Below are 52,456 nucleotides of genomic sequence, written 5' to 3'. Positions count from 1 at the left end.
ATTGTTTAGCCCAAGTAAGAATTGCCTTATTATCTGTCCCAATCGATTTAGCAATTTCATGTGAACTTTCTTTGCCTTCTAAGTATCGTAAAGCTGCTTGTAATTTTTCCTCTGCAGTATATTTAGCCATAAAAAAACTGCACCTCCAATTGTTAGATGTGTCTAACAATTGGGGTGCAGTTCAACGCTTCTGAGGTTTTCGTTTTTAAAGTGCCAGTCACTCAAACAATTCTGAATCTTTATGATACTGCTAGTAGGTTAACCAAGTAAAAACCCCCTAGACTCCTGCGGGAACGCACAGAACGTAAGACGCAACAACCCTCGCGTTAGCGAGGGTTACGGCTTACGTGTGTGCCCGCGGAAAGCGAAGTGGGTTTTTAGACATTAGAATGTAAAATGCAATGCATAGAACGACTAAGGGACTCTCCAATGCAATGTTCAACTAGTCGCTGCTAGTAGAACATAACCAAGTAAAAACCCACGAAGACTCCTGCGGGAACGCACAGAACGTAAGACGTAACAAACGGCGCGACAGCGACGGTTACGGCTTACGTGTGTGCCCGCGGAAAGCGAAGTGGGTTTTTACGCTTTAGAATGTCTAATGCAATAACGAAGTAAGCACTCCCCCTAATAGTAATAGTGAACCTTCTCCTTAAAAGGGTGGATGATACGGAGCATCGTGGCTAAGTTGTTTACGCTCACCCATATAATGTTTATAAAGCATTGAAGCATTAACAAATTGTTTACTAATCGAAGCATATTTAATAGGCAGCTCAAATTCCATATCATTTTTCAATGTGATAATACATCCTTCACTACTCGGCGAAATATTTGAAATAGCGTGGAGCCCTATCCAAATATTGTGTATAGAGTTTGGCGAATAGGTCGGTAAAAAAATGCAAGGAAAGCCATAATCATATGCGACGACTATGGGAAGCTTATGTTGATTACCAAAAAAACGTTTTGCAGAATGTTTTGCAGCTTCATAAGTCGTGCCTAAAGAGATGCAAGATTTGCGTAAAACATGCAAAGGTTTGCGTGTCACAATTAGCTCATTATGCTTGTCAATAACTCGAGTAAAAACTTTAGATTCGTGCTGAATCGGTAGCAATAAATAAGTATTGAAAGACATTAAATAACCATTCACATAATTTGATGACATATGTAAAAGCCTCCTTTTGATAGTAATTATTTGTAGTATAAATGACAAAAATGCATTCTGAAAATATAGATATAAACTTAAAATATATAGATAATTGATGCTTTTTCCTAAAGGATTTGCTTGAAATTACGCTATAATTCTAATAAATAATAGATGATTTTTATTTGTTTAGCGTTGCATTTTAATCTAAATTTTCTTATAATTTAGAAAAGGATCGAGGTGAGATCGTTGGATAAATATTATTCGTACACAGATTTTCTAAAAGCCGTAGGTCAGTCAAAAAAAGTTGATGAGGCAGAGAAATTATTGAACGAGATTTATTTAGATTTATTTTTAAATCATATCCAGCGTATGCATCGTGAAGAACAGCTAATGGTTCTGATAGATAGAACACTCGACGATCGAGATAAAAAAGCTTTTCACTTATACGCAACTGAACTAGAGGCTTTACACAAAGTAGCAAGTGAATAATATGATAAGACCGCTCTCCAATAACAGGAGAGCGGATTTTTTTGTCTGTCACCAAATAGACGTTATCAGCACTATTATGTTTAATGAAAAAATGTAAAATCTTTTATTTTTCTAGAATTCTATGATTAAAGAAAGGGTATATATCTAATCATGGGTATAAAGGTTAAAAGTTTATAATTACTGAAAGAGCGTCATATCTATGAGAAACTTCAAATGCTACATCAACAATACACGTACCGAAATTGAAAATGAAGAAAAAACAAACATTCGTTCGTTAAATGTTCGATATTTTAATACTGCTATGCTAAAATAAATGTACAAATTGGTAGGAAAGGACGGGGACATGCGTGCAAACATTTGATTTACAGGCGCCTTATCAGCCTAATGGTGATCAGCCACAGGCGATTGCAGAATTAGTGGAGGGTGTACGTGAAGGGAAACGACATCAAACATTACTTGGTGCAACAGGGACGGGCAAAACTTTTACGATTTCTAATGTCATTCAGCAAGTAAAAAAACCAACACTGATTATGGCCCACAATAAAACACTTGCAGGTCAATTATATAGTGAGTTCAAAGAGTTCTTCCCAAATAATGCGGTTGAATACTTTGTAAGTTATTATGATTACTTTCAGCCGGAAGCGTATGTTCCGCAAACAGATACGTATATCGAAAAAGATTCGAGCATTAATGATGAGATTGATAAACTCCGTCACTCAGCCACTTCTGCACTTTTCGAACGTGATGATGTCATTATTATTGCGTCTGTTTCCTGTATATACGGTTTAGGTTCTCCGGAAGAATATAGAGAATTAGTTGTATCAATTCGCACAGGGATGGAGATTGAGCGCAATCAATTACTTCGAAAATTAGTCGACGTGCAATATGAACGCAATGATATTAGTTTTACTCGTGGGACGTTCCGTGTGCGAGGAGACGTTGTGGAAATTTTCCCAGCATCTCGCGATGAACATTGCGTCCGTGTCGAATTTTTCGGAGATGAGATTGACCGAATTCGAGAGGTAGATGCTTTAACGGGAGAAATATTGGCAGATCGAGACCATGTAGCAATTTTCCCAGCATCCCACTTCGTTACACGTGAAGAAAAAATGCTTAAAGCAATTGACAATATTGAACAAGAATTAGAACAACGCCTTGAGCTACTGCGAGCAGAAGATAAGCTATTAGAAGCACAGCGATTAGAGCAGCGTACACGCTATGATTTAGAAATGATGCGTGAAATGGGCTTTTGCTCAGGTATTGAAAACTATTCACGCCATTTAACATTACGTGAAGCTGGAGCAACACCGTATACATTACTTGATTACTTTCCAGAGGACTTTCTTCTCGTTGTCGACGAAAGCCATGTGACATTACCTCAAGTAAGAGGTATGTATAATGGAGACCAAGCGCGTAAAGGGGTACTAGTAGAGCATGGTTTCCGTTTACCATCTGCACTAGACAATCGCCCATTGCGTTTTGAGGAATTCGAACGACATATTCATCAAGCTATTTATGTATCAGCAACACCTGGTCCATATGAAATTGAACATACTCCTGAAATGGTAGAACAAATTATACGTCCAACAGGATTACTAGATCCGTTAATTGATGTTCGTCCAATTGAAGGGCAAATAGATGATTTAATTGATGAAATTCATGGTCGTATTGCGCAAAATGAGCGTGTACTCGTAACAACGTTGACGAAAAAAATGTCGGAAGATTTATCTGCATATTTGAAGGAAATGGGCTTAAAAGTGGAATACTTACATTCAGAGATTAAGACATTAGAACGTATTGAGATTATTCGCGAACTTCGTAAAGGTACATATGATGTACTTATCGGCATTAACTTATTGCGTGAAGGCTTAGATATTCCTGAAGTATCACTAGTAGCGATTTTAGATGCAGATAAGGAAGGCTTTTTACGTTCAGAGCGTTCTCTTATTCAAACAATCGGTCGTGCGGCACGTAATGCGAATGGGCATGTCATTATGTACGCGGATAATATGACAGATTCTATGAAAAAGGCAATTGAGGAAACAAAACGCCGCCGTACTATTCAAATGGCTTACAACGAAGAACATGGTATTACACCGAAAACGATTGTCAAAAAGATTCCGGATGTTATTCGTGCAACACAGGTGGCAGAGGAAGAGGAGTCTTATGTAACAAAGGCAACGAAAGGCAAAAAATTGACGAAGGCAGAAAGAGAGAAATTACTTGCTACTCTTGAAGTTGAGATGAAGGAAGCGGCTAAAGCACTTGACTTCGAACGTGCAGCTGAGCTTCGCGATACAATATTTGAATTGAAAGCAGAAGGGTGATTGGCTTGTGAAAAATACAGAAATTGTCGTGCAAGGCGCACGAGCACATAATTTAAAAAATATAAATGTCACAATTCCACGTGATCAATTAGTCGTGTTAACAGGTTTATCTGGGTCTGGGAAGTCGTCATTAGCGTTTGATACGATTTACGCTGAAGGGCAACGTCGCTATGTCGAATCATTATCGGCATATGCGCGCCAATTTCTTGGCCAAATGGATAAACCGGATGTAGATGCAATAGAGGGGCTATCGCCTGCCATTTCAATAGATCAAAAAACGACGAGCCGAAATCCGCGCTCAACAGTCGGAACAGTAACGGAAATCTATGATTATTTGCGTTTACTATTTGCACGTATTGGCAAACCCATTTGTCCAAATCACGGTATTGAGATTACGTCTCAAACGATTGAGCAAATGGTGGATCGTCTTCTCGTCTATCCAGAACGTACGAAAATGCAATTACTTGCACCGATGATTTCAGGGCGTAAAGGGACACATGTAAAATTACTTGAGGATTTGAAAAAGCAAGGCTTTGTCCGTGTACGAATTGATGGAGAATTACGCGATTTAGATGATGCTATTGATCTTGATAAAAATAAAAAACATTCAATAGAAGTTGTTGTCGATCGTGTCGTTGTAAAAGAAGGAATTGCAGCTCGTCTTAGTGATTCGTTAGAAACAGCCCTTCGATTGGCAGAAGGACGTGTTCTTGTCGATGTAATGGAGCATGAAGAATTATTATTTAGCGAACATCATGCATGTCCATTATGTGGATTTTCAATCGGAGAGTTAGAGCCTCGTATGTTTTCTTTTAACAGTCCATTTGGAGCGTGCACAAGTTGTGACGGTTTAGGAACGACACAAGAGGTTGATCTTGAGCTTATCGTGCCAGATTGGGATCGTTCATTATTAGAGCATGCTATTGCACCGTGGGAGCCTACTAGCTCTCAATATTATCCACAGCTATTAAAGGCTGTATGCGACCATTACGATATTCCAATGGATGTACCTGTCAAAGATATACCTAAAGAAAAGATGGACAAGGTTTTATTTGGCTCAGGGAAAGATAAAATTCACTTCCATTATGAAAATGAATTTGGCAATGTACGTGATCAGATGATTGAATTCGAAGGTGTCGTTCGTAATGTAGAGCGCCGTTTTAAGGAAACAACATCCGATTATGTACGAGAACAAATGGAGAAATATATGGCTCAGCAAGCTTGCCCATCTTGTAAAGGCTACCGACTCAAGCCCGAAACATTAGCTGTGAAAATTGCAGATCAGCATATTGGACAAGTAACAGAGTATTCGATTCAGGATGCTGATACGTTTTTCAAAGAGCTCGATTTATCTGAAAAAGATATGCAAATCGCGAAACTTGTATTGCGTGAAATTGAAGAACGCCTCGGCTTCTTAGTCAATGTAGGGTTAGATTATTTAACATTAAATCGTGCTGCGGGAACACTTTCAGGCGGGGAGGCTCAGCGTATCCGTCTGGCAACACAAATTGGCTCTCGCTTAACGGGTGTGCTCTATATTTTGGATGAGCCATCTATCGGCCTACATCAGCGAGATAATGACCGTCTCATTAGTACGCTACAAAATATGCGTGATATCGGAAATACGCTAATTGTAGTCGAGCATGATGAAGATACAATGCTAGCAGCGGATTATCTTATTGATGTTGGACCAGGTGCTGGTGTACATGGTGGACAAATTGTTGCGGCAGGTACGCCACAGGAAGTAATGGATAATCCTAAGTCGTTAACAGGTCAATATTTAAGCGGCAAGAAATTCATACCGCTACCAATTGAACGTCGTAAACCAGATGGTCGTAAATTATCTATTTTAGGTGCAAAAGAAAATAACCTACAGAACGTCAAAGTAGACGTACCATTAGGTCTATTTGTAGCGGTGACAGGTGTTTCTGGCTCTGGTAAATCAACACTCATCAATGAAATTTTATATAAATCTTTAGCGCAAAAGCTCAACCGTTCAAAGGTGAAGCCAGGTGCACATAAAGAAGTAACAGGATTGGATGAGTTAGAAAAAGTTATTGATATTGACCAATCACCAATCGGGAGAACGCCGCGCTCAAATCCCGCAACGTATACAGGGGTATTTGATGATATTCGCGATGTTTTTGCAACAACAAATGAGGCCAAAGTACGCGGTTATAAAAAAGGTCGGTTTAGCTTTAATGTTAAAGGTGGTCGCTGTGAAGCTTGTCGTGGCGACGGTATTATTAAAATTGAAATGCATTTCTTGCCAGATGTTTATGTGCCATGTGAAGTTTGTCATGGTAAACGTTATAACAGAGAAACACTTGAAGTGAAATATAAAGATAAAAGTATTGCCGATATTTTAGATATGACAATTGAAAATGCTGTAGTGTTCTTCGAAAACATTCCTAAAATTCAACGTAAATTACAAACAATTGTTGATGTAGGGTTAGGTTATATGAAATTAGGACAACCTGCGACTACCCTATCAGGTGGTGAGGCACAGCGTGTTAAATTGGCTTCTGAATTACATCGCCGCTCAACAGGTAAGTCATTTTACATTTTAGATGAGCCGACAACTGGCTTACATGCAGATGATATTGCACGCTTACTGATTGTGTTGCAACGCCTTGTTGAAAATGGTGACTCAGTACTTGTCATTGAGCATAATTTGGATGTTATTAAAACAGCGGATTACATTATTGACTTGGGTCCAGAGGGTGGCGACAAAGGTGGTACAATTGTTGCTACAGGTACGCCAGAAGAAGTAGTGGAAGTAACTGGATCATATACAGGGAAATATTTAAAACCGATATTAACACGTGATAGAATGCGAATGGAAGCGGCTTTGGTAGAAGCATCTAAATAATTTTTTACAAAATATTTTATTATAAAAATCTGCTCTTTTCCGAGGGTAAGACTTAAGACCTCGCATGCTCGTTAGCTTTTGTAGCATCAAGCATAAGGCTTTTTCTCCCTCAGGAATCTTGCAGATTTTTTATTTTCTCATATCAAAAATACACCTAATAACGACAATGCAGTAATTCATAATTTGTGATAGTTAATGCTTTTTCATTTTTTCAGTGAAACTTTTCACATAGGGATACGTATAAATAGATATAACAATCTGTGGGAGGCTATATGATTATGCAAAATGAACGTCAACGAATTTTAGAACTTGTGGAAAAAGGTACAATTTCAGCGCAAGAGGCGATTACATTATTAGAAGCATTAGAGCAACCTAGCAAGTCCACTCAAAGTAGTAATAGCGATGTGTCGAATATGGGTCAGCAATCCTCAACAGAGAAAGAATCTATCTTTAAAGATCCAGAGTTTAAAGAAGAACAAAAGAAAAAAGATGCAGACTTCACTAAACATTTCCAAGATGAAATGCATGATTTTCGTAAAGATTTATCGCAAATCGGTTCGATCTTTATGGATATGATGAATACGGCAGTTAAAAAAGTAAAAGAATTTGATGTTTCTTCACCATTTGGAGATAAATTTGAATTTACACATACAGAAGAACTAGCAGCAGAGAATGTAGAAAATGTCATTGTTGAATTACCGAATGGCAATTTTTCATTAGAAACGTGTGAGGGTGATAACTTCCAAATCATCTGTAAAGTAAAGGCACCACTACTTAATGATAACGAGGAAGAAACACGTAACCATTTCTTGGAACAATTTGTTGTTAAGAGCGAGGAAGGCTCACTTAGAATTTTAAGTCAGCTAAAGCTTGTGCAGGTGAATGTACAATTGCTTGTGCCAAAGGAAAAGTTAGATAAATTGTCAGTCCGTTTAATGAACGGTAGTGTTGCCTTGCAAGATATTGAGCTAGATCAATTAAAACTTAAAACACTTAATGGTGCGATTAAGGGCTCTAAGCTAGTATTTACGAAGGCAGAAGTGGATTCATCGAATGGCTCGATCGAACTAACTGATGTACGTGGTAAAGATTTAGAAGCTGAAACATTGAATGGTCGTGTTTATTTAGATGGGGCTTTAGATGAAGTTGAGGCAAAATCTATAAATGGACATGTTGTTGTGACAACATGCTCTAGTAATTCATCAAAAATTAAAGCACATACAGTTGCCGGAGCAGTAGAAATATATGTACCACGAACAATGTCTTTAAGCGGAAAAATTGTAACTAACTTTGGTAAAGTGGATGTAGGTATTCAAGATACGTCGAAAATTGAAACACAGGATCAATTCTTAACTAAAGTAGTTCGATTTGATAAAGAAGTGGAAAATGCGAATCGCTTATTTATCGAAGGGGAATCGAAAACAGGAGCAGTTTTAATTCGTTATACAACTACTGACGAGCAACAAGTATAAAATAATAAAGAGCATTCAGGCTAGGCAACTAAATAGCTTGAATGCTCTTTTTATATTCATTATTTGCTAATAGGAAACAGGAATCACTATAACCTTCCATCGATTCCTGTTTTTATTTGTTGTCATTTGGTGGTTTTTTAAATAATATTCCAAAAAACATTAAATAAATAGAATATAATGCCAACGAATGAAATAAAACTGTAATAAAAAAACATAGATTGAGTGATATAATAGAAAAAGAATACATCTTACATATAAGAGGTTTAGGTGGTTTAAAAAACATGATAGAAATGAAAAATGTGACAAAGAAGTATCCGAATGGTGTAGTTGCGACAAATGGCATTTCGGTTAATATAAAACAAGGTGAATTTGTCTATGTTGTTGGTCCAAGTGGTGCAGGTAAATCGACATTTATCAAATTAATGTACCGTGAGGAAAAAGCAACTTCAGGTGAAATTACTGTTAATGGTATTAATTTAGGTGGTTTAAAAAATAAAAAAGTACCTTTCTTGCGCCGTCAACTCGGTGTGGTTTTCCAAGATTTCAAATTACTTCCAAGATTAAATGTCTATGAAAACGTAGCATTTGCATTAGAGGTAATTGAAGAGGAGCCAGTTGAAATCCGACGTCGAGTTATGGAAGTTTTAGATCTTGTCGGATTAAAGCATAAGGCAAGAATGTTCCCGAATGAACTTTCTGGTGGAGAACAGCAACGTGTTTCTATTGCGCGTTCTATTGTGAATGTACCTAAAGTAGTAATTGCAGATGAGCCAACAGGGAATCTAGACCCTGAGACATCTTGGGAGATTATGAATTTATTTGAAGAAATTAATGCACGGGGAACGACAATTGTAATGGCAACCCACAACCGCGAAATTGTGAATACCATTCGTCGTCGAGTTATAGCGATTGAGGGCGGTATGATTGTCCGTGATGAGCACGGAGGTGACTACGGCTATGAAATTTAATACAGTAAAACGACACTTCCGAGAGAGTATAAAATCACTTGGTCGTAATAGCTGGATGACAATTGCTTCTGTCAGCGCGGTTACAGTGACTTTGATATTAGTAGGTGTATTCTCGCTAATTATGATGAACTTAAATAAAGTAGCATCTGATTTAGAGAACGATGTTGAAATAAAAGTGTTGATCGATGAAACAGCAGATGAAGCTGCTGAAAAAGCGTTGCTAGCAAAAATAGAAAAATTGCCTGATGTTGCGGAATTTACTTATTCCACAAAGGAAGACGAATTGACAAAGTTAGTGAAAGATTTTGGGGATGACTTTAAGCTTTTTGAGCAAAGTAACCCGTTACGAAATGTTATTTATGTGAAGGCAACAGATCCACAGCAAACTGCCAAGGTTGCAAAGACAATTAATAAGTATGAATATACATACGATGTGAAGTACGGTGAAGGTAAGGTAGAAAAACTTTTCAACTTCTTAAATATTAGTCGTAATGTAGGTCTTGTGCTGATTTTAGGGTTATTATTCACAGCTATTTTCTTAATCTCTAATACGATTCGTATTACGATAATCGCACGTCGCGATGAAATCGAAATTATGAAACTAGTAGGTGCAACAAATTCGTTTGTGCGTATTCCATTTCTTTTAGAAGGTATGTGGCTTGGGATATTAGGTTCTATCATCCCGATTGCGGTTATCACAACACTTTATCACAATGTATATAGAATTATTGCACCTCGTTTACAAGGTGAGCTCGTTCAGCTTCTTGACTTCTCACCGCTTGTCTATCAAGTAAGTGGTCTACTATTGCTTATTGGTGTGCTTATTGGTATTTGGGGAAGCTTCATGTCTGTACGTAAATTTTTAAAAGTTTAACTTGCTTCAGCAGATGTACTTAGATATAAGTGGGGGATACACTGGATTCTATGTGGATTCCCCCCTGAATCAAGTTAAAGATCACGGTGATTGTCACAGAGTTTTATGAGGAGACTTTTGACCAGGCTCGAATAAAACTTGTTCGCAAAAATGCCGAGGCGCGTACTTAATATTTAGTCAGAGATGTAGCGCAATAAAAAAGCCGTTTATGACGGCGTACATAGTCAGAAAAATGGAATTAAATAGACGAAGGGGAGTTCAATAAATGAAAAGTAAGGCAAAAAACACGATTAAAGCATTTGCAGCAACAACGGCACTACTTCTTATTATCCAAACTCCAACAGCGTATGCAACTAGTTTAACGGATTTAAAAGAAGAGAAAAAACAAGTAGAAACAAAGAAAAATCAATTGAATTCTTCTATTAGCAATAAAGAAAATGCTATTAGTGCAAATGAAGAAAAGCAGCAAAAATTACTAGATCAAATTCAAGCGTTAAACGCTGAAATCGAAACTACAAATAGTAGTATTAAAAATGTATTGGCAGAAATTCAATCTACAAATGCAGAGATAAAAGAATTAGAAGGTACAATTGAAGAGCTTCTTCGCAAAATTGAAGAGCGTGATTTATTATTACAAGATCGTGCACGTGCAATTCAAGCTGGGGGCTCAGTTAGCTATTTAGATGTGCTACTAGGTTCTAATAGCTTCGTAGATTTCATCGACCGATTCTCTGCTGTAAATGCATTACTTGAAGCGGATCGTCAAATTATTCGCGATCAGAAACAGGACAAGCAAACATTAGAAGAGCAAAAGCAAGTACTAGAAAGCAAACGTCAAAAGCTTGAAGAGCAGAAAGCAAAGCTAGAGCGTCTAAAAGCATCATTAGATGGACAGAAAAAAGAGAAAAATACTTTAGTGGAGCAGTTAGAAAAGGAACAAGCAAAACTAAAGTCAGAAAAAGTATTACTTGAAAAAGAATATTCAGAGGCGCTTGAAATTAGTGCTGAATTACAGCAGCAAATCATTTCAGAGCAAAATCGATTAGCGGAAGTAGCTCGTCAACAAGAGGCAAAACGTAAAGCAGCAGCCGCTGCTGCAGCTGCAGCGGGGAACTCAGGCTCTGGTGGCTCTACGGTGAATGCTCCAGCTTCGGATGGAACATGGATTAAACCAACAAATGGTCGTTTAACATCACCATATGGCTGGCGTAATCTTGGTGCTGGTCCTGAATTCCATTATGGAGTTGACCTTGCCAATAAAACAGGTACGCCGATTTGGGCAGCAGCTGACGGTGTCGTATCTTATGCCGCACCACTTAGCTCTTACGGAAATGTGGTTATTTTAACACACTCTATTGATGGAAAAATTTACACAACAGTTTATGCACATTTAAGTGCATTTAATGTTAGTGTGGGTGACGAAGTAAGCCAAGGGCAGCAAATTGCAGCAATGGGTAGTACAGGTCGCTCAACAGGACCACACTTACACTTTGAAGTGCACATCGGCTCTTGGCAAGGACAAGCAGTTGGTAGTGTGAATCCACTAAAATATATTCCATTATAGATATTTAATGAAGTGAGTCGTCTCATATTGAGACGGCTCTTTTTTGCGTGTAAGTGACAAAATGAAAAGGGGATTTTTTTGGTTATAGCGTGCATTCGAAAGAAATGTTTATTACTATATACGATAAGGGGTATTTTTAAGTGATGTGTTCAAAAATAGGTATTCTGTGGAAATTTTTGAACACAGTGTGAAATGTGAGTTTTCATAAAAGTATCTATGCTATGCTAAAATTATCTATTTCTGTGGAGGATTTGTTCAGGTGATTAATACTGAGTGGTTTTCAATTCGTGCATTAACTTTACCAGCAACGGCGGTCGCATTATTAGCAGCATTTATCATCGTATGGCTTGTCTTGCGAATACAATTCCCGAAAATATGGTCAGGGGTATACGGCGATGCAATCTTTACGTTTATACTTGTTTGGAAATTTAGCGTCATTATTACGGACTTTCAATCTGTCCTTTCACAACCATTAACGCTTCTTTACTTTAATGGCGGAACTGTCGGAGTCTTATTAGGAACAGTTGCCTTAATATTTCAATTGTGGTGGAAGCGACAACAGCTACAATTCGATTCTGAAGGCGTAATTGCAAGTGGCTGGGCAATCATTTTAACGCAATCCATTTATCAATGGTTCGTGGTATTATTGAATGACAATTCGCTCCAAAGTGAAGTCATCACTTTGGTAGTGCTAAGCGTACTAACAATTATCATATTATGGAAAGTAACAGAAACAACTCTAGCGCTATTAGTGTATACAGCTGGGTATGTAGTCGTTGCTGTTTTACAGCCAAATGGCTTCTGGCAACCGGCTGTTGGAGTAAGCTTCCTATTACTTATGTTAGGTATAGGAATTCAACGAATGGGAGGAAAAGAATGAAAAAAAATATTGGGTTACTTATAGTCGTGTTGTTAATAGCTGCGATGATTGGTACATATGTTAAACAGCAAATCGATAAAGAGCGCGAAATTGAAACAGCCTCACTTGGTAAAGAAGTAGAGGAACGGACAATTGGGTTGAAAAAAGGAGATACACCGCCAGATTTCACGTTAACTAATTTAGATGGTGAAAAAGTGACGTTAAGTGAGTTACGCGGAAAAAAAGTAGTATTAAATTTTTGGGCAACATGGTGTCCACCGTGTAAGGCTGAAATGCCACATATGCAAAATTATTACGATCAATATGCAAAAGAGGACAATGTTGAAATTTTAGCTGTTAATTTAACGTCAGCTGAGCGAGACGTAACAGCTGACGCAAAAATTGATTCGGTCATGACATTTAGAGATGGCTTTGAACTTACATTCCCGATTTTACTTGATCCAGAAAATGCTGCTGGTTCAGATTATCAGGTCATTACAATTCCAACAACGTATTTCATTGATTCAACTGGGGCTATTCAGCAAGCGATAGAAGGCCCAATGAATGTCGAAATGTTAAAAAACACTGTTGAAGCATTAGATTAATTTACTTTTATAAAGAGCTAAACTCAAATCCACTGTGCCCGTAGAATGCATGGTGGTTTTTTTAGTGCCAGGCACCCAAACAATTCTGAATTTTTATAGCACTGCTATTAGATTATTTTATGTATATTTAAGTGAAAATCCACGTAGCCTCCTGTGGGAACGCACGTAACGTAAGACGCAACAGACGGCGTGATAGCGACGGTTGCGGCTTCCGTCGTGCCCGCGGAAAGTGAAGTGGATTTTTACGTTATAGGAGGCTAGGTTCTTTAAAAAGTGCCAGGCACCCAAACAATTTTGTATTCATTTAGCACTGACAGAAGGACTATCTAAGTAAAAATCCACGTAGCCTCCTGTGGGAACGCACGTAACGTAAGACGCAACAGACGGCGTGATAGCGACGGTTGCGGCTTACGTCGTGCCCGCGGAAAGCGAAGTGGATTTTTACGTTATAGGTAGCCAGATTCTTTGAAAAGTGTCAGGCACCCAAACAATTTTGTATAGCCCGTGAGCTTATTTAGAATTCCAAAACATTATTTTGTATGTTTGAAAATAAAAATTCATACAGTAAAGAGACAGAGGAGGGAAGGTTTGCGCAAAATTACGGCAGGAGTCGGGGTACTTGTCAGCAGTTTATTGATAGGTAGTGGATTTTACTTTGACTGGTTTGATGGAGCAGAGAAAAAAGTGCAAGTCGCAGAAGTTGATTCGATTAACGAAGCTTTACAACTAATCGAAAAGAAATCAGTATATAGCACTAAAAAAGAAGAATTAGTAGAAGGTGCTTTACGCGGTATGGCAGATGCAATTAAGGACCCGTATAGTACCTATTACACGAAGGAAGAGGCTGAGCAACATCGACAAATGCTAGCAGAAGAAAGAGTTGGCATCGGTATTGAACTGACAGAAAACAATGGAAAGTTTATTGTTGTATCGCCTGTTCGTTCGTCACCAGCAGAAAAGGCTGGAATGCGCTCTCTCGATGAAATTGTACAAGTTGATGGCGTAAAAGTAGATGGGAAAACAATGAGTGAACTAATGCATTTGATTCAAGGTGACAAAGGGACAAAGATTACAATTGTTGTTTATCGTCCAAGTGAGGATAAGCATATTAAAATGACGATGGAACGTGCTGCAATCTCCAATAAAACCGTAACGAGTGAGGTAGTGAAGGTTGAGGATACTTCGATAGGATATATAGAAATCTCGTTATTTGGTGAGAAGACAGCAAATGAGTGGGTTGCAGAAACAAGTAAGCTACTACGCAAAGATGTCGAAGGACTCGTTGTTGACGTTCGTGATAATCCTGGAGGCTATTTACATAGCGTCGCAGCGCTACTAAGTACAATTTTAGAAAATGGTAAAGTATTTGCCTATATGCAAAATGCAGAGGGGGCTATGGAACCGTTAAAAACTGAATCTAAGGGCTTTGATGAAAAATATTTAGCTACGATGAATAAAATTCCGATTGTCATTATTCAAAATGGTGGTAGTGCATCGGCTAGTGAAGTACTTAGTGGCGCATTAAAAGGCTGGAATCGTGCTTCCCTTGTCGGCGTTAAAAGTTTTGGTAAGGGCACAGTACAGGAATCATGGTCTCTTGCAAATGGGGGAGAACTGAAGCTATCGACAAATAAGTGGCTTACACCAAAACGTGAATGGATCCACGGGAAGGGCATTGAAGCTAGTTTAGTTATTGAACAAAATGAGTTATTTGCGTTCCAATTGCATCCATTAACAGGGCAATTCAAAGAAGGCAATATGAGCGAAGAAATCGCATATACACAAAAAGCATTGCAAAAGCTTGGTTATCAAATTGACCGATTAGATGGATATTTAGATGAGACAACTCAAGAGGCAGTAAAGCTTTATCGTAAGCAGAAAGAATTACCGCCAGCAGAAAATGATGTATATGTAGATTCTACATTCTTCAATAGTTTAAATGGAACGTTAAAGGCTTATAAAGAAGATCGTCAAAATGACTTGCAATTCCAAATGGCAACAAGCTTCCTGTTGCACAATATTGAGCAATAGATATTATAAATCTAGTAAAAATGACGGGAAATAAAATGCTTTCTACCAGTTACTACTACGCAAGACAGTGGTCGTTTGATACAATGAATGCATAGTATTCATGACAGAAACGGCGGGTGTTCGTATGGTTAGTAACATTTTAATAGAAATTGTAACAGCGATTGGCCGCTTTTTACTTAATCCAGTAGTTTATATTGCGATAGTGGTTGCTATCTTATTAGGGTATAGACGTGTAAAGCAAGAGCGAAGATTTTTTAACAGACGTATTATTTGGGGTTGGACAGAGCTGATAGGACAATGGAAGAGTGGATGGCCTTATGCATTAGTCATTTCACTAATAAGTCTAGGTTTTGGGCTCACTGTACCCAAACCATTTTTACTAATTCTAATGGCTATATCTTTACTAGGTCTCTTGTTATTTTTCATTAATGTATTGTCACCAATTTACACAATGGCAATCGCAACTCTTGCATTATGGGCGATGTACCAGTATAACTGGTCGTTCTCCTGGTGGAAGCTTTCGTTGGAAGGCGTCGATTTATTAGCAGGGGCTGTTGTTACAATTACGATAATAACAGGGCTATGTGTGATAGTAGAAGGTATACTTATTCGCCGTACTGCTAAACAAGTTGTAACACCTGCTATCGAAAATACGAAGCGTGGCATGCAGGCTATCGTCTATCGAACAAGGAATGTTTGGGTGTTACCTATTTTCTTTATTATTCCAGGTAATATTATCCCATCATCACTGCCATATTGGCCGCAGTTTACGTTGGGAGATAATCACTTTGCATTCGTATTATTTCCTGTAGTTATCGGTTTTTCAAAACTGTTAAGGAAAGAATTACCTGTTGTTCAGTTGCCGAAAATAGGGCGTTCAGTCATATTGTTAGGACAGCTGATTTTAATAGGTGGACTTGCATCATTTTTGGCACCGATTATTGGTTATATAACATTAGCAGTAGGGGCATTAATTCGTATTATGATCTCAATTTATTATGCTTTGCAAGATAAAACGGAATCGTATGCGGTTGCGCCAAGTACAAAAGGAGCTATTATTGCTGCTGTGCTTCCTGATTCGCCCGCAGAAAAAATGGGCTTACTTGCAGGGGAATGTATTCGTAAAGTAAACGGACACACAATCACTACAGAAGTTGAATTATATGAAGCTTTACAATTAAATGCTGCACATTGTCGTTTAGAGGTGCTAGACCGTAATAACGAAATTCGCCTTACGCAGCATGTAATTTACAGCAATGACCATTATCGAATTGGGTTATTGTTGGCGGAGCCGAGGGAACTATGATAGATCTATATGGGAAAATGATGCTAGCATTATTTTTCCCAGCATTACTCGTGTTATTGTTTACGCGTATTACGTATAACCGTTATGTGGCGTTAGGTTTAGCTATAGCACTTATTGCCGCATCAGTATACGCAGGTTATACTTCCCCACCTATTATTTTTGTCGTTGATGCTTTTTCGTTAACTTTTGGTTTTTGGTTGGCGAGCAAAATGCAAAAAAAATAAGGAAGGCTGTCATTAAAGACTTCCTAACTCCTTCAGGAATAAATAAAAATCCGCGTCGCATTTGCGTGCACTGTGTAAGACGAACTCATCCTTATATGGATTAATTCGTCTTACACCTCGTGCTACTATCGCAAGCGTCTAAGCGGATTTTTTTATAGTGAAAAAGCAAACGTAAAATACTTTATTACATAAAGAATCTTACAGCAGCCATTATTATAACGCCTGCCACAACTGTAATCGATAAGCTTTTTGTGACTAGCGCAATGATTAGTGTAGGCACAAAAGTTATAAAGACAGGCCAATCCAGCGTAACGAAACTTTTGCTTTCAGTATCCAATAAATTTTCGATAACAAGGGCACTAAGAATACAAACTGGGATAAAGCTAAGCCATTTTAACACAACATCTGGCAGCGTCACACTGCGAACAAACATAAATGGAATAATACGGGGTAACCAAGTCACTAAGGCGCAACCGATAATCAGCCATACCATAGAAGCTGTTGTCGTCATTTATCTGTCACCACCCCAATTGTTGCTACAATAACAGTTGCAAGTAGCACTGCTAAATGCGAAGGAACGAGATAAGATAAGCCATACATAATGACAACCATATAGCCAATTAACATAAGGTAATGCATGATTTTATTTTTTCCGACGCTACTAAGCTGTAGCACGAGTAAAGCAACAAACATGGCGATTAATGCAAAGTCTAAGCCCCACTTTTCGGGATTTGCTACCCATTGGCCTAAAAAAGCACCTGCGACGCAAGATAAAATCCAAAATGCGTACGCTGTTATATTCAGTCCATCCATCCATTTGCCATGTAGTTTTCCATTTTGCATTTGTTTGGTTACGGCTACACCAAATGTTTCGTCTGTTAATAATGTCCCGAACCCGACATTTCGTAGCATAGAATAGCGCGTAAAATGAGGTGCCAATGTTAAACTCATTAATAAATGACGTAGATTTACGACAAAAATGGTTACAATGATAGCAGAGGCAGGACTACTCGTTAGCAAAAGTGCGCAAAAAATAAATTGAGCAGAGCCTGCGTAAACGAGTATTGTAAGTAATGCAATTTCAACTACAGATAGTCCAGAAGCGGAACCTACAACACCGAATGCCAGTCCTATACTTATATAACCGAGTAAAGTAGGTACACAATCTTTAATTCCTTGTAAAAAGCTATCTTCTGTAGCGGTTGTTGATTCATTATGAAGATCTGTTGTGCTTGTCATAAATAGGTCATCCTTTCGAAAAAAATTCCATGTATACTTATAATGGAATAGTTTGATAATTCACATATGTTTATTAAAGTATACATATGTCCGATAAAATAAACAATAGGAAATGGTGAGTCAAGATGGAACAAATGAGTCGAAATTTAGCATTCCAATTAAAAAAAATACGACAGCAGCGTAGTTTAAGCTTAGATGATGTGGCAAAAGCAACAGGCGTAAGTAAAGCACAGCTTGCGCAAATTGAAAAAGGTGAAGCGAATCCAACTGTTTCAACAATTTGGAAAATAGCTGCAGGACTTCGAATATCATTTTCATCCCTTTTACAGCCACCGATAGCACATTTTATGAAGTTTAGCAGTAAAAATGCGCCACATGTCGATGAAGACGATGGCCGTTATCGAGTCTATTCAATTATTCCTTATGATCCTGAACGTGGCTGGGAATTTTATAAAGTAGAAATGGAGCCAGGAGCGACAAGTAGGAGTGAAGCCCATACAGAAGGGGTAGAAGAAACTGTAACTGTTATTCATGGACAAGCTATTATTTCTGCTGGCGTAATGCATGAAACTTTAACTGAAGGAGAAACCTTGGTATTTTCTGGACATCAAGCACACGAATATCAAAACGCTTCAGAAGAGCTTACGATCTTACATGTAATTTTGCAATATAAGTAGAGGTGGCAATAGTGAATGAATGGTTTACTGTAGAAAATATTGAGCATGTTGCGGCACAATACCGAACACTAGGCCCAATAATAGGTGTGGTACTACCTTTCTTAGAGGCTTTTTTTCCATTTTTACCGCTAGTTGTGTTCGTTGTCGCAAATGCGAGTGCGTTTGGATTATGGATTGGATTTTTATTATCTTGGTTGGGTTCAGTAGCTGGCTCATATGCAGTTTTTTTGCTTGTTCGACATTTCGGAAAGCATCCGAAGCTGCGTTTTGTAACGCGAGGGAAAAAGGTACAGAAGCTTATCAAATGGGTTGATATGAACGGAATTAGCCCATTGTTTGTATTACTGTGCTTTCCATTTACTCCTTCAGTGATTGTCAATATAGTTGCGGGACTTTCTCATATTCATAAAAAATATTATTTAACGGTGCTATTAGCAGGAAAATTCGTAATGATTTTAGGGATGAGTGTTCTTGGCTATGATTTAAAATCGCTGTTAACAAGTCCGATACGACTGATTATTGCTGGGGTAGCCATTGTCTTGTTATGGTGGATTGGCAAGCTAATAGAGAAGCGATTGAACGCTCGAGTGGAAAGAGATTTGAAACGTGTGCGAAAAATGACGAAAAATGAATAATCTTCTAGGCTGAATCTGCACATGCAGTCCCTTGTATCATGTAAAATGGTAGGAGGGTCTTTTTTATTTCATTTAGCATTAGTTTAACTATTGGAGAATTATAGTGAAACAATTACAATAAACTTTTTATAATAGATTTGATTTTTTACGAATAGGGGGAAGAGTGAATGACATTACGAATTGTATCAGGACGTGCAGGTACCGGAAAATCAGCGTTTATTCATAGAGAGATAGTCGAGCAATTATCAACAGATCCATTAGGTCACCCTATTTTTATCATTGTCCCTGACCAAATGTCTTATTCAACTGAATATGAGCTTACAAATAGACATGGCTTACACGGGCTAATACGTGCACAAGTGATGACGTTTAAACGTTTGGCTTGGCTTGTATTACAAGAAACAGGTGGTATTGCTCGCCAAGAAGTAAATGGCTATGGTTATCGGATGCTTATTCGAAAATTACTAGAGGAGCAAAAAAGTGATTTCTCTCTATTTCGACAAGCTGCTGGTAAACGGGGCTTTACTGAGGAAATCGAATCGTTATTACGTGAATTTAGCCGTTATAGTGTGAACAGTTCGGTATTAGCTGAAGTGACAGCTTCTTTAAAGGCTATTGATGCACCGAATACATTGCAGGCGAAAACAAATGATTTACAAATCGTTTTACAAGCATTAGAAGAACGACTTGGCACGACTTATGTCGATAGTGAGGGATACTATCCGATTTTAACCGAGCAGTTGAAATTTTCAGAGACAATGAAACAGGCGACAATTTATATAGATGGCTTTACTGCCTTTACTGTAAGAGAGCTAGAGCTTGTAAAAGAACTGCTAAAGGTGTCAAAGCAGGTAACCGTAGTGCTGCCGTTTGACCATATAGAAGAAGTCTATGATGAGCAAGCGCTCTTCAATGAAGCGGCAATTACAAATCAGCGTTTGCATGATATAGCACAGGAAAATGGCATTGAGGTAGATGCACCATTGCATTTTATCAAAACACATCGATTCCAGTCAGAAGATTTACGTCATGTCGAAGCAACATTTGAAAATATGGTGCCAAAAACGAAAAATTCAACAGGCGATGTGAAGGTCTTTGAAGCGTCGAATCGACGGGCTGAGATTCACGCCATTGCCCGGGAAATAACGAAGCTGACAAGGCAGGAGGGCTATCGTTATCAAGATATAGTGTTACTTTATAGACAAGCAGATGTATATGATCCGCTTATTTCAACAATTTTCCAACAATACGACATTCCTATTTTTGTGAACTCGAAAAAAACGATGCTCCATCATCCATTAATTGAGTTTAGTCGTTCTGCATTGGAGGTTATTACTTCTAATTGGAAATATGAACCGCTTTTTAGAAGTGTGAAAACAGATTTGTTTTTCCCGTTGCATGCTGAGCAAACTGTTTGGAGGGAGCGTGCAGATCGCCTAGAAAATTACTGTTTAGCACAAGGAATATACGGAGAACGTTGGTTTGAAGAAGCTCGTTGGTTTTACAAAAAATATCGAGGTCTTGAATTCCATTCCCGTGTTCAAACAGATGAAGAGCGTGCGATGCAGACAGAAATCGAAGCAATTCGTGATATCATTCGTGCACCATTAAAAGTATTACAGGACAAGCTTATGCAAGCGACAACAGGTAGAGATGTGGCAACTGCGTTATATGAGCTTGTAGAAGAAGTCCAAGTATATGACAAGCTTCAAATCATGAAAGATCGTGAAATTGATAGAGGAGAAGCATTAGCCGCAAGTGAGCATGATCAAGCATGGAAAGAATGGGTTGCTGTACTCGATCAGTTTGTTTACATGTTTGGTGAGCAGGAAATGTCTGTGGAAGAAGCGGCAAAAATTTTAGATGAAGGATTCGATACATTAGAATTCTCCCGTATTCCACCTACTTTAGATGAAGTGATGGTGGCAACAGTCGATTTAGCTCGGTTATCGCATATTAAAGTTGCCTTTGTTCTTGGAATGAACGATGGCGTTTATCCTACTCGTATGGATTATGAAGGATTGCTGTCTGACACCGAACGTGAATGGTTTATGCATATTGGCTATGAATTAGCCCCAACATCCAAAAATAGATTACTGCAGGAAAACTTTTTACTATATCGTGCAATTACAACACCGTCAGATAAGCTTTATATGACTTATTCGACGGCAGATGAAGAGGGGAAAGCACTATTATCCTCGTTATATATTAAGAAGATTATCGGAAATGATAAAACAGCAGGGCTTTTAAGCGGGGTAAATGTCGAGCGTGTTGTAATAGATCCAATTGAATTGCTCGATAATAATGTATTGCCTTATTTACGACATCCTCGTACAGCACTAGCCCATTTAACGCTACAGTTACGCCAAGCAGAGCACAGCCGTGAGCTAGCACCAGAATGGGTAGCTTTACAAAAATATTATGAGCAAGATCCATATTGGGCGTTAATTTTACATCGACTAATGCATCCAATTACACATAAAAATGAGGCAGAACCACTGGAAGGCTATATTACACAAGAGTTATATGGTCGTAAGCTAACATCTAGTGTGTCACGGATTGAGAAATACTTCCGTTGTCCGTTTTCACATTTCACAACTTATGGGCTGCGCTTGGAAGAACGTGCAGAATATCGTTTAGAAACATTTGCAATGGGTGATTTATTCCATGAGGCATTGAAATGGATTACAGAAGAGACGCATCGTTTACAACTATCTTGGATTCGTTTAACAAAGCAGCAAATTCAACAGCTTGCACGACAGGCTGTAGAGCAAATTGTGCCCGTATTCTCACATCAAATTTTGTTATCTAGTGCACGCTATCGTTATATCCAGCGTAAGCTTATCCGTATTGTAGAGCGCACAATGATGGCACTGACACAGCACGCGAATGTTTCTCATTTTAAACCAATAGCTATCGAAGCATCGTTTGGACCAGGGCAACACGAACAGCTTCCGCCATTGGAAATTGATTTACATGGTGGCAAAAAAATGTTTATGCGAGGTCGTATTGACCGTGTGGATAGTGCGTCTATAGATGATCGTTCCTATTTACGTATCGTCGATTATAAATCGTCTGCCCGTGATTTAGATTTGAACGAGGTATATCATGGCCTATCATTGCAGGTGTTAACTTATTTAGATGTAGCGATGGAAAATGCATCCTATTGGCTACCTGGCGATGCAGAGCCTGCTGGTGTGCTTTATGTTCACGTCCATAATCCAATGCTAAAACTTGATAAAGACTTAAGTGATAGTGAAATTGAAGAAGATCGTTTAAAGCAATATAAGATGAAGGGGCTTTTAACAGAAAATCCAGAAGCTATTTTATCGATGGACGAGCAACTGGAGGAAGCAAGTGGGCACTCACAAATCATCCCTGTTTATATGAAAAAGGATGGTACACCGTCAGAATTACAATCGCGTATTGTGCCTGTTAATGATATGAAAAACTTGCAACATTTTGTGCGCCGTAAGCACCAAGAAGCAGGAAATGGTATTTTAGCAGGGGACACAGCTATTAGCCCTTATAAACTAAAATCGAAAACAGCCTGTGATTATTGTCAATTTGCATCAGTGTGCCAATTTGACCCATCCGATGGTAAACAAAGCTATCGTCAGTTACCGCAAGTAAAGCCGGTAGAGGTTGTCGAAAAAATTCGGGAGGAGATGAACTAACATGGTGCAGCAAATACCCTTGAAGCCAGCAAATGTCACTTGGACAGATGATCAGTGGAAAGCGATTTATGCAAGTGGGCAAGATACCCTTGTTTCAGCAGCAGCTGGTTCTGGTAAAACAGCAGTGCTCATTAATCGCATGATTGAGAAGGTTGTAGCAACAGAAAACCCAATTAATGTGGATGAATTACTTGTTGTAACGTTTACCAATGCTTCGGCGGCTGAAATGCGCCATCGTATGGCAGAGGCACTTGAGAAGGCGATTGCAGAAAATCCAACGTCTAACCATTTGCGACGTCAATTGAGTCTTGTCAATAAAGCGCAAATATCAACATTGCATTCTTTCTGTTTAGCCATCGTGAAGCAGTATGCTTATATGCTCGATATAGACCCAGGTTTCAGAATAGCGAATGAAGCTGAAATTGCGTTGCTTAGAGATGATATTTTAGCTGATGTGCTTGAATCAGCCTACGATACGGAGGATGAAGCACAAATCAACGCCATTTATCGACTAGTGGATAGTTTTACATCAGATCGTGATGATCAGGCGATTGAAACATTAATGAGTAAGCTTTATGATACTTCACGCGTTCATGCTGAACCGAAAAAATGGTTACGAAGCTTACCCGAAACATATAAGTTAGCGGATGATGTGACAATTGATGATTTAGAGTTATCAAAATATGTGAAATTGACTGTTAAGCATAGCCTGGAGGAAGCATTCGTATTAATTTCTGAAATGCGTGCCATTACGCTTCAGTCAGATGGCCCTGCTCCCTATGCTGAAACGGCAGAAATCGATTTTGCAATGATTCAAGAAGGCATTCGGATTAGTCAAGAAGGAACGTGGCAACAGCTATTTGATTATTTTTCAACTGTGAAGTGGTCGACACTTAAGCGTGTTTCAAAGGATGCTTTAGTCGATGTAGAGCTTCAGGAGCTAGCAAAGAAAAAGCGTGAGTCTGCTAAAAAGATTATGAATAAGCTAAAAGAAACCTATTTTGTCCGTACACCTGCCCGTCTACTTGAAGAAATACGACTAATGGCACCAACGATTGCAACGTTAGTTGAATTGACGACTATTTTTTACGAGCATTTCCGTCTGGCAAAATTAGAGCGGGGAATTATCGACTTTTCCGACTTAGAGCATTATGCGCTGCAAATTTTAACGGAAGAGGTAGATGGAAAATTACAGCCATCACCTGTTGCGCTAGATTTGAAAAAACGTTTTAAAGAAGTGCTTGTGGATGAATATCAAGATACGAATATGCTACAAGAAACGATATTACAATTAGTCAAGCTTGGTGAAGAGCAAGATGGCAACCTTTTTATGGTTGGTGACGTAAAACAAAGTATATATCGCTTCCGTTTAGCAGAGCCAAAGCTCTTTATGCGAAAGTATGGTGAATTTTCAGAGGATCCCGATGCGACTGGCATGCGCATTGATTTGAATGCTAATTTCCGAAGCCGTAGTGAGGTTTTAGACGCTACAAATTTTGTATTTGCGCAAATTATGGGCGAACGTGTTGGTGAAATACACTATGATGACAATGCTTCATTAAAGCCCGCAGCACCGTATGATGATAAAGAGGTACCTGTTGAACTCGTCGTTTTGCATCCACTAGAGGAAGAGGCATTGGATGAAGAACAGGAAGAGAGTTTGAGTGAGGCATCAGAGCTTGAGGAACTAAAGAAATCACAGTATGAAGCACGATTTATTATTGATCGAATTCGACAAATGATGGAAGATGGCACAACAGTATACGATACGAAAACAGCAACAGAGCGTCCATTAAAATACAGTGACATCGTTATATTAATGCGTTCGATGACGTGGTCAACCGATTTAGTGGAAGAATTTAAGCTAGCTGGAATTCCTCTTTATGCAGAGTCATCTAAAGGTTATTTTGATGCACTTGAAGTGATGATTATGCTCAATACACTAAAGGTTGTAGATAATCCGTATCAAGACATTCCACTAGCCTCTGTGTTGCGCGCACCTTTTGTAGGTTTAACAGAAAATGAGTTAGCCAAAATTCGTTTAGCGGATACAAAAACACCGTTCTACGATGCATTAAGGCAGTTTATTCGAAGTGAAGGACATGGTGTACAATCCGAAACATTTGAGAAGCTTCAACGTTTTATGCTGGCATTTGAAAACTGGCGAGATTTAGCACGACGAGGATCTTTGTCAGATTTAATTTGGAAAATCTACTTAGATACGCATTATTATGAAATGGTTGGCGCAATGCCAAATGGTAAACAACGACAAGCAAATCTACGCGTTTTACATGATCGAGCATTAATGTATGAAAAAACGTCGTTTCGAGGCTTATTCCGCTTCCTGCGCTTTATAGACCGGATGCGAACACGTGGCGATGATTTAGGAACGGCAAAGTCCATTGGTGAAAAAGATGATGTAGTAAGACTTGTGACCATCCACTCATCCAAAGGGTTAGAGTACCCAGTTGTTTTTGTTGCAGGAATGGGACGTCCTTTCAATAAAATGGATTTTCACAATCCATATTTATTCGACCAGGATTATGGGCTTGCGGTTAAGGCGATTGATCCAGAAAATCGCATAACCTATACTTCTTTACCGTTTCTTGCGATGAAGGAGAAAAAAGAGCTTGAAATGAGAGCCGAAGAAATGCGTGTATTATACGTAGCGATGACACGCGCCAAGGAACGACTTATTTTAGTAGGCTCAGTAAAAAGCTGGGGGAAAACACGTGATGCTTGGCAGGACGCTCAAAACTTGGCTGTGGATGCACCGTTACAAGATTATTTACGTGCACGTGCAAATAGTTATTTTGACTGGGTTGGACCTGCTGTTGCAAGACATGCTGATTTTGCATCAATCGCAAGTTCTCCATATAAGGCTAGACAAGATGCATCACGTTGGTGGATCCGTGCAATTCCAACATATCATTTTATGTATGACACGCAAGCACTCGATAGCGACGTACAACAGATGCTAGAAGCACCAGAGGATGCAGAGTTACTCGCAGAAATTACTGCTCGCTTCCAAGCGCAGTATGCATTTCAAAAATCGACTCTGAAACGCTCGAAAACATCCGTAAGTGAAATTAAACGTGTAGAAAGTTTACAACGTCAAGAAGAGCCAGAATACTATTTTACTGCACCTAAAAAAGACAAGGCTACTATTGCACCAAGACCAACCTTTTTACAGGACAAGCAGCTAACAGGCGCAGAAATGGGAACGGCCGTCCATACAGCTATGCAGCATGTACCACAGTGTGGTTTTTCAACAGTGCAAGAGGTGGAGCAATTTGTAGCGGAGTTAGTGGCAAAACAGTTGCTAACAGATGCGGAAAGCAAAATCGTTCCATGTGAGAAAATTTTCCGTTTCTTTACAACTGATATTGGTCAACGCTTCAAAAACGCAAAGCAAATTCGTAGAGAAATGCCATTTACCATTAGTCATGTCGATGAGGACGGAGATGCGCAGATTGTACAGGGGATTGTGGACTGCTTGTTTGAGGATGTTTATGGCAATTGGATATTACTCGATTATAAAACAGACCGCATTAGTTCTCAATTTGCGGAGGAGCCAGCGCTATCGAAGGAACTTATAGGCCGCTATGGTGTACAACTACGAGTTTATAGTGAGGCGATTGAATCGATTTTACACATACAAGTGAATGAAAAAGTGTTGTACTTGTTTGATATTGAGCAGGCACTTTATGCGTAGGGAAACCTTCGCCTGTGAAATTAGGTAGTATTCCTTTCATAAGCGTTAAACTGCAAGCTGCAAACTTCTGCATGGAAAGTGAGCGTTGATATGGCTTACCTACATGCAGAAGGGGCAAATTGCAATGTACGTGATAAGAAAGAAGAGGAGGCTATTTTGTGAATTTAAAACCGACGATGTTGCAGGAGCGTATTGCAACATTAGATATTTTACGTGGAATGAGCTTACTAGGCATTTTGCTCGTTAATATGTATGCTTTTTATTTGCCAATGCCACATATTGATTTAGGATCATGGTTTACAACACCGTCAGATATTGTTTGGCAGCAAAATTTAGATATCTATGTGCAAAGCAGCTTTTATCCGTTATTTTCTATGTTATTTGGCTATGGGCTAGCGATGCAATGGCAAAAAGCCCAAAGTCGTGAACAAAACTTTTATGGAACAGGTCTTCGAAGGCTTATTGTATTATTTATGTTTGGTTTGGTGCATGCGGTCCTTATTTGGTGGGGAGATATTTTAATGATGTATGCATTTTGTGGTATTTTTTTACTGTTACTTCTACGTTTACAGCCAATCTGGCTTTTATTAACCGGCATTATAATCAATGGATGTATGCATGTTTTTATGTTGTTTGTCGTAGGTTATATTAGCTTTAATACGAAGGTTGATACGTATTTAAATATTACGGATGTGGAAAAAGCAATTACTTCTTATGGCACAGGTAGTTGGGTGGATGCATTTTTACAACGCTTATCAGACCTATCTGTTCAGGCAGGTATAGGAATGTGGATTGCGTCATTGTTTATGGTATTACCATTTATGTTAATCGGTGCTGCTGCTTCTAAATGGCATTTAGTAGAGCGAGCGAAAGAGCTAAAGTGGCTATGGCTGGTATTAACAATAGTAGGGCTCGCAGTTGGTATTTTTTTAAAAAGTACCCCAATCATCTATACTCGTACGTATTTGCTAGATTATATAAAGGTCTATATGGGTGGTCCGATATTATCAATCGGTTATATAGGGCTCATTGTATTACTATGTCTGCTGCCAGTTGTCCCAAAATTGCTTAGTCCCTTTGCAAAAATTGGGCGAATGTCGTTAACGATGTACATACTTCAATCCATTATCGGAACATGTATATTTTATCAATTTGGATTAGGCTGGTATGGAAAAGTTAGTGTTTCTACTGGTGTGTTAATTGCTATCGGTATTATTGTGGCGCAAATGATCTTGGCAGAAATTTGGCTAACGAAGTGGAAGCAAGGTCCGTTAGAGGCTTTATGGCGTAAATTAACATATAAGGCGAAGACTGAACCAAGCTAAAAAATTGCTCGTAATACACTTAATTGATAGAGAATTAGCAACATTAAAAATTGTTATCGTAAAAGTAAGGTAATTTATATCATATTGTTGTATCATGTAGAAAAAAGAAGGAGCTCTTAAAATCATGAAAATTTTATCATTTAAATTAGGTGGACATGTAAGCTTTGGACCAAAAGTAAAAAAAGAAGAAGCGGTATGGGATGTACTCGCTATTCAAAACGAACTTAAAGTTCTCCCTTCTTTTTCAAATTCAATTGTCGATGGCATTGCATTAGGCTTCGATTTTGTTGAACAGATTCGTAAATTAGTAGAGGCAGCAGAAAAATCAGATCGTGCGAATAGCTTCAAGCGTGAATTTACAGTGATCGAATGGTTATCACCAATTCCACGTACGCCTAAAAATATTATGTGTATCGGTAAAAACTATGATGAGCATGCAAAGGAAATGGGTGCAGAAGCAGCACCAATCGATTTAATGGTATTTACGAAGTCTCCTACAGCAATTGCTGCAGATGGCCAAACATTATCTATTCATGCTGATCTTTCTTCAAAAATGGATTATGAAGGTGAACTTGCAGTTGTCATTGGTAAACGTGGGAAAAACATTCCGAAAAACTTAGCCTTTGATTATGTATTTGGCTACACAATTGCGAATGATATTACAGCGCGTGACCTGCAAGATAAACATAAGCAATTTTTCTTAGGAAAAAGTCTTGAAGGCACTTGCCCATTAGGACCATACCTTGTGACAAAAGATGAAATTCCAAATCCACAAGAGTTAACAGTTGTAACAAAAGTGAATGATGAAGTACGCCAAAACGGTACAACAAAAGATATGATGTTCACTGTCGAATCCCTCGTATCAATTTTATCGCAACACGTAACATTAGAGCCAGGTGATGTCATTTTAACAGGTACACCAGCAGGCGTAGGGAAAGGCATGAATCCACCGCAATTTTTAAAAGCGGGTGATACAGTGAAAGTATCCATTCAAGGTATCGGTACGTTGGTCAATCATTTTGAATAATATAGATAGTCCGCGCGAGTGTAAGCTCCGCGGATTTTTTATTAGCAGAGCCTTTCACTACTCTAGGTGGTAGGGATGAATGACAAAAATGCAATGAATTTAGCGTGGTTTAGCCAAAGCGGAGACGTAATTAATTCAATTTCGTGAACACAATTTGTAATATTTGAAACCATTTCCACCACATGATAGGATATAGTTTGATAGAAAAAAAATGAGGTGGGACAAACATGGATTTTTTAACTAACCAAACACATTTACACATTACAACTTGGGTAGTTGGTATCGTAATCTTTTTAATCGCAGCACTTAGTGGTAAGCAGTCTAAAGGCTTACATATGGTATTACGTTTATTTTACATTTTAATTATCATTACAGGTGGAGCATTATTTATTAAAGGAATGGACTACGGTCAAGGAATGCTTTATGGCTTTAAATTTATCGGCGGTATTTTAGTTATTGGCATGATGGAAATGGTATTAGTCCGTCAAAAGAAAAACAAGCCAACAACAATGTTCTGGATTTTATTTGTAGTGTTTTTACTAATTACACTGTTCTTAGGGTTCAAATTACCAATGGGACAAAATTTCCTTGCATAATGATCAAAAAAAGCCGTGAAGCTTTTGCTTCACGGCTTTTTTTATTTTTTTAAAAGTGCCAGTCACTAAAACAATTCTTAATTTTTTGTTTTTTTAGTTTGTTGGAACGTACGCAGCGTAAGAAGCAACAAACCACGCGTTAGCGAGTTGCGGCTTACACTGTGCCTGCGGAAAGCGCCACTGTAACCGACATCAACAGCATTGCCGAAATTGACTAGAGTCGATTTAACACTTTTTCTCTATTGTCTCTGCCTTTTATTATTGAAGTTGGCTTAATTTGACACCTTTTTGTCGTAATTCATTTTGCATTTCAGGAAAATATTTTGAAATGATAGCTACGTAGCTGTTTTATTTGGTAAAATGACGTTGGATTGCTTTGAAAGAGAGGGAATAAAAGTGAAATTTAAGAAGTGGATAGGCGCAACAGCCGCATCGCTTTTACTGGCAACTTCATTGATCGGTGCAACACCAGCTCATGCGGATGAAGTTCAAACAAGAACGATTGCAGAAGAAAGCATTTTTGATTTACTCGTTGACCGTTTCTTTAATGGTTCAGGCACCAACGATTTTGATACAAATACGCAAGACCCAACGAAATTTGCAGGCGGTGACTTCACAGGTCTACAAGATAAACTAAAATTTATTGGAGAAATGGGCTATACGATCGTATCTATCGGAACAATTTTCGATACTGAAATATACGATGGCTCATTGCCAACAAGCTATAGTAAAATCGAAGAGCATTTTGGAACAGCAGAAGAATTCCAAAGTGTAGTGAAGGCATATAAAGAGAAAAATATGTCGATCATGGTTGACTTTCCTTTAAATAATGTAAGCCCAAATCATGAGTGGGCACAGGATGCAGCAAAACAGAACTGGATTGCCTCTACAGATAATGGACATATTCAATGGGATTTAACAAATAAAGATGTACAAGCTGCTTTAATCGAATCAGCGACAAAATTTGTTTCTACATATGATGTTGGCGGCATACGTTTAACAAATATTGCGGATGCCGATTCTGCATTTCTTAATGCAATGATCACAGCATTAAAAGATACAAAAAAATCATTATACGTTATTTCAAATGAAGAAAGCGATGCGAATTTTGATGCAAGCTTCTCGCCTGCAACAGCAGAAATATACCGTAATATTTTTAAAAATGTTGATAGAGACTCTTCAAAGCTATTGGAGCCTTTTGCTAGTGAGAAACCAACGCAAATTATGATTGACTCATTACAAACGCATCGTTTTACATTCGATTCCGCATCTGAAAATATGTTCCCTCCAACACGATTAAAAATGGCATTGGGAGCGTTATTTATGATGCCTGGAATTCCTGTTGTTCAGTACGGTACAGAAATTGCCATGAACGGGGAAGTGAAACCTGATACACATCAATTATACAATTTTAAAACAGATGAAGAGTTAATTGATTATATTAAAAACGTACAATCTTTACGTAATCAATCGGCGACATTACGAAAAGGTGATTTTGAAGTTATTACAAATGAAAATGGTTTACTTGTCTTTACACGAAAATCCGATGAAGAGCAATGGATTATTATGGTGAACAATACGGGGAAAACACAACGTGTCGATTTAACACCAGAGCAAATTGGTGAAGGCAAAATGCTAAACGGCATTTTACAAGAAGAAAAGGTACGTATAAATGAAAAAGATGTTTACCCAGTCATTTTAGACCGTGAAATAGTAGAAATTTATCAAGTTAAAGACGATGAAGGGCTAAACATTCCTTACATGGCTGCGCTTGGATTAGTCTATGTTGTATTTATTGGCTTCGTCGTTGTTATTATTAAACGAGGTAAAAAACGTCGTCAAGAACAAGACGCTGCAAAATAAAAATAGCCAAGAGGCTTGGACAAAACTTTAAAAGAGGAACAAAGCTGTTAGTAAATTCTTTTACAGTAGATAAAATTTAGAAGAGAACATTAGTTGATGGTAGCGAAGGTGTTGACTCCTGCGGGAACGCACGCAGCGTAAGACGTAACAAACCGCACGCTAGCGAGGGTTGCGGCTTACGGTGTGCCCGCGGAAAGCGACCGCCGTAGCGGACATCAACGGCATAGTAAAAAAGTGTTAGATTGATTTCAATCAATCTAACACTTTTTCTCTTATGTCCTGTTCTCATTATGCTATGATTGGTAGCTTTTATTTGTAAAGAAAATAGCGATTGTACCTGGTCCTACATGGGAACCGATAACTGAGCCAATCATTGTCATTTGAACTTCTTTTGGTGCGAATCTTTCCTGTATAGATGCCTTTACTTCGTTAGCAAAGGCCGTATCATCACTATGGCTAATGCCGACAATTTTTTCAGAAAAATTACCACCACGCTCTTGCATTATATCTAACATACGCGTAATAGCTTTTTTACGACCACGTGATTTTTCAATCGGTACAAGTTTGCCATCCTCGACATTTAAAATAGGCTTAATGCTAAGGAGGCCACCAAGAAATGCACTTGCTTTTGAAACACGCCCCCCTTTAGCAAGGTAATCTAAATCTTCCACTGTGAAAAGATGTTCCATCTGTGAAGCGAGTGAAGAGACTTTTGTTTCAATTTCTTCAAGCGAAGTACCTGCTTTCCTTAGTTGAACGGCTTCTTGAACGATTAAGCCATGACCTAATGAGGCACATTTTGAATCGATAATTGCTAGCTTTAACGTAGGATATTGCTCGATTACTTGGTTGCGAATCATTACAGCTGTACTATACGTGCCTGACAATTCAGATGAAAAGGCGATATAAATGCCTTGCTCTCCGCTTTTTGCAAGGTCTTCAAAATGCTTTAAAAAAAGTTCTGGTGAAACTTGTGAAGTTTTTGGATGTGCGCCTTGTCGGATAGCATCGTAAACTTCTTTAGAATCAATCGATAGGACATCATCATATTCGTTGTTATTTACTTGTACTCGTAGTGGAAGTAGAATGACATCATTCTCTTCGTAGTAAGACTTCGGTAAGTCACATCCACTATCAGTAAAAATTTTCATCATCTTAACCTCCTAAAAAATTATATTTATTAGTAATGCTATACTTCGTCCAAATTTTAAATGGCTGAAAAAATAGAAATAGCTACTTATCTATGATAATTTTAAGCGCTCAATCAGTATTTTAGCAATGCCATCATCGTTATTCGTCGTTGTAATTTCATTGGCAATGTTTTTTAAGCTAGCGATTCCGTTCCCCATAGCGACGCCAATACCAGCATAATCAATCATTTCTAGATCATTGTCCTCATCACCAAAGGCGATAATACGCTCACGCGGAATACCTAAATCTTTAGCTACATGTGAAATTCCGACAGCTTTATTTAAGCCACGACGGACAATTTCAATAATGTGAAGCGGAGCACCCCAACGACGATGCTCAATCACTTCCGCATGAACTTCTTGTAAATGGTCACGTATAATCATTGAGTTAGTTTCGTTAGCTTGAATGAGTAGACTCGTGGGATTAACTAATAGATTTGTCGAAATATCACCGAGCGTAATTTTGGGATTCCCCATGTTAAAAATGTTTAGTATCCGATCATCCTCTGTATGCACATATATGTCATCCTTTACTTCAGCGATAATATTTTCATATTCATAGCTATTTACCGAATCGACAACCTCTCGTACAACGTTTAAGTCAATCGGTGTATGCATTGTTTGCCAAGCAGCATTTTTAGGATGGTGGACATAAGCACCATTAAAATTAACAATAGGTGTTGTTAAACCAAGCTCATGATAGTAAATGTCACTTGCACGGTAAGGACGACCTGTGGCAATCATCACTTGATGCCCTTGTTCCTTAGCCTGCAATAATGTTTTTTTAGTTTTTAAAGAAATTTGTTGTTGGTCCGTCAATAACGTACCGTCTAAATCTAAAACGATTAAATGCGGTTTCATTGCGTGTTGCCCCTTTCCTATATGTTTGAATAGTATCTCTTTGTAATCCATACGTCAAAATTTTGTCACATTGAAAAAAGTTTGCTAACATAAAAAAGGTTAGACAAAAGTTGGGAGTGACAAGAATGTTAGTAAAGAATGAAATTTGGGGACAAATTCCTTTGTTACATATATCGACAGATAATATGAATGAAAATACCCCCGTAGTAATTTTCTTACACGGCTTTATGAGCGCAAAAGAACATAACTTACATTATGCATACCAGTTAGTAAATAAAGGGGTGCGTGTCCTATTACCAGATGCAAAACTTCATGGTGATCGCAGTGAAGGATTAACAGAGACTCAAATGAATCTACATTTTTGGGATATCGTTTTAAATTCTATTCATGAAGTAGAGCAATTATATAAAGAATTAAAGAATAAGCAATTACTAGCTAACAATAAAATTGGTGTGGCTGGCACTTCGATGGGTGCAATCGTTACATCTGGCTGTTTAAAACGTTATGATTGGATTCAAACGGCAGCAATATGTATGGGTGGCCCAGGTTTTATTAAATTAGGTGCCTATCAATTGCAACAAATGGCTAAAAGCGGTGTGAAATTTCCGATGTCTGAACAAGAAGTACAAAAAACGAACGAACTTCTCGCAAAATATGATATCAGTTTAACACCAGAACAATTCGCTGGCCGCCCAGTATTCTTTTGGCATGGTGAGCATGATAAAACCGTTCCTTTTAATGATACGTATGACTTTTATTTATCATTACGTGCATACTACGATGAAAATCCGAGCAACTTAAAATTTATTGCAGATAAACATGCTGGTCATACTGTAACACGTACAGGTATGCTAGCGGCAACTGATTGGCTTGCACAGCATTTGGCATAATAAGAAGCATCTGCTATGATTAAGTTAACACTGTGACGAAAGGAGAAATACAGATGGATCAAGATATGAAAGACAGCATGTTAAGTGCATTAGAAAACGTAATCGACCCTGAGCTTGGAATTGATATCGTCAACTTAGGTTTAGTATATGATGTAGAGTTAGATGACGAGGGGTTAGCAACAGTTACAATGACACTAACGTCAATGGGCTGTCCAATGGGACCTGTTATTGTTGACCAAGTAAATACAGCTATGAGTGAACTACCAGAGGTGAAAAGTACAAATGTAAATATTGTATGGAATCCACCATGGTCTAAAGATAAAATGTCTCGCTATGCGAAAATGGCATTAGGTGTCCGTTAGTAGTTGGCCTTCTAACGAGATGAATAAAAAATCCCTGCTTGCACATAACTGTAAGCGGGGATTTTTTATTTGTTTTTTACTTAAGCTCACTGAAGGTTAAGTAGTCAAAATCGCAAATGGCCTACACCTACATACGACGCGCTATAGTTAATAAATCAGTCTATACGGCAAATTTGTAATGGGCAATTTTCACAGGCAATTTCATTTTTTAAATATTGTAAATCAAGAATCGTAATATAACCTTTTTCGAAGGATAGAATGTGATGCTTTTTTAGATCGTTCAACATACGGTTAATCATTTCTCTACTTGTAGCACATAAATTCGCAATTTCTGAATTCGTTAATGGAAAGTCGATAAAAATGGACTCATTTTCTAACGGCTTCCCATATGTATTTGAAAGGCGAATTAATGTTGAAAATAAAGCACCTTTTTTACCATTTAACACTAAATCACGTAGTCGGCTTTGATATTTTAAATTTTCTGTTTGCAACCATTTCATATACTCTACCATTAAATGTGGCTGCTCAACTAATAGATGCTCTAATGATTTACGACTTAAAACATACAACGTTGAAGTTTCTAAAACTTTAGCTGTCATCGAAAAATAAGTAAGGTTACAAAATAATGAGCCTTCACCAATTATACTATCAGGACCGCAAATTCGAATTGTTAATTCCTTGCCACTCTCGGTTTCCTGGCTAATCGAAATAGCACCTGTTTTAATATAATAAATCTCTTTAGCTCGTTCCCCTTCTAAGAAAATTTTACTATCTTTATTCACTTTAATAAAAACACCATTGTTTTGAAAAAGTGCATGCATTTTCTCTTGGATATTATCCATTAGTACCATATATCAAACACATCTCTTTCTTTTTGTAATAGAAATTACCTGTATTACAAAAGGATGACGATAATCATTTCGATATACTAAAACAACGAAACATACCACTATTATAACGTAATTTTCCATTTTTCAGTAAAAAATTTTTGAGCTTTTTTTTTGCTACGGTTTGTCGATTGTTGTAAAATAAAGTTAGTCAAAAAAGGTCAAACTTTTAATTGGAATTAAATTAGGGTAAAGATATAAAAAAGAAGAGAGAAGAGGAGTGCTACAATGCAATTTCAACAAACTGATGATAAAAAACCATTAGAGCAATTTGGTCGTAACTTAGTAGAAGAAGTAAAAAACGGCAAAATGGACCCTGTAATTGGACGTGATGAAGAAATTCGCAATGTCATTCGAATTTTAACACGAAAAACGAAAAATAACCCAGTGTTAATCGGTGAACCAGGGGTAGGTAAAACAGCCATTGTCGAAGGGTTAGCACAACGTATTGTAAAAGGTGATGTTCCAGAAGGATTAAAAGAGTGCGTATTGTACGAGCTTGATATGAGCGCATTAATAGCGGGTGCAAGTTATCGTGGTCAATTTGAAGAACGATTAAAAGGCGTATTAAAAGAAGTGAAAGAATCTGAAGGGCGCATTATTTTATTTATCGATGAAATCCATACGATTGTTGGTGCTGGTAAAACAGATGGAGCAATGGATGCTGGCAATATGTTAAAACCGATGCTTGCACGTGGTGAGCTTCACTGTATAGGTGCTACTACACTAGATGAATATCGTATGTATATTGAAAAAGATCCCGCTTTAGAACGTCGCTTCCAACAAGTGCTTGTTCGTGAACCATCTATTGAAGATACCGTTTCTATTTTACGTGGCTTAAAAGAACGCTTTGAACTGCATCATGCGGTTCGTATTCATGATCGGGCAATTGTAGCGGCTGCTGAGCTTTCAAATCGCTATATTACAGAGCGTTTTTTACCAGATAAAGCGATTGATTTAATAGATGAGGCATGTGCAATGATCCGTACAGAAATCGATTCAATGCCACAAGAATTAGATGCGGTGACTCGTCGAATAATGCAATTAGAGATTGAAGAACAAGCATTACGTAAGGAAAAAGATGAAGCTAGTAAAAAACGTCTGGAGCAATTACAAGAAGAGTTAACAAAACTTAAAGATTCATCAGAAGGTATGCGTAAACAATGGGAAGCAGAGAAAGAAGCATTGCAAGGCATCCAGAAAAAACGTGAATTACTGGATAAATACCGTCGGGATCTAGATGAAGCGGAAAGTAAATATGATTTAAATAAAGCAGCTGAATTACGACATGGGAAAATTCCTGCCCTTGAAAAAGAGCTTCAAGAGATGGAAAAACATTTAGAAAAAGGTAGTGAGACACGTATTTTGCGTGAGGAAGTTACTTCTGATGAGATTGCTTCAATTGTATCTCGTTGGACTGGTATTCCTGTCACTAAGTTAGTGGAAGGCGAACGTGAAAAATTACTGCGTTTAAAAGATACATTACATGAACGTGTTGTGGGGCAGGATAATGCAGTTCAACTTGTTACAGAAGCTGTATGGCGCGCGCGAGCAGGCATTAAAGACCCACATCGCCCAATTGGTAGTTTCTTATTCCTAGGGCCAACGGGTGTAGGTAAAACAGAGCTCGCTAAGGCACTTGCTGCCCAACTATTCGATTCTGAGGAGCATTTTATTCGTATTGATATGAGTGAGTATATGGAGAAACATAGCGTATCTCGTCTCGTTGGTGCACCTCCAGGCTACATTGGCTATGAAGAAGGAGGACAATTAACGGAAGCCGTTCGTCGTAATCCGTATGCTGTCGTATTACTTGATGAAATTGAAAAAGCTCATCCTGATGTAGCGAACATTTTATTGCAAATTTTAGATGATGGTCGCATTACAGATAGTCAGGGACGAATGGTGAACTTTACAAATACCGTAATTATTTTAACATCTAATATTGGCTCGAGCTATTTAATGGAAGCACAAGAAGATGATGCTGGAGTCGAGGATTTAGTTATGGCGGCATTACGCCAGCACTTTAAGCCAGAGCTATTAAATCGAATGGACGATATTATTATGTTCCATGCGTTATCTGAAGAACATTTCACAGCCATTGCTTGGAAATATATTGAGCAGCTTGTAAAACGTGTAGCTGAGCAGGAAATCACGTTAAATGTTGATCAAGACGTAATTGATTGGGTTGTGGAGCATGGAGCAGATCCACAGTTTGGTGCACGTCCTTTAAAACGCTTTGTGCAACGGTATATCGAAACAGCGGTTGCTAAGGAGTTACTGCGTGGCGAAGTGCTACCAGGAGAAACATTGCATATTAAAATGCAAAATGGCCAGTGTGTAGTTGAAAAATAATAAATAGAAAAAAACCTGTTTCGCATGAGGCGAGACAGGTTTTTTTTATGATTTTGATTAATGATGGTCTGCAGCTTCTGGTGTTGGCTCGTTTGGAATGATTGCGCCAATAACAAAAATTAGTACAGAGAATACAACTGAAAGGATCGCACCAGTTTGGAAATCAAATGGTACTCCAATTACAGCACTTACTACGTAGTTTAACATAGAAACTAGTAAAAATGACCATATGAACGTTACGATATATTGCATTAATTTCACCTCAACCGAACTTTTTTATTACATATACATTATCATATCATAACATAAGTCGAAAAAAAAAGAACCTTTTATCAAAAAGTGGCGCTTTCTAGGCGGTGATATATGGCAATTTTGTCACAACATTTAGCTTGTCGGCAGAAGAGAATTGTTTAAGCGGCGATTGAACGAGTTCTAAAGGCGAAAACAGAAGTTTTACCAGCGATTAAGAGACTTCAACCGGCGATTGAATGACTACTATCTACGAATTCTATAGGGACCTTATGGTATACTAAATTTAATTCACCTTGCACCATTCCTTCATTATGAGTTATAATTATGACCAGTTACTAATAATTGATAGTAAGAAAGCAGAGGGGTTGCTATATGAACGCAGGTATTATAGGTTTAGGCAGATACGTTCCTGAAAAGGTCGTTACGAATTTTGACTTAGAAAAAATTATGGACACTTCGGATGAATGGATTCGAACTCGTACAGGAATTGAAGAACGTCATTTCGCTGCAGATAATCAAGAAACTTCAGATTTAGCAGTAGCAGCTGCGAAAGATGCTATTGCAAAAGCAGGTATTACACCTGAAGAAATAGGATTAATACTTGTAGCAACTGTAACACAAGATCAAACATTTCCAAGTGTAGCATGTATGGTTCAGGAGCAAATTGGTGCTGTAAATGCAGCAGCGATGGACCAAGCAGCAGCTTGCGCAGGATTTATATATAGCTTAGTGACAGCAAAACAATTTGTAGAATCAAGCGCTTATAAATATGTCTTAGTAGTAGGTGTTGAAAAGCTGTCCAAAGTCATTGATTGGGAAGATCGCAATACGGCTGTTTTATTTGGTGATGGAGCAAGTGCTGCCATTGTGGGTCCTGTATCAGAAGGTAGAGGGATTTTATCATTTGAGCTTGGAGCCGACGGAACGGGCGGTAAACATCTTTATTTAACACAGCAAGAGACAATTGCGATGAACGGTCGTGAAGTATTTAAGTTTGCTGTACGTCAAATGGGTGAATCAGCAGTAAATGTATTAGACAAAGCTGGTTTAACAAAAGAAGATGTTGATTTTTTAATTCCACATCAAGCAAATATTCGAATTATGGAATCGGCACGTGAACGTTTAGCATTACCCGCTGAAAAAATGTCAAAAACGATTCACAAATATGGCAATACATCAGCAGCTTCTATTGGTATTTCTTTAGTAGAAGAGCTTGAAGCAGGTAAAATTAAAGATGATGATTTATTAGTACTTGTCGGTTTTGGCGGTGGCTTAACATGGGGTGCCGTTGCAATGAGATGGGGAAAATAACATAGAAAATTGCTTGAGAGGAGTAAGACAATGAGTAAACGACGAGTAGTAATTACAGGAATTGGCGCTGTTACACCACTAGGGAATAGCATCGAAGAAACATGGGCAAACATCAAGGCTGGTAAATCAGGCGTTGGTGAATTAACGCGCTTAAATAAAGATCTATTTGCTGCCAAAATCGCTGCTGAAGTAAAAGACTTTGATATTGAAAAGTATATTGAACGTAAAGAAGCTCGCAAAATGGACCGTTTCACGCACTATGCACTAGCAGCGTCTATAATGGCGATGGAAGATGCACAGCTTACAATCGATGAAGAGTTAGCACCACGTGCAGGTGTATGGATTGGATCTGGTATCGGTGGCATGGAAACATATGAACAACAATTTTTAACGTTCCAAGAGCGTGGTGCAAGACGTGTTAGTCCATTCTTTATTCCAATGATGATTCCAGATATGGCTTCAGGTCAAGTGTCTATTCACTTTGGAGCTAAGGGCATCAATTCTTGTTCAGTAACAGCTTGTGCATCAGGTACGAATTCAATTGGTGATGCATTTAAAGTAATTGAACGTGGCGATGCTGATGTGATGATTTCAGGGGGAGCTGAATCACCAATCGTGACGATGGCGGTTGCAGGCTTCTGTGCGAATACAGCATTATCATTAAATACGGATCCTCAAACAGCTTCTCGTCCGTTCGATAAAAACCGTGACGGCTTTATTATCGGTGAAGGTGCAGGGATTGTTATTTTAGAAGAATACGAACATGCAAAAGCGCGTGGTGCAAAAATTTATGCAGAAGTTCTTGGTTACGGTTCAACTGGAGATGCGCATCATATTACTGCACCAGCTCCAGAAGGTGAAGGTGCTGCACGTGCGATGATTCAAGCTTTAGAAGACGGTGGAGTAGATCCTTCACAAGTTGGCTATATTAATGCACATGGAACAAGTACACCATACAATGATTTATTTGAAACACAAGCAGTAAAAACTGCTTTTGGAGAACATGCTTATAAGTTAGCGATGAGCTCTACTAAATCAATGACAGGTCACTTACTAGGTGCAGCTGGTGGTGTTGAAGCTATTTTTACAGCACTAGCATTGAAAGAGGGCATTTTACCTCCAACAATCAATTTAACAGAGCCAGACCCAGAGTGTGATTTAGATTATGTGCCGAATGAAGCTCGTGAAGCGAGCATTGAATATGCAATGAGTAATTCACTTGGTTTTGGTGGCCATAACGCAAGTCTATTATTTAAAAAAATTGAAGAATAATAAAAAAACGTCAGCCTAATTTACAAGGCTGACGTCTTTTTTTAAAAGCTAGCGAATAGAAAAGAAAGTAAGAAGAAATAGAAAGGATGCCGTTTATTTGTTTCGTCTTTTTATATTTTTAATGAGCTATGGATTAATGATACTTTCTATTGGCAATTTAATTTTATATTTGAATTACCGGACTCTTGGTTATTCCTGGTCGGTTGTCTTTAAATTTATTATGCATACGACAGAATTTTATATGGCAATTGGAGCCTGTATTGTGCTTTGTAGCGTTGTGCTCGATTTTGGATTTGATCGAACAGCTAATCTTAAAGATAAGGTATAAATGTTACGGGCACCGCTAATTCTACTGCTACTTTTTGGGCCAAGTCTTCACCTTGCTCATCATGATTTTTCGCTAAGTATTCCTTACCTTCGATAAATGAATCTGTTTCAAGATCAATCCATTCACCAAACTTACACATCCATGTCGTCAGCTCACCTAATAACACATCACCTAAAGGAAGTTGTTCTAATTCTAAATTAGTGCGACAATGGCCACACCATAATGGATCAGCACCAAAGTCACTTTCTAACAGTAGGGCTTTGATTGCTTTATTACAATGTTCACAGTGCATATGCTAATTCCTTTCTTAGCGACGTGTGCGACCTAAGCCTATAGCTTGTTCCATGCGCTTTAAAGTTGCGCTAGCAATAGCATTTGCCTTTTCTGCGCCTTCATCTAAAATGATATCCAATTCAGATGATTCTACAAGGTTATAAAATCTTTCCTGAATTGGTGTAAGGTGATCGATAACTGCTGTAGCCACACTTTGTTTAAAGCCACCATAACCGATACCATCATATTTTTTCACTAAATCATCAATAGATACACCTGTAATAGCCGATTCAATCGTTAATAAATTCGAAACGCCAGGTTTATTTTCAACATCAAAAGCCACAATACCATCAGAGTCAGTTACTGCTGATTTGATTTTTTTCTCAATATCCTTAGCTGTATCTAAAAGCTTAATTGTTGCTTTTGTATTTGGGTCGGACTTGCTCATTTTTTTTGTAGGCTCTTGTAATGATTTAATGCGAGCACCTGCTTTTGGTAATTGAATTTCAGGAATTGTTAAAACTTCACCATAGCGTTTGTTAAAGCGCTCTGCAAGGTCACGTGTTAGCTCGATATGTTGCTTTTGATCGTCCCCTACAGGAACTATATTCGTGTTATATAATAAAATGTCAGCAGCCATTAATGGTGGATATGTTAAAAGAGCTGCAGAAACCGTTTCCTTACCATGTGATTTATCTTTGAACTGCGTCATACGCTCTAGCTCACCGATAGAAGCAACGCATTGTAGCATCCATCCTGCTTGCGCATGTGCAGGTACTTCTGATTGGATGAAAAGTGTTGACTTTTGTGGGTCAATACCAGTAGCGATATAAGTAGCAGCTAAATTACGAATGTTTTGACGTAGCTCTTTTGGATCTTGAGCAACGGTAATTGCATGTTGATCAACGATACAATAAATGGCATTCCCTTCATCCTGTAATGCTGGGAATTGCTTGAATGCACCAAGATAATTTCCTAATGTCACAATACCAGTAGGCTGTACGCCTGAAAAAATTGTTGTCATAATAAGTTCCTCCTCGGGTTTCGAAAAATAAAAAAACATCATGCGTCCTCATTAGAATTTACTAATGAAGGGACGAATGATGTTCGAATCCGCGGTACCACCCTGCTTGCCTAAAAGGCCACTTAGCTTCGTAACGTGAAGAGACGAGCTTTGCTAATAGGTATCAAGTGCTTACTTGTACGTTCACAAAGCTAACTCGGAAGTCCATTCCAAATGCATACATGATCTGTTTCCAGCAACCACAGACTCTCTATACATGTATATTGCATATGTACTACTCTTCGTCAGCGTTTTTAACTACATTATTTATGTAGATGTTTTGCGCATAAGCGCTTTTCTTATTGCACCACATTATAGTATAAAGACTTAGCTAAATGCAAGCCTGATAAGTCAGTCTTTAGACTGAATTTTTTTAGTTTTGTAAAAAAAGGCAACCTACATTTTGAATGTTGCGTCATAATTGTACACGTCTAAGTGACATTATTCTCGTTTGTGTTTTTTAATTGAGAACAACTAGTTTCAGTATATTCATGTTTAAAATGATGTGCTTATGGGAATATTATTATTAGTTCGTTGGACATGCAAAGGAATTGGATACTTTAAGGTAGTATTAAAAGACAGAATATTTTGTAACAAAGTCATTCACTATGCATTCTTTTTTTCCTTGGAACTATATTCAAATACAGCTGAGTGCTGTATAATGGAACTGTAGTTTTACATTACATTAATTCTAATTTAACAAAATGGTCTATAGATAACGAATACTAAGAGAAAGGATGTGTCAGTATGATAGTTACTTTATTTACATCACCAAGTTGTACGTCTTGTCGTAAAGCGAAAGCATGGTTAGAGGAGCATGAAATCCCATATACAGAACGTAATATTTTTTCTGAACCGTTAAGCATTAGTGAAATTAAAGAAATTTTACGCATGACGGAGGATGGAACAGATGAAATCATTTCAACTCGTTCTAAAATATTCCAAAAATTAAATGTAGATGTTGAAAGCTTACCATTACAACGCTTATATGAACTAATTCAAGAATATCCAGGATTATTGCGACGACCAATTATTTTGGACGAGAAACGATTGCAAGTAGGCTATAATGAAGATGAAATTCGACGATTTTTACCACGTAAGGTTCGGGCTTATCAATTACAAGAAGCACAGCGCATGGTGAACTAAAATCCTCCTATATTGCATAGAATAAATGTATTAGGTGTTACAAATGCAGAAGCATGCATGTTGTGACATCTATTTTTTATGTTTTACTTATGTAAATACCTTCAAACAAAACTAATAATTAATAGGTAAAAGTCATATATTTCCCTAAAAGTATGTTAAACTTGATTTAATCTAAATAGTTTACTACAATTTCAATAATTCAAATATCTTCTTTGAAATGGTGTATATCCTTTTCATTTTATGAAAGAACAGCATACAATAGAATTAGAGACAACTGTGAACAAAAAAATTTATGATTACAGTTACTCGATGACTTTCTGTGGTGTGGTCAAAGGTTGAAAAACAAGGGAGTATGAAGGTTAAAAACAATGAATCAAAGCATACTAATTAAATAATACTGTTTTTCGACAAATGACAGTGAAGGGAGATGAGGTCTAGTGGACATCGAACGTGTAAATGAAAATACACTCAAGCTCTTTATTACGTACAATGATATAGAGGATCGCGGCTATAGTCGTGAAGAAATTTGGTACAACCGAGCAAAGGGTGAGCAACTTTTTTGGGATATGATTGATGAAGTGAATACGGAAGATTATTTTGATGTAGAAGGTCCGATTTGGATTCATATCAATGCGTCGGAAGTAGGCTTAGAAATCATTGTCACACGTGCACATATTTTAAAAGACGGTGAAACATTAGATGGTCATTCACATTATGATGAACAAAAAAGTATGTTTGCCCCATTCGACGAAGTAGGAGAGGATCTTCTTAGTCAATTAACTCAATTTGGTGACATGGATGAATCAGAGTTATTTATGGATACAGACATTTATGTTTATAAATTTAAAGATATCGATGAGTTAATCCCCGTTGCAAAACGGATGACAGACGATTTAGTGGATTCCTCATTATTTAAATATGAAGGTTGTTACTATTTAGTAGTAGACTTTGCAAACGCAGATGACGATTTAAATCGTCATGATAAGAACGCAGTCATTAAAGAGTTTTTAAGCCCTTCCAATTTCACAATTCATCGTCTTGAAGAATATGGCGAAAAAATTATGGAATATGATTGCTTCGAAACTGTTCGAAAATATTTTAGTTAATATCTTTTAGCTTCTGATTGTTATTAGGAGCTTTCAGACTGTAGACACACTCAAAGAGTTGAGTATGCCTACAGTCTTTTTTAGTGGTAAAAATCAAATTTCAAAGAAAAGCAGATATTTAGTTGGCTTAAAGGATAACTTTATTTACAATGAGGGCAAAAAGGAGAAAGATTGAAATGCTAATTGCCTATACAGAGCAGCAGCAATTATTTGTCTCATATCAACATTCGAGAGAAGCTCTGCAAAAGTATCGCCAGTACCAACAATTTTTTTGCCCTCAATGTCAGCAGCCTGTTCAATTAAAAATTGGTCAGCTTAATATCCCGCATTTTGCTCACATTGCTAGCCAATCTTGTGAACGACGATTTTCAGAAGGAGAATCACTGCTCCATTTGCGAGGAAAAATTCAATTATTTGAATGGTTGAAATCACTCAGGCATACAGTAGAGCTGGAGCCATTTTTATCGAAACTGTCTCAACGACCGGATATTTTAATACGAAGCAAACAACGACGGATTGCGCTTGAATTTCAATGTAGCGCGATAACAAATGAAAATTGGCAGTTACGAACAGAAGGATATGAGAAAAATAATATCCAAGCTTTATGGCTTTTTCAAACATCACAGAACAATTATACACCGCAAGCTATTCAAAAAATTAGAGTTTCGCCCATCCACCAAAACGTTATTAGTTATTCATCAAATAATGTGCCATATTTAGTTACATATGATGCGAGAGCAGCTAAATTTAATTATTGGACGAATCTTCTTCATGTTCACGGGCATACTTTTATAGCGAACGTACTCTATATTCCACTTGAAACACAGCAATTTCCATTTTATGAGCCGAAGTCAATTACGTATGAAGCATTTATTGTTTACTGGCATATTTATAAAAGAATATGTCAACAGTATGTGAAGCAACGTTTAATGCGAAGTAAAAAAGGCGTTCAAGACCTTTTTTTACGAAGCTGCTATGAATTAAAATTTTCACTAAATGCGTTGCCGAATTATATAGGCGTACCAGTTAAAAATGCAAAAGCTATTCCGATTTTTTCAATTGAATGGCAAGCAATCTTGCTGGATTTTTGCAGAAAACAACAGTTACTACCATATGAGATGTGTAAGGAAGAAATTCAATTGTTTCTAACGCTACTCGATATAGAGCCTACAAATTTAAGAGTGCAAGCTATTGAAAACTATGGAAAACTGTTAGGGCATAGTTTCCTTCAAAAAGAATGTAGTATGGAAATTTTGGGAAAAGTATATGAGCATTTGTATAGGGTCACATAAAAGTTTAAGATACCTCATGAGGAGGAAAAGGTAGGTAATTATTATTTGCAATTGTCGCAATATATTGAGAAAATGTTTAGAGTAAAGGAAAGTCATATATAAAGGGGGCTGGCTCATGGCTAGTAACAGCAATCGAGTTTTAATGAGAAATGAAGTACCGGTAGAGTTAACCTGGCGATTGGAAGATATTTTTGCCACTGATGCATTATGGGAAGAGGAGTTTAAAAAGGTCGCAGAACTAGCAAAAAAAGCACCTAGCTATGCAGGTACTTTAAATAATGGTTCGGATGCCTTATTAGCTGTATTAACATATTACGATGAAATTTATCAGCGTACAATGAAACTGTATACGTATGCACATATGCGTAATGACCAAGATAAAACAAATAGTTTTTATCAAGATTTATATGGCCGTATCCAAACGCTAGCGACCAATATTTCAACGGCACTATCATTTTTAACGCCTGAAATTTTATCGTTAAGTGAAGAAACTATCGAAAGCTATTTAGCAGAAAATCAAGATTTACAACTATACAAACAATCATTAAAAGAAATTTCAATGACTCGTCCTCATGTACTACCTGCTGAACAAGAAGCATTACTGGCGCAGATGGCTGAGGTGACAGGCACTGCTTCAAATACATTTGGCATGTTGAACAATGCGGATTTAGTTTTCCCTACAGTGAAAAATGAGGATGGGGAAGAAGTTCAGCTCACACATGGTAATTACATTAAGTTTTTAGAAAGTAAAAATAGAACGGTTCGTGAAGCAGCATTTAAAGCGATGTATGAAACGTATGGTAATTTTAAAAATACATTTGCGGCTACATTGACAGGCAATGTAAAAAAACATAATGTCAGTGCCAATATTCGTAATTATGATTCTGCACGTCATGCTGCAATGTCAAATAACTTTATCCCAGAAAGTGTGTATGACCAATTAGTAGAGACAATTCACAAGCATCTACCAGCTATGCAGCGTTATATTGCTTTGCGTAAAAAGTTATTAGGTGTGGATGAATTGCATATGTGGGATTTATTTACACCACTTGTCCAGGAAGTTGACATGAAAGTGCCATATGAGGAAGCTAAGGATATTTTAGTGAAGGCGCTAGCACCACTTGGTGAAGAGTATCAAAGCATTGTTCAAAGTGGCTTCGATAATCGTTGGGTTGATGTTATGGAGAACAAAGGTAAGACTAGTGGTGCTTATTCATCTGGTACTTATGGTACAAATCCTTACATTCTTATGAACTGGCAGGACAATGTAGATAATTTATTCACATTAGCGCATGAATTTGGACACAGTGTACACAGTTATTACACTCGTAACAATCAGCCATATGTCTACGGAGATTACTCAATTTTTGTGGCTGAAGTAGCCTCTACATGTAATGAAGAATTGTTGAATAATTATCTGCTAAAAACAATAGAAGATCCGCAGCAGAAAATTTATTTATTAAACCATTGGTTAGACAAGTTCCGTAGTACGGTTTTCCGACAAACAATGTTTGCAGAATTCGAACATATGATACACCAAATGGACAAAAATGGGGAATCATTAACAGCGGAACGTTTAACGGAAGTATATTATAATTTAAATAAGCTCTATTTTGGAGATGCAATCGTAATTGATGAGGAAATCGGTCTGGAATGGGCACGTATTCCGCATTTCTATTACAATTATTATGTATATCAATATGCTACTGGAAAATCTGCTGCCACTGCATTAAGTAAGCAAATTTTGGAGGAAGGTGAACCTGCTGTAGAACGTTATATTAATAACTTCTTAAAAGCTGGTTGCTCTGACTTCCCAATTGAAGTGCTAAAAGCAGCAGGTGTTGATATGAATGTGGCAAAACCAATTGATGATGCTTGTAACGTATTTGAACAACGGTTAAATGAACTTGAAAAGTTATTGTTGAATAATTAATTTGTGTGGCTGTAGGTTTCTTACTACAGCCATTTTCTTTGCTAAGTAGTATAGGTCATTCTAGAAAAAAATAATTAATAATGTTTTTCTTAGATTTACAAATGAAAAAAAGTAACCATCTTGAAAAAATACTGTATTGTAATCGCTTTCTATATGACAAATTTGTGAATCTAAAGCAGGATACATTGCTTAATTTATTATTCCATGATAAAGTGAATCTTGTGAAATAAATCACAAAACAAACATACACCCCTTTGTTTGAACGTGAACATTTCTCCCATCCCCTTTGTGAAAAAGAGGCGTCTCTATCTGTCGAGGATAGAGGCGTCTCTTTTATTTTAGGTCTTTGTTGCTATCAGCAAAACTTTTTTGTGTCTTTAGTAGTTTTTTTACTAACTATCTCTTTTACTATTTTTGCTAGTGGTGCATTATTTTATTGCTAAGACTATTGAAACAACCTTTCTACTATCACTATTGTTTTTGACGCACTGCTTTGCTTAGCAATAGGTAATCAATTAATCTAATTACCAGTTTTATAAAATAAAAAAAAGGATAGGTCTCTGTCATTTAATGAGCGAGTTCCTAACCTTTTGGAATAAAAGTATAATTGCATTATTTAAGACGCCATAGTGTAGCGTGATCTGTTTGAATACGTTCTATCTTTTGTTGCAGCATACGTTTTTTTAATTCACGTTCAGCTGCTTGTTCTGTTAATGAATAAATAAAAGCTATGTCGTTTGTAGAAAGTGTTTGAAACTTTGAAAACAACTCTTCGATGGTCGGTAACGTTTGGCGTATAAGCTGCTCGTTCATCATCTCTTCTAAAATATGTTCATAAACCTCATAGGAATAGCTACCACTCACTTTTAGACCTTCATCTTCAATACATTCATTGAAAAATACGATACTCGGTACTTCATCAACTTCCATTTCCCGCTTTATATATAAATCGCATTGGAAGGCGCGTGCGGCTTCTTTTGAGCCAAAGTCTACCACAAATTCATTCATATCTAATTGAACATCCTCGGCTATTTTTAAAAGCGTTGCATAGGAATTTACATCTTGATGGTTCAGTACAACATATTCCTGTAATTTCGTTAAATAACGAGCTCCTGCGCGTTTACCCTGTAATTCTGCCGCCTTTATAGCTATAGAAGGTAAAACAGGGTGATTAATATCTAGCTCAATCCCTGATTCACAACCTTTCATGCGCTTGCTCAGACAATTAAGCGAAGAAAGCTCTGTGCTTAATACAATGCGCCATGAGAAATAATGATTGTACTCTAGTTGTAGTTTACGAATGATGGATTGCATACTAAAAGCTTCAGGACAAAGTGGATCTACGAAAATATACAATTCAATTGGCTTATTAGCAGTAGAAATCGTCGGTGTTGGTTCTTGCAACATTTGAATATTATTCACGTAATAATTCCCCCTCATCGTCATTAGGTGTATTAATCATGTGATGAGCTGTTAATACTAAACGGTGGTAATAGGTTTCACGGAACTTCCCTTCCAGGCCAACTTCATCCATTGCTTCGGCCATACATTCTAGCCAAGCTTGGGCACGATCGGGTGTAATTGGAAAATTCATATGACGCGCACGCATCATTGGATGTCCGTGCTCTTCAGTAAAAAGATTTGGACCACCTAAATACTGTGTTTGAAATTGAATTTGCTTGCGTGCTGTCTCTGTTAAATCTTTTGGGAAGATTGGTATAAGTTCAGGATGCTGTGCAACTCTTTTATAGAACGCATGTATGAGTTCAGAAAGTTTTTCAGCGCCCAGCTCCTCATAAGGAACAGTGTATTTTCGACTCATAAGTAAATGCTCCTTTTATTCTTTATAGGAAGTATATCGTAAAGTGCAAATCAACATGTTGATGTACAATTTTAGCTAATACTATGTTGAATAGAAAAATGTGAATATCTTGTGACTACCTTCATTCTATCAACGTCCATTCGTTTACACAAACAAAGAGCACTTTGGAAATGTTTTCGCTAGAAAAGCACAAATTTCACCAACAGGGGTGAAATTTGCTGAAAAAGACCGTAATTACAGGTTTTATGCGATTTATACAGTGTAGTAATTCATCACTTTTTTGACATAATTCTGTGTTTCCTTAAATGGTGGGATTCCATTATATTTTGTTACACGAGAAGCTCCAGCATTATATGCTGCCAACGCAAGTGTTGGATCATTATCGAATTTATCGAGCATTTGACGTAAATATTTAGCTCCTGCCATAATATTTTGTTCAGGATCAAAGGAATTCGTTACACCTAAATATTGTGCTGTCTTAGGCATTAATTGCATTAAGCCTTGTGCTCCTGCATTACTGACAGCTAATGCGTTAAAGTTAGACTCTTGCTTTATAACGGCTGCAATAAGCTTGGCTGGTACATTATAGGTAGCTGCAGCCTTGTCAATAATATCGCCGTATTTATTTGCCCCAGCAAGTGAATTTGCATAGGCAGTTGATCCAATAACATCATCTGATACATAGGAATCAAGACTAGTGCTGGATTGCATTTTTGCTAATGTAGCCTGGATAGAAGCAGGTATATATACTGAATTTGATCCACTATAGAGCAATGATTGGAGTGAGTTATTTGTTGTTCCTCCAGACATGCCTGTTAAACTACTAAGCTGATCCATGAAATTTGTAGAGCTTGAAGAGCTCATTCCAAGTAGACTTGATAATTTTGCACTGTTAGTTGTTGTGGCATCGCCTAACATTTCATCAATCATATCAGAAAATAATGAATTGCTGTTTGTTAAAGAATTGGATGAATTATTTTCTGTAGAACCAAGTGTTTGCAGTGCTTGGATTTCAAGCATCGTTCTTAAAGATTGGATATCCAATTAGTTGGTCACCCTTTCGTTTGTACTATTAAGTAGCTGTTATTATTGCTTCTTAATTGATTGTAGTGCTTTCATAAAGCGGGCGATTTTTTTTTCAGCAATTTGTTTTTCTATACCATATTGCTGTAGAAATTCGTCGAAGATTGCATTTCCTTTTATTTCATCTTTTGATTCATATTCTACCTCATAATCGTCACACTGCAAATAAAAAGAATGATCAAATACAAGAAGTCCGTCTTTATAAGGAATTTCGACACGGTCTGTTGTAAGTGACCCGAACACTGCTAACTGCTCTAGTGGAATATTGTGTATCGCTAGTCTTTTTGCAACTTCGGGCGCATAAAAGCCTTGACCTGCAAGCATTTTTTCGGCATGCGCTGCAGTTAATACGTCCGTCGTCTCTAAATGTACATGTTTTGAAGATTTTTCTTTTAATGTACATTCATAATAATTGTCTATTATTCGAATACGTAGCCCACTTTGCAAATTTCGAATAGCATTAGATGGTGTGTCGAAATAATGATTTGTTTGACGATGAATAGCATTTTTTTTAATTTGAAAATCTTCTAGCAATTGCTCATATTGTTGTTTGGTTAACACATTTTTAAATTCAATTTCAAGTTGTTGTGCCATGTATGCTCACCCTTTATTATTAGTATTTAAACTTGATTCAGCAGAAGTCCGCCAAATTTAAACTTGATTCAGTGAAGGCTCAGACCCTAGCTGAATCAAGTTTAAGGTCTCTTGTGGTGGTCACAGATTTTAAGAAGAGCTTTCAAATAGGCCCGAAAATAATCTGGATGCAAATACACCGAGATGTAATAGATTTTTAACTTGAGTTTACTTGTAGTTTTGCAATTACACACTGCAACTATTTACCCCATATGATAAAATAAGAGGAAGAGAACGACGAAAAGGGGACCCACATGTGCGTAAAATATATACAATAGAATCATTTTATTTTGAAAACCAGCAACCTCATTTTAGTTTAAACGACAATAATAAAAATTTACAGTTAAAGCCTGCTGCTCAATTAATTGCAGACTCTGATGATTTTGCTTTTATTTATTTACTTGATGCAGGAGAGGACTATCATTATTTGCGTTTTCCACCGACTAGTTGGGAGAATCTTGTACAGATTTTACAGGCTAAGCAAAACCCAATGTTAAAAATAGATGAGGAAGTAATTGAACTTACAAATTTTTACGATGAATTGGAAATGCTCGTGTATAATATTGAAGGAAATTACAATTACGGAGCAGAATTTGTTCAGGCAGTGGAACAACACTTCAAGGCAGTTCTCGCTGAATAAAAAGACAAAACGAACAGACGGTGTTGCTTTTGTTCGATACCGAATGTCGGGAGGTTTTAGCGATGGGACAATGGGAGATTTTTTTAAGTCCTTATAAACAAGCAGTAGATGAGTTAAAAATAAAATTAAAAGGTATGCGTTCCCAGTTTGGCATTGTCAATGCAAATTCTCCAATAGAATTTGTTACAGGACGAGTAAAGCCACTGGCAAGCATTTACGATAAAACGTTAGAAAAAGGACTAGCCTTTGAACCTTCGAAACAACTTGG

General features: G+C 37.6%; 45 protein-coding genes and 1 other annotated feature (1 of these 46 only partly in view). Of the genes, 32 read left to right on the top strand and 13 right to left on the bottom strand.

Annotated features, from left to right (window positions below):
• Positions 1 to 652 precede the first annotated feature (652 nt).
• Entirely contained in the window at positions 653 to 1,162 is a 510-nt protein-coding gene (locus ACIP9C_RS09170; protein ID WP_401009855.1) for a competence protein ComK, read from the bottom strand.
• Positions 1,163 to 1,390: 228 nt separating this feature from the next.
• On the opposite strand from ACIP9C_RS09170, the gene ACIP9C_RS09165 reads away from it, so the two are divergent.
• The 12 genes from ACIP9C_RS09165 to ACIP9C_RS09110 all read left to right on the top strand — a co-directional run bounded on the left by ACIP9C_RS09165 (position 1,391) and on the right by ACIP9C_RS09110 (position 16,735).
• Positions 1,391 to 1,633 carry an IDEAL domain-containing protein gene (locus ACIP9C_RS09165; protein WP_401009853.1) on the top strand — a complete coding sequence of 81 codons (243 nt, stop codon included), beginning with the start codon at positions 1,391 to 1,393 and terminating at the stop codon, positions 1,631 to 1,633.
• A gap of 347 nt (positions 1,634 to 1,980) precedes the next feature.
• Positions 1,981 to 3,960, top strand: a complete 1,980-nt coding sequence (uvrB, locus tag ACIP9C_RS09160; protein WP_401009851.1) for an excinuclease ABC subunit UvrB — start codon at positions 1,981 to 1,983, stop codon at positions 3,958 to 3,960.
• A 7-nt stretch (positions 3,961 to 3,967) separates the two neighbouring features.
• Positions 3,968 to 6,832 (top strand): excinuclease ABC subunit UvrA, encoded by a 2,865-nt coding sequence (gene uvrA / locus ACIP9C_RS09155; RefSeq protein ID WP_401009849.1) that lies wholly within the window; start codon positions 3,968 to 3,970, stop codon positions 6,830 to 6,832.
• Between the two features lie 278 nt (positions 6,833 to 7,110).
• A complete protein-coding gene (locus ACIP9C_RS09150; protein ID WP_401009847.1) occupies positions 7,111 to 8,304 on the top strand; it encodes a DUF4097 family beta strand repeat-containing protein in 1,194 nt (397 codons plus the stop codon).
• 281 nt (positions 8,305 to 8,585) lie between these two features.
• Entirely contained in the window at positions 8,586 to 9,272 is a 687-nt protein-coding gene (gene ftsE / locus ACIP9C_RS09145; protein ID WP_401009845.1) for a cell division ATP-binding protein FtsE, read from the top strand.
• A complete protein-coding gene (gene ftsX, locus ACIP9C_RS09140; protein WP_401009844.1) occupies positions 9,262 to 10,146 on the top strand; it encodes a permease-like cell division protein FtsX in 885 nt (294 codons plus the stop codon). The genes ftsE and ftsX overlap by 11 nt, the downstream gene beginning before the upstream one ends.
• 265 nt (positions 10,147 to 10,411) lie before the next feature.
• Positions 10,412 to 11,710 (top strand): murein hydrolase activator EnvC family protein, encoded by a 1,299-nt coding sequence (locus ACIP9C_RS09135; protein ID WP_340826316.1) that lies wholly within the window; start codon positions 10,412 to 10,414, stop codon positions 11,708 to 11,710.
• Positions 11,711 to 11,969: 259 nt separating this feature from the next.
• Entirely contained in the window at positions 11,970 to 12,590 is a 621-nt protein-coding gene (locus ACIP9C_RS09130; protein ID WP_401009841.1) for a hypothetical protein, read from the top strand.
• Positions 12,587 to 13,174 carry a peroxiredoxin family protein gene (locus tag ACIP9C_RS09125; RefSeq protein ID WP_401009839.1) on the top strand — a complete coding sequence of 196 codons (588 nt, stop codon included), beginning with the start codon at positions 12,587 to 12,589 and terminating at the stop codon, positions 13,172 to 13,174. Before ACIP9C_RS09130 ends, ACIP9C_RS09125 begins: the two co-directional genes overlap by 4 nt.
• 588 nt (positions 13,175 to 13,762) lie before the next feature.
• Positions 13,763 to 15,205, top strand: a complete 1,443-nt coding sequence (locus ACIP9C_RS09120) for a S41 family peptidase (protein ID WP_401009837.1) — start codon at positions 13,763 to 13,765, stop codon at positions 15,203 to 15,205.
• A 124-nt stretch (positions 15,206 to 15,329) separates the two neighbouring features.
• Positions 15,330 to 16,511 carry a PDZ domain-containing protein gene (locus tag ACIP9C_RS09115; protein WP_401009835.1) on the top strand — a complete coding sequence of 394 codons (1,182 nt, stop codon included), beginning with the start codon at positions 15,330 to 15,332 and terminating at the stop codon, positions 16,509 to 16,511.
• Positions 16,511 to 16,735 carry a CsbA family protein gene (locus ACIP9C_RS09110; RefSeq protein ID WP_340826541.1) on the top strand — a complete coding sequence of 75 codons (225 nt, stop codon included), beginning with the start codon at positions 16,511 to 16,513 and terminating at the stop codon, positions 16,733 to 16,735. Before ACIP9C_RS09115 ends, ACIP9C_RS09110 begins: the two co-directional genes overlap by 1 nt.
• A 184-nt stretch (positions 16,736 to 16,919) precedes the next feature.
• Here ACIP9C_RS09110 and ACIP9C_RS09105 read toward each other — a convergent pair whose 3' ends face one another.
• The gene (locus ACIP9C_RS09105) at positions 16,920 to 17,246 is read right to left on the bottom strand and encodes an AzlD domain-containing protein (protein WP_401009833.1); all 327 of its coding nucleotides are present in this window, start codon (positions 17,244 to 17,246) and stop codon (positions 16,920 to 16,922) included.
• The gene (locus ACIP9C_RS09100) at positions 17,243 to 17,974 is read right to left on the bottom strand and encodes an AzlC family ABC transporter permease (protein ID WP_401009831.1); all 732 of its coding nucleotides are present in this window, start codon (positions 17,972 to 17,974) and stop codon (positions 17,243 to 17,245) included. Before ACIP9C_RS09100 ends, ACIP9C_RS09105 begins: the two co-directional genes overlap by 4 nt.
• Positions 17,975 to 18,099: 125 nt before the next feature.
• On the opposite strand from ACIP9C_RS09100, the gene ACIP9C_RS09095 reads away from it, so the two are divergent.
• The 8 genes from ACIP9C_RS09095 (at position 18,100) to ACIP9C_RS09060 (ending at position 31,489) form a co-directional block, all read left to right on the top strand.
• Positions 18,100 to 18,651, top strand: a complete 552-nt coding sequence (locus tag ACIP9C_RS09095; protein WP_401009829.1) for a helix-turn-helix domain-containing protein — start codon at positions 18,100 to 18,102, stop codon at positions 18,649 to 18,651.
• Between the two features lie 11 nt (positions 18,652 to 18,662).
• A complete protein-coding gene (locus ACIP9C_RS09090) occupies positions 18,663 to 19,286 on the top strand; it encodes a TVP38/TMEM64 family protein (protein ID WP_340826308.1) in 624 nt (207 codons plus the stop codon).
• Positions 19,287 to 19,453: 167 nt separating this feature from the next.
• The gene (gene addB, locus ACIP9C_RS09085; protein WP_401009827.1) at positions 19,454 to 22,963 is read left to right on the top strand and encodes a helicase-exonuclease AddAB subunit AddB; all 3,510 of its coding nucleotides are present in this window, start codon (positions 19,454 to 19,456) and stop codon (positions 22,961 to 22,963) included.
• 1 nt (position 22,964) lies between these two features.
• Complete coding sequence (addA, locus tag ACIP9C_RS09080; protein ID WP_401009825.1) at positions 22,965 to 26,678, top strand: helicase-exonuclease AddAB subunit AddA; 3,714 nt, start codon at positions 22,965 to 22,967, stop codon at positions 26,676 to 26,678.
• Positions 26,679 to 26,836: 158 nt separating this feature from the next.
• The gene (locus ACIP9C_RS09075) at positions 26,837 to 28,003 is read left to right on the top strand and encodes a DUF418 domain-containing protein (protein WP_401009822.1); all 1,167 of its coding nucleotides are present in this window, start codon (positions 26,837 to 26,839) and stop codon (positions 28,001 to 28,003) included.
• Positions 28,004 to 28,127: 124 nt separating this feature from the next.
• Positions 28,128 to 29,030, top strand: coding sequence for a fumarylacetoacetate hydrolase family protein (locus ACIP9C_RS09070; protein ID WP_401009820.1), 903 nt, complete (start codon positions 28,128 to 28,130; stop codon positions 29,028 to 29,030).
• A gap of 227 nt (positions 29,031 to 29,257) precedes the next feature.
• Positions 29,258 to 29,626 carry a YisL family protein gene (locus ACIP9C_RS09065; protein WP_173478095.1) on the top strand — a complete coding sequence of 123 codons (369 nt, stop codon included), beginning with the start codon at positions 29,258 to 29,260 and terminating at the stop codon, positions 29,624 to 29,626.
• Between the two features lie 396 nt (positions 29,627 to 30,022).
• The gene (locus ACIP9C_RS09060; RefSeq protein WP_401009818.1) at positions 30,023 to 31,489 is read left to right on the top strand and encodes an alpha-amylase family glycosyl hydrolase; all 1,467 of its coding nucleotides are present in this window, start codon (positions 30,023 to 30,025) and stop codon (positions 31,487 to 31,489) included.
• Between the two features lie 293 nt (positions 31,490 to 31,782).
• Here the strand turns inward: ACIP9C_RS09060 and ACIP9C_RS09055 are convergent, their stop codons facing one another.
• Complete coding sequence (locus ACIP9C_RS09055) at positions 31,783 to 32,640, bottom strand: DegV family protein (RefSeq protein ID WP_401009886.1); 858 nt, start codon at positions 32,638 to 32,640, stop codon at positions 31,783 to 31,785.
• Positions 32,641 to 32,730: 90 nt separating this feature from the next.
• Entirely contained in the window at positions 32,731 to 33,540 is an 810-nt protein-coding gene (locus ACIP9C_RS09050; protein WP_173478092.1) for a Cof-type HAD-IIB family hydrolase, read from the bottom strand.
• Between the two features lie 125 nt (positions 33,541 to 33,665).
• On the opposite strand from ACIP9C_RS09050, the gene ACIP9C_RS09045 reads away from it, so the two are divergent.
• The gene (locus ACIP9C_RS09045; RefSeq protein ID WP_173478091.1) at positions 33,666 to 34,430 is read left to right on the top strand and encodes a serine aminopeptidase domain-containing protein; all 765 of its coding nucleotides are present in this window, start codon (positions 33,666 to 33,668) and stop codon (positions 34,428 to 34,430) included.
• Between the two features lie 53 nt (positions 34,431 to 34,483).
• Positions 34,484 to 34,792, top strand: coding sequence for a metal-sulfur cluster assembly factor (locus tag ACIP9C_RS09040; RefSeq protein WP_107895576.1), 309 nt, complete (start codon positions 34,484 to 34,486; stop codon positions 34,790 to 34,792).
• Positions 34,793 to 34,947: 155 nt separating this feature from the next.
• On the opposite strand, the gene ACIP9C_RS09035 is transcribed toward ACIP9C_RS09040, so the two are convergent.
• The gene (locus ACIP9C_RS09035; RefSeq protein ID WP_228134372.1) at positions 34,948 to 35,643 is read right to left on the bottom strand and encodes a Crp/Fnr family transcriptional regulator; all 696 of its coding nucleotides are present in this window, start codon (positions 35,641 to 35,643) and stop codon (positions 34,948 to 34,950) included.
• Between the two features lie 264 nt (positions 35,644 to 35,907).
• On the opposite strand from ACIP9C_RS09035, the gene ACIP9C_RS09030 reads away from it, so the two are divergent.
• Positions 35,908 to 38,034 (top strand): ATP-dependent Clp protease ATP-binding subunit, encoded by a 2,127-nt coding sequence (locus ACIP9C_RS09030; RefSeq protein ID WP_401009814.1) that lies wholly within the window; start codon positions 35,908 to 35,910, stop codon positions 38,032 to 38,034.
• Positions 38,035 to 38,091: 57 nt separating this feature from the next.
• On the opposite strand, the gene ACIP9C_RS09025 is transcribed toward ACIP9C_RS09030, so the two are convergent.
• The gene (locus tag ACIP9C_RS09025) at positions 38,092 to 38,286 is read right to left on the bottom strand and encodes a YjzD family protein (protein ID WP_024362521.1); all 195 of its coding nucleotides are present in this window, start codon (positions 38,284 to 38,286) and stop codon (positions 38,092 to 38,094) included.
• A 372-nt stretch (positions 38,287 to 38,658) separates the two neighbouring features.
• Here ACIP9C_RS09025 and ACIP9C_RS09020 point away from each other — a divergent pair, with 372 nt between their 5' ends.
• From ACIP9C_RS09020 to ACIP9C_RS23125, 3 genes are all read left to right on the top strand, one after another.
• The gene (locus ACIP9C_RS09020) at positions 38,659 to 39,597 is read left to right on the top strand and encodes a beta-ketoacyl-ACP synthase III (RefSeq protein WP_340826293.1); all 939 of its coding nucleotides are present in this window, start codon (positions 38,659 to 38,661) and stop codon (positions 39,595 to 39,597) included.
• A gap of 30 nt (positions 39,598 to 39,627) precedes the next feature.
• The gene (fabF, locus tag ACIP9C_RS09015) at positions 39,628 to 40,869 is read left to right on the top strand and encodes a beta-ketoacyl-ACP synthase II (protein WP_401009811.1); all 1,242 of its coding nucleotides are present in this window, start codon (positions 39,628 to 39,630) and stop codon (positions 40,867 to 40,869) included.
• Between the two features lie 97 nt (positions 40,870 to 40,966).
• Positions 40,967 to 41,197: a YuzI family membrane protein gene (locus ACIP9C_RS23125; RefSeq protein WP_401021184.1), complete on the top strand. Its 231-nt coding sequence runs from the start codon at positions 40,967 to 40,969 to the stop codon at positions 41,195 to 41,197.
• Here ACIP9C_RS23125 and ACIP9C_RS09010 read toward each other — a convergent pair.
• Positions 41,181 to 41,489 carry a hypothetical protein gene (locus ACIP9C_RS09010; protein WP_401009809.1) on the bottom strand — a complete coding sequence of 103 codons (309 nt, stop codon included), beginning with the start codon at positions 41,487 to 41,489 and terminating at the stop codon, positions 41,181 to 41,183. The genes ACIP9C_RS23125 and ACIP9C_RS09010 overlap by 17 nt on opposite strands.
• Before the next feature lie 15 nt (positions 41,490 to 41,504).
• Positions 41,505 to 42,494, bottom strand: coding sequence for a tryptophan--tRNA ligase (gene trpS / locus ACIP9C_RS09005; RefSeq protein ID WP_401009807.1), 990 nt, complete (start codon positions 42,492 to 42,494; stop codon positions 41,505 to 41,507).
• 65 nt (positions 42,495 to 42,559) lie between these two features.
• Positions 42,560 to 42,791, bottom strand: a binding site (T-box leader).
• A gap of 492 nt (positions 42,792 to 43,283) precedes the next feature.
• Here trpS and spxA point away from each other — a divergent pair.
• The 4 genes from spxA (at position 43,284) to pepF (ending at position 48,010) form a co-directional block, all read left to right on the top strand.
• Positions 43,284 to 43,679 carry a transcriptional regulator SpxA gene (gene spxA / locus ACIP9C_RS09000; protein ID WP_024362527.1) on the top strand — a complete coding sequence of 132 codons (396 nt, stop codon included), beginning with the start codon at positions 43,284 to 43,286 and terminating at the stop codon, positions 43,677 to 43,679.
• A gap of 437 nt (positions 43,680 to 44,116) precedes the next feature.
• Positions 44,117 to 44,785, top strand: a complete 669-nt coding sequence (gene mecA, locus ACIP9C_RS08995) for an adaptor protein MecA (protein WP_340826286.1) — start codon at positions 44,117 to 44,119, stop codon at positions 44,783 to 44,785.
• 176 nt (positions 44,786 to 44,961) lie between these two features.
• The gene (locus tag ACIP9C_RS08990; protein ID WP_401009805.1) at positions 44,962 to 46,077 is read left to right on the top strand and encodes a competence protein CoiA; all 1,116 of its coding nucleotides are present in this window, start codon (positions 44,962 to 44,964) and stop codon (positions 46,075 to 46,077) included.
• Between the two features lie 115 nt (positions 46,078 to 46,192).
• The gene (gene pepF / locus ACIP9C_RS08985; protein WP_401009803.1) at positions 46,193 to 48,010 is read left to right on the top strand and encodes an oligoendopeptidase F; all 1,818 of its coding nucleotides are present in this window, start codon (positions 46,193 to 46,195) and stop codon (positions 48,008 to 48,010) included.
• 612 nt (positions 48,011 to 48,622) lie between these two features.
• Here pepF and ACIP9C_RS08980 read toward each other — a convergent pair.
• The 4 genes from ACIP9C_RS08980 to ACIP9C_RS08965 form a co-directional block, all read right to left on the bottom strand.
• The gene (locus ACIP9C_RS08980) at positions 48,623 to 49,432 is read right to left on the bottom strand and encodes a ClpXP adapter SpxH family protein (protein WP_401009801.1); all 810 of its coding nucleotides are present in this window, start codon (positions 49,430 to 49,432) and stop codon (positions 48,623 to 48,625) included.
• The gene (locus ACIP9C_RS08975; RefSeq protein ID WP_173478079.1) at positions 49,425 to 49,832 is read right to left on the bottom strand and encodes a globin domain-containing protein; all 408 of its coding nucleotides are present in this window, start codon (positions 49,830 to 49,832) and stop codon (positions 49,425 to 49,427) included. Before ACIP9C_RS08975 ends, ACIP9C_RS08980 begins: the two co-directional genes overlap by 8 nt.
• Positions 49,833 to 50,084: 252 nt before the next feature.
• The gene (locus ACIP9C_RS08970) at positions 50,085 to 50,876 is read right to left on the bottom strand and encodes a lytic transglycosylase domain-containing protein (protein ID WP_401009800.1); all 792 of its coding nucleotides are present in this window, start codon (positions 50,874 to 50,876) and stop codon (positions 50,085 to 50,087) included.
• A 42-nt stretch (positions 50,877 to 50,918) separates the two neighbouring features.
• Positions 50,919 to 51,509, bottom strand: coding sequence for a CYTH domain-containing protein (locus ACIP9C_RS08965; RefSeq protein ID WP_401009798.1), 591 nt, complete (start codon positions 51,507 to 51,509; stop codon positions 50,919 to 50,921).
• A 295-nt stretch (positions 51,510 to 51,804) separates the two neighbouring features.
• On the opposite strand from ACIP9C_RS08965, the gene ACIP9C_RS08960 reads away from it, so the two are divergent.
• Together ACIP9C_RS08960 and yjbM are read left to right on the top strand one after the other, a co-directional pair.
• Positions 51,805 to 52,188 (top strand): UPF0738 family protein, encoded by a 384-nt coding sequence (locus ACIP9C_RS08960; RefSeq protein WP_401009796.1) that lies wholly within the window; start codon positions 51,805 to 51,807, stop codon positions 52,186 to 52,188.
• 62 nt (positions 52,189 to 52,250) lie between these two features.
• Positions 52,251 to 52,456: the beginning of a GTP diphosphokinase gene (gene yjbM / locus ACIP9C_RS08955; protein WP_340826276.1), read on the top strand. It continues 466 nt past the right edge of the window; only the first 206 of its 672 coding nucleotides appear in the window; it begins with the start codon at positions 52,251 to 52,253; its stop codon lies beyond the right edge, outside the window.

The organism is Lysinibacillus sp. NPDC093210, from assembly GCF_044753985.1.
Taxonomy (GTDB): domain Bacteria; phylum Bacillota; class Bacilli; order Bacillales_A; family Planococcaceae; genus Lysinibacillus.
This window is presented reverse-complemented; position numbering and strand designations above follow the sequence as displayed.

Excerpts from the sequence above, each read along its gene's own strand:
- ACIP9C_RS09045 (WP_173478091.1), top strand. The coding sequence starts at position 33,666 with ATGTTAGTAAAGAATGAAATTTGGGGACAAATTCCTTTGTTACATATA.
- ACIP9C_RS09030 (WP_401009814.1), top strand. The coding sequence starts at position 35,908 with ATGCAATTTCAACAAACTGATGATAAAAAACCATTAGAGCAATTTGGT.
- ACIP9C_RS09105 (WP_401009833.1), bottom strand. The coding sequence starts at position 17,246 with ATGACGACAACAGCTTCTATGGTATGGCTGATTATCGGTTGCGCCTTA.
- trpS (WP_401009807.1), bottom strand. The coding sequence starts at position 42,494 with ATGACAACAATTTTTTCAGGCGTACAGCCTACTGGTATTGTGACATTA.
- ftsX (WP_401009844.1), top strand. The coding sequence starts at position 9,262 with ATGAAATTTAATACAGTAAAACGACACTTCCGAGAGAGTATAAAATCA.
- ACIP9C_RS09025 (WP_024362521.1), bottom strand. The coding sequence starts at position 38,286 with ATGCAATATATCGTAACGTTCATATGGTCATTTTTACTAGTTTCTATG.
- ACIP9C_RS09070 (WP_401009820.1), top strand. The coding sequence starts at position 28,128 with ATGAAAATTTTATCATTTAAATTAGGTGGACATGTAAGCTTTGGACCA.
- ACIP9C_RS09020 (WP_340826293.1), top strand. The coding sequence starts at position 38,659 with ATGAACGCAGGTATTATAGGTTTAGGCAGATACGTTCCTGAAAAGGTC.
- addB (WP_401009827.1), top strand. The coding sequence starts at position 19,454 with ATGACATTACGAATTGTATCAGGACGTGCAGGTACCGGAAAATCAGCG.
- ACIP9C_RS09170 (WP_401009855.1), bottom strand. The coding sequence starts at position 1,162 with ATGTCATCAAATTATGTGAATGGTTATTTAATGTCTTTCAATACTTAT.
- pepF (WP_401009803.1), top strand. The coding sequence starts at position 46,193 with ATGGCTAGTAACAGCAATCGAGTTTTAATGAGAAATGAAGTACCGGTA.
- ACIP9C_RS09125 (WP_401009839.1), top strand. The coding sequence starts at position 12,587 with ATGAAAAAAAATATTGGGTTACTTATAGTCGTGTTGTTAATAGCTGCG.
- addA (WP_401009825.1), top strand. The coding sequence starts at position 22,965 with ATGGTGCAGCAAATACCCTTGAAGCCAGCAAATGTCACTTGGACAGAT.
- ACIP9C_RS09115 (WP_401009835.1), top strand. The coding sequence starts at position 15,330 with ATGGTTAGTAACATTTTAATAGAAATTGTAACAGCGATTGGCCGCTTT.
- ACIP9C_RS09055 (WP_401009886.1), bottom strand. The coding sequence starts at position 32,640 with ATGAAAATTTTTACTGATAGTGGATGTGACTTACCGAAGTCTTACTAC.
- ACIP9C_RS09150 (WP_401009847.1), top strand. The coding sequence starts at position 7,111 with ATGCAAAATGAACGTCAACGAATTTTAGAACTTGTGGAAAAAGGTACA.
- ftsE (WP_401009845.1), top strand. The coding sequence starts at position 8,586 with ATGATAGAAATGAAAAATGTGACAAAGAAGTATCCGAATGGTGTAGTT.
- ACIP9C_RS08975 (WP_173478079.1), bottom strand. The coding sequence starts at position 49,832 with ATGAGTCGAAAATACACTGTTCCTTATGAGGAGCTGGGCGCTGAAAAA.
- ACIP9C_RS08990 (WP_401009805.1), top strand. The coding sequence starts at position 44,962 with ATGCTAATTGCCTATACAGAGCAGCAGCAATTATTTGTCTCATATCAA.
- ACIP9C_RS09095 (WP_401009829.1), top strand. The coding sequence starts at position 18,100 with ATGGAACAAATGAGTCGAAATTTAGCATTCCAATTAAAAAAAATACGA.
- ACIP9C_RS09100 (WP_401009831.1), bottom strand. The coding sequence starts at position 17,974 with ATGACAAGCACAACAGATCTTCATAATGAATCAACAACCGCTACAGAA.
- ACIP9C_RS09040 (WP_107895576.1), top strand. The coding sequence starts at position 34,484 with ATGGATCAAGATATGAAAGACAGCATGTTAAGTGCATTAGAAAACGTA.
- ACIP9C_RS09065 (WP_173478095.1), top strand. The coding sequence starts at position 29,258 with ATGGATTTTTTAACTAACCAAACACATTTACACATTACAACTTGGGTA.
- ACIP9C_RS09050 (WP_173478092.1), bottom strand. The coding sequence starts at position 33,540 with ATGAAACCGCATTTAATCGTTTTAGATTTAGACGGTACGTTATTGACG.
- ACIP9C_RS08965 (WP_401009798.1), bottom strand. The coding sequence starts at position 51,509 with ATGGCACAACAACTTGAAATTGAATTTAAAAATGTGTTAACCAAACAA.
- ACIP9C_RS09035 (WP_228134372.1), bottom strand. The coding sequence starts at position 35,643 with ATGGTACTAATGGATAATATCCAAGAGAAAATGCATGCACTTTTTCAA.
- ACIP9C_RS09010 (WP_401009809.1), bottom strand. The coding sequence starts at position 41,489 with ATGCACTGTGAACATTGTAATAAAGCAATCAAAGCCCTACTGTTAGAA.
- fabF (WP_401009811.1), top strand. The coding sequence starts at position 39,628 with ATGAGTAAACGACGAGTAGTAATTACAGGAATTGGCGCTGTTACACCA.
- ACIP9C_RS09135 (WP_340826316.1), top strand. The coding sequence starts at position 10,412 with ATGAAAAGTAAGGCAAAAAACACGATTAAAGCATTTGCAGCAACAACG.